At 72.8% G+C, this 50,666-nt stretch carries 52 protein-coding genes, 1 tRNA gene and 1 riboswitch; of the genes, 23 read left to right on the top strand and 30 right to left on the bottom strand.

The annotated features are described in order from the left end of the window. The first annotated feature begins 124 nt into the window (after positions 1-124). From I3F58_RS20855 to I3F58_RS20845, 3 genes are read left to right on the top strand one after another with little or no spacing between them, the layout of a single operon-like run. A complete protein-coding gene (locus I3F58_RS20855; protein ID WP_240110185.1) occupies positions 125-886 on the top strand; it encodes a TetR/AcrR family transcriptional regulator in 762 nt (253 codons plus the stop codon). Continuing rightward, positions 883-1,503, top strand: coding sequence for a hypothetical protein (locus tag I3F58_RS20850; protein WP_240110178.1), 621 nt, complete (start codon positions 883-885; stop codon positions 1,501-1,503). Before I3F58_RS20855 ends, I3F58_RS20850 begins: the two co-directional genes overlap by 4 nt. Before the next feature lie 7 nt (positions 1,504-1,510). Beyond that, positions 1,511-2,197 carry an HAD family phosphatase gene (locus I3F58_RS20845; RefSeq protein WP_240110177.1) on the top strand — a complete coding sequence of 229 codons (687 nt, stop codon included), beginning with the start codon at positions 1,511-1,513 and terminating at the stop codon, positions 2,195-2,197. Here the strand turns inward: I3F58_RS20845 and I3F58_RS20840 are convergent. Then, entirely contained in the window at positions 2,160-3,737 is a 1,578-nt protein-coding gene (locus tag I3F58_RS20840) for an MDR family MFS transporter (protein WP_308355046.1), read from the bottom strand. The genes I3F58_RS20845 and I3F58_RS20840 overlap by 38 nt on opposite strands. 64 nt (positions 3,738-3,801) lie before the next feature. Beyond that, positions 3,802-4,350, bottom strand: coding sequence for a MarR family winged helix-turn-helix transcriptional regulator (locus I3F58_RS20835; RefSeq protein ID WP_240110176.1), 549 nt, complete (start codon positions 4,348-4,350; stop codon positions 3,802-3,804). 188 nt (positions 4,351-4,538) lie between these two features. Here I3F58_RS20835 and I3F58_RS20830 point away from each other — a divergent pair, with 188 nt between their 5' ends. Beyond that, the gene (locus I3F58_RS20830; protein ID WP_240110175.1) at positions 4,539-4,760 is read left to right on the top strand and encodes a hypothetical protein; all 222 of its coding nucleotides are present in this window, start codon (positions 4,539-4,541) and stop codon (positions 4,758-4,760) included. Positions 4,761-4,876: 116 nt separating this feature from the next. Here I3F58_RS20830 and I3F58_RS20825 read toward each other — a convergent pair whose 3' ends face one another. The 8 genes from I3F58_RS20825 to I3F58_RS20790 form a co-directional block, all read right to left on the bottom strand. Beyond that, positions 4,877-5,857, bottom strand: coding sequence for an RNA polymerase sigma factor SigF (locus I3F58_RS20825; protein WP_240110174.1), 981 nt, complete (start codon positions 5,855-5,857; stop codon positions 4,877-4,879). A gap of 235 nt (positions 5,858-6,092) precedes the next feature. Next, a complete protein-coding gene (locus tag I3F58_RS20820; RefSeq protein ID WP_240110173.1) occupies positions 6,093-6,944 on the bottom strand; it encodes an RNA polymerase sigma factor SigF in 852 nt (283 codons plus the stop codon). 223 nt (positions 6,945-7,167) lie between these two features. Further along, positions 7,168-7,461, bottom strand: coding sequence for a Dabb family protein (locus tag I3F58_RS20815; RefSeq protein WP_240110172.1), 294 nt, complete (start codon positions 7,459-7,461; stop codon positions 7,168-7,170). A 33-nt stretch (positions 7,462-7,494) separates the two neighbouring features. After that, on the bottom strand, positions 7,495-7,683 hold the full coding sequence (locus I3F58_RS20810; RefSeq protein WP_240110186.1) for a hypothetical protein: 189 nt from the start codon (positions 7,681-7,683) through the stop codon (positions 7,495-7,497). A 1,107-nt stretch (positions 7,684-8,790) separates the two neighbouring features. Continuing rightward, positions 8,791-8,875, bottom strand: a tRNA-Ser gene (locus I3F58_RS20805). A 79-nt stretch (positions 8,876-8,954) separates the two neighbouring features. Beyond that, complete coding sequence (tadA, locus tag I3F58_RS20800; protein WP_240110184.1) at positions 8,955-9,383, bottom strand: tRNA adenosine(34) deaminase TadA; 429 nt, start codon at positions 9,381-9,383, stop codon at positions 8,955-8,957. 62 nt (positions 9,384-9,445) lie between these two features. Continuing rightward, on the bottom strand, positions 9,446-9,982 hold the full coding sequence (locus I3F58_RS20795) for a hypothetical protein (protein WP_240110171.1): 537 nt from the start codon (positions 9,980-9,982) through the stop codon (positions 9,446-9,448). Between the two features lie 274 nt (positions 9,983-10,256). Next, complete coding sequence (locus I3F58_RS20790) at positions 10,257-10,436, bottom strand: hypothetical protein (protein WP_240110170.1); 180 nt, start codon at positions 10,434-10,436, stop codon at positions 10,257-10,259. 89 nt (positions 10,437-10,525) lie between these two features. Here I3F58_RS20790 and upp point away from each other — a divergent pair, with 89 nt between their 5' ends. Next, complete coding sequence (upp, locus tag I3F58_RS20785) at positions 10,526-11,161, top strand: uracil phosphoribosyltransferase (RefSeq protein ID WP_240110169.1); 636 nt, start codon at positions 10,526-10,528, stop codon at positions 11,159-11,161. Positions 11,162-11,236: 75 nt separating this feature from the next. Here the strand turns inward: upp and I3F58_RS20780 are convergent, their stop codons facing one another. The 6 genes from I3F58_RS20780 to I3F58_RS20755 all read right to left on the bottom strand — a co-directional run bounded on the left by I3F58_RS20780 (position 11,237) and on the right by I3F58_RS20755 (position 17,269). Further along, positions 11,237-11,893, bottom strand: coding sequence for a LytR C-terminal domain-containing protein (locus tag I3F58_RS20780; protein ID WP_240110168.1), 657 nt, complete (start codon positions 11,891-11,893; stop codon positions 11,237-11,239). Positions 11,894-12,028: 135 nt separating this feature from the next. Continuing rightward, positions 12,029-12,325, bottom strand: a complete 297-nt coding sequence (locus I3F58_RS20775) for a type II toxin-antitoxin system VapB family antitoxin (RefSeq protein ID WP_028427380.1) — start codon at positions 12,323-12,325, stop codon at positions 12,029-12,031. A gap of 173 nt (positions 12,326-12,498) precedes the next feature. Next, positions 12,499-14,037, bottom strand: a complete 1,539-nt coding sequence (locus tag I3F58_RS20770; RefSeq protein ID WP_240110183.1) for a M28 family metallopeptidase — start codon at positions 14,035-14,037, stop codon at positions 12,499-12,501. Positions 14,038-14,284: 247 nt separating this feature from the next. Further along, positions 14,285-14,950 carry an HhH-GPD-type base excision DNA repair protein gene (locus I3F58_RS20765; protein ID WP_240110167.1) on the bottom strand — a complete coding sequence of 222 codons (666 nt, stop codon included), beginning with the start codon at positions 14,948-14,950 and terminating at the stop codon, positions 14,285-14,287. A 119-nt stretch (positions 14,951-15,069) separates the two neighbouring features. Further along, positions 15,070-16,017 carry a prolyl aminopeptidase gene (pip, locus tag I3F58_RS20760; RefSeq protein ID WP_240110166.1) on the bottom strand — a complete coding sequence of 316 codons (948 nt, stop codon included), beginning with the start codon at positions 16,015-16,017 and terminating at the stop codon, positions 15,070-15,072. Between the two features lie 127 nt (positions 16,018-16,144). Beyond that, positions 16,145-17,269, bottom strand: a complete 1,125-nt coding sequence (locus I3F58_RS20755) for a cobalt-precorrin-5B (C(1))-methyltransferase (protein ID WP_240110165.1) — start codon at positions 17,267-17,269, stop codon at positions 16,145-16,147. Positions 17,270-17,281: 12 nt separating this feature from the next. Between I3F58_RS20755 and I3F58_RS20750 the strand changes: the two genes are divergently transcribed. Then, on the top strand, positions 17,282-18,028 hold the full coding sequence (locus I3F58_RS20750) for a cobalt-precorrin-6A reductase (RefSeq protein WP_240110164.1): 747 nt from the start codon (positions 17,282-17,284) through the stop codon (positions 18,026-18,028). A 54-nt stretch (positions 18,029-18,082) separates the two neighbouring features. Further along, positions 18,083-19,051: an arylamine N-acetyltransferase gene (locus I3F58_RS20745; protein ID WP_240110163.1), complete on the top strand. Its 969-nt coding sequence runs from the start codon at positions 18,083-18,085 to the stop codon at positions 19,049-19,051. On the opposite strand, the gene I3F58_RS20740 is transcribed toward I3F58_RS20745, so the two are convergent. From I3F58_RS20740 to cobG, 3 genes are read right to left on the bottom strand one after another with little or no spacing between them, the layout of a single operon-like run. Continuing rightward, positions 19,036-20,631, bottom strand: a complete 1,596-nt coding sequence (locus I3F58_RS20740) for a precorrin-2 C(20)-methyltransferase (RefSeq protein ID WP_275678752.1) — start codon at positions 20,629-20,631, stop codon at positions 19,036-19,038. The two genes, I3F58_RS20745 and I3F58_RS20740, sit on opposite strands and share 16 nt — an antisense overlap. Further along, positions 20,628-21,263, bottom strand: coding sequence for a precorrin-8X methylmutase (locus tag I3F58_RS20735; protein WP_240110162.1), 636 nt, complete (start codon positions 21,261-21,263; stop codon positions 20,628-20,630). The genes I3F58_RS20740 and I3F58_RS20735 overlap by 4 nt, the downstream gene beginning before the upstream one ends. Then, the gene (cobG, locus tag I3F58_RS20730) at positions 21,260-22,501 is read right to left on the bottom strand and encodes a precorrin-3B synthase (protein ID WP_374208012.1); all 1,242 of its coding nucleotides are present in this window, start codon (positions 22,499-22,501) and stop codon (positions 21,260-21,262) included. Before cobG ends, I3F58_RS20735 begins: the two co-directional genes overlap by 4 nt. Before the next feature lie 12 nt (positions 22,502-22,513). Then, a riboswitch (cobalamin riboswitch) is annotated at positions 22,514-22,668 on the top strand. 36 nt (positions 22,669-22,704) lie between these two features. Between cobG and cobN the strand changes: the two genes are divergently transcribed. Continuing rightward, positions 22,705-26,322 (top strand): cobaltochelatase subunit CobN, encoded by a 3,618-nt coding sequence (cobN, locus tag I3F58_RS20725; protein ID WP_240110160.1) that lies wholly within the window; start codon positions 22,705-22,707, stop codon positions 26,320-26,322. After that, the gene (locus I3F58_RS20720; protein WP_240110159.1) at positions 26,319-26,768 is read left to right on the top strand and encodes an N-acetyltransferase; all 450 of its coding nucleotides are present in this window, start codon (positions 26,319-26,321) and stop codon (positions 26,766-26,768) included. The genes cobN and I3F58_RS20720 overlap by 4 nt, the downstream gene beginning before the upstream one ends. A 35-nt stretch (positions 26,769-26,803) precedes the next feature. Here I3F58_RS20720 and I3F58_RS20715 read toward each other — a convergent pair whose 3' ends face one another. Then, entirely contained in the window at positions 26,804-27,334 is a 531-nt protein-coding gene (locus I3F58_RS20715) for a flavoprotein (protein ID WP_240110158.1), read from the bottom strand. Positions 27,335-27,850: 516 nt separating this feature from the next. Next, on the bottom strand, positions 27,851-28,045 hold the full coding sequence (locus tag I3F58_RS20710; RefSeq protein ID WP_240110157.1) for a hypothetical protein: 195 nt from the start codon (positions 28,043-28,045) through the stop codon (positions 27,851-27,853). Positions 28,046-28,239: 194 nt separating this feature from the next. On the opposite strand from I3F58_RS20710, the gene I3F58_RS20705 reads away from it, so the two are divergent. From I3F58_RS20705 to I3F58_RS20690, 4 genes are all read left to right on the top strand, one after another. Next, positions 28,240-29,124 (top strand): NAD(P)H-binding protein, encoded by an 885-nt coding sequence (locus I3F58_RS20705; RefSeq protein WP_275678751.1) that lies wholly within the window; start codon positions 28,240-28,242, stop codon positions 29,122-29,124. A gap of 406 nt (positions 29,125-29,530) precedes the next feature. Further along, positions 29,531-30,052 (top strand): FBP domain-containing protein, encoded by a 522-nt coding sequence (locus I3F58_RS20700; RefSeq protein WP_240110156.1) that lies wholly within the window; start codon positions 29,531-29,533, stop codon positions 30,050-30,052. A gap of 782 nt (positions 30,053-30,834) precedes the next feature. Then, on the top strand, positions 30,835-32,745 hold the full coding sequence (locus I3F58_RS20695) for an alpha/beta-hydrolase family protein (protein WP_240110155.1): 1,911 nt from the start codon (positions 30,835-30,837) through the stop codon (positions 32,743-32,745). An 86-nt stretch (positions 32,746-32,831) separates the two neighbouring features. Continuing rightward, the gene (locus I3F58_RS20690) at positions 32,832-34,049 is read left to right on the top strand and encodes a DUF418 domain-containing protein (RefSeq protein ID WP_240110154.1); all 1,218 of its coding nucleotides are present in this window, start codon (positions 32,832-32,834) and stop codon (positions 34,047-34,049) included. Positions 34,050-34,178: 129 nt separating this feature from the next. Here I3F58_RS20690 and I3F58_RS20685 read toward each other — a convergent pair whose 3' ends face one another. After that, positions 34,179-35,537 (bottom strand): D-alanyl-D-alanine carboxypeptidase family protein, encoded by a 1,359-nt coding sequence (locus tag I3F58_RS20685; protein WP_240110153.1) that lies wholly within the window; start codon positions 35,535-35,537, stop codon positions 34,179-34,181. 596 nt (positions 35,538-36,133) lie between these two features. Between I3F58_RS20685 and I3F58_RS20680 the strand changes: the two genes are divergently transcribed. From I3F58_RS20680 to I3F58_RS20665, 4 genes are all read left to right on the top strand, one after another. Next, positions 36,134-36,592: a CrcB family protein gene (locus I3F58_RS20680; protein WP_240110152.1), complete on the top strand. Its 459-nt coding sequence runs from the start codon at positions 36,134-36,136 to the stop codon at positions 36,590-36,592. Then, positions 36,589-36,939: a DUF190 domain-containing protein gene (locus tag I3F58_RS20675; RefSeq protein WP_240110151.1), complete on the top strand. Its 351-nt coding sequence runs from the start codon at positions 36,589-36,591 to the stop codon at positions 36,937-36,939. The genes I3F58_RS20680 and I3F58_RS20675 overlap by 4 nt, the downstream gene beginning before the upstream one ends. After that, entirely contained in the window at positions 36,936-37,295 is a 360-nt protein-coding gene (locus I3F58_RS20670) for a CrcB family protein (protein ID WP_240110150.1), read from the top strand. Before I3F58_RS20675 ends, I3F58_RS20670 begins: the two co-directional genes overlap by 4 nt. Before the next feature lie 102 nt (positions 37,296-37,397). Continuing rightward, positions 37,398-37,748, top strand: a complete 351-nt coding sequence (locus tag I3F58_RS20665) for an antibiotic biosynthesis monooxygenase (RefSeq protein WP_240110149.1) — start codon at positions 37,398-37,400, stop codon at positions 37,746-37,748. Positions 37,749-37,874: 126 nt separating this feature from the next. Here the strand turns inward: I3F58_RS20665 and I3F58_RS20660 are convergent, their stop codons facing one another. Next, on the bottom strand, positions 37,875-38,312 hold the full coding sequence (locus I3F58_RS20660) for a hypothetical protein (protein ID WP_240110148.1): 438 nt from the start codon (positions 38,310-38,312) through the stop codon (positions 37,875-37,877). A gap of 165 nt (positions 38,313-38,477) precedes the next feature. Here I3F58_RS20660 and I3F58_RS20655 point away from each other — a divergent pair, with 165 nt between their 5' ends. Then, entirely contained in the window at positions 38,478-39,665 is a 1,188-nt protein-coding gene (locus I3F58_RS20655) for a helix-turn-helix transcriptional regulator (protein ID WP_240110147.1), read from the top strand. 18 nt (positions 39,666-39,683) lie between these two features. Next, complete coding sequence (locus tag I3F58_RS20650; RefSeq protein ID WP_240110146.1) at positions 39,684-39,929, top strand: DUF397 domain-containing protein; 246 nt, start codon at positions 39,684-39,686, stop codon at positions 39,927-39,929. 9 nt (positions 39,930-39,938) lie between these two features. Here I3F58_RS20650 and I3F58_RS20645 read toward each other — a convergent pair whose 3' ends face one another. From I3F58_RS20645 to I3F58_RS20635, 3 genes are read right to left on the bottom strand one after another with little or no spacing between them, the layout of a single operon-like run. Continuing rightward, positions 39,939-40,571: a DJ-1/PfpI family protein gene (locus I3F58_RS20645; protein WP_240110145.1), complete on the bottom strand. Its 633-nt coding sequence runs from the start codon at positions 40,569-40,571 to the stop codon at positions 39,939-39,941. Continuing rightward, complete coding sequence (locus tag I3F58_RS20640; RefSeq protein ID WP_240110144.1) at positions 40,571-41,194, bottom strand: DJ-1/PfpI family protein; 624 nt, start codon at positions 41,192-41,194, stop codon at positions 40,571-40,573. Before I3F58_RS20640 ends, I3F58_RS20645 begins: the two co-directional genes overlap by 1 nt. Positions 41,195-41,207: 13 nt before the next feature. Continuing rightward, a complete protein-coding gene (locus I3F58_RS20635; protein ID WP_240110143.1) occupies positions 41,208-42,218 on the bottom strand; it encodes a GlxA family transcriptional regulator in 1,011 nt (336 codons plus the stop codon). Positions 42,219-42,698: 480 nt separating this feature from the next. Between I3F58_RS20635 and I3F58_RS20630 the strand changes: the two genes are divergently transcribed. Continuing rightward, entirely contained in the window at positions 42,699-44,066 is a 1,368-nt protein-coding gene (locus I3F58_RS20630) for an LAETG motif-containing sortase-dependent surface protein (protein WP_240110142.1), read from the top strand. A 115-nt stretch (positions 44,067-44,181) separates the two neighbouring features. Here the strand turns inward: I3F58_RS20630 and I3F58_RS20625 are convergent, their stop codons facing one another. The 4 genes from I3F58_RS20625 to I3F58_RS20610 are packed head-to-tail and all read right to left on the bottom strand — an operon-like array spanning position 44,182 to position 47,089. Next, positions 44,182-44,784 (bottom strand): hypothetical protein, encoded by a 603-nt coding sequence (locus I3F58_RS20625; RefSeq protein ID WP_240110141.1) that lies wholly within the window; start codon positions 44,782-44,784, stop codon positions 44,182-44,184. Next, the gene (locus I3F58_RS20620) at positions 44,781-46,016 is read right to left on the bottom strand and encodes an MAB_1171c family putative transporter (RefSeq protein ID WP_240110140.1); all 1,236 of its coding nucleotides are present in this window, start codon (positions 46,014-46,016) and stop codon (positions 44,781-44,783) included. Before I3F58_RS20620 ends, I3F58_RS20625 begins: the two co-directional genes overlap by 4 nt. Positions 46,017-46,053: 37 nt before the next feature. After that, positions 46,054-46,620, bottom strand: coding sequence for a toxin (locus I3F58_RS20615; protein WP_240110139.1), 567 nt, complete (start codon positions 46,618-46,620; stop codon positions 46,054-46,056). A gap of 10 nt (positions 46,621-46,630) precedes the next feature. Beyond that, positions 46,631-47,089 carry a hypothetical protein gene (locus I3F58_RS20610; protein ID WP_240110179.1) on the bottom strand — a complete coding sequence of 153 codons (459 nt, stop codon included), beginning with the start codon at positions 47,087-47,089 and terminating at the stop codon, positions 46,631-46,633. A gap of 360 nt (positions 47,090-47,449) precedes the next feature. Here I3F58_RS20610 and htpX point away from each other — a divergent pair, with 360 nt between their 5' ends. From htpX to I3F58_RS20595, 3 genes are all read left to right on the top strand, one after another. Next, on the top strand, positions 47,450-48,373 hold the full coding sequence (gene htpX / locus I3F58_RS20605; protein WP_240110138.1) for a zinc metalloprotease HtpX: 924 nt from the start codon (positions 47,450-47,452) through the stop codon (positions 48,371-48,373). A 33-nt stretch (positions 48,374-48,406) separates the two neighbouring features. Beyond that, positions 48,407-49,012 carry a hypothetical protein gene (locus tag I3F58_RS20600; protein ID WP_240110137.1) on the top strand — a complete coding sequence of 202 codons (606 nt, stop codon included), beginning with the start codon at positions 48,407-48,409 and terminating at the stop codon, positions 49,010-49,012. Positions 49,013-49,249: 237 nt separating this feature from the next. Further along, positions 49,250-50,623, top strand: a complete 1,374-nt coding sequence (locus I3F58_RS20595) for a TrkH family potassium uptake protein (protein ID WP_240110136.1) — start codon at positions 49,250-49,252, stop codon at positions 50,621-50,623. The last annotated feature ends 43 nt before the right edge of the window (positions 50,624-50,666 follow it).

Here is a 50,666-nt window from a genome sequence, read left to right as displayed (position 1 = left end):
GCCTCCGGCACGGCCGGAGCCCGAACCGGCGCCGCAGCCCCGGCCGGCCTCGCCGGGCGGCCGGGCGGCCGAGCGGCGGTCGGAGGCGAAGGCGGACCCTGCCGCCGCCGGGAAGCCCGCGCGCATGAGCGTCTGGTTCGACGACGGAAGGGCGGCGGGCGCGGGGCGTGGCCGCAGGGGCCAGTCCGGGACCGCCCCCGGACTGGACCGGGAGCGGATCACCGCGGCGACGGTACGGCTGCTGGACGCGGAGGGGCCGGCGAAGTTCTCCATGCGGCGGCTGGCGGCCGACCTCGGGGTGACGGCCATGTCGCTGTACTGGTACGTCGATTCGAAGGACGACCTGCTGGAGCTGGCCAGCGACGCGGTGATGGGCGAGGTCGAGCTGCCGGAGGCCCCGCCGCCGGGCGGGGACTGGCAGAGCCGGATCCGCGACCTGGCGGCGGGCTACCGCGCCCTCCTCATCCGCCACCCGTGGCTCTCACCGCTGGTGGGCCGCTTCCTGAACGTCGGCCCGAACTGGAGCGCGTTCGCGCTGTGCGTGCAGCGCATCATCCGGAGCACCGGCCTGGCACCCGAGCACCAGACGGGCGCCCTCGCCGCCGTGTTCCAGTTCGTGTACGGTTTCGGCACGATCGAGGCGAACTTCCTGAAGCGCTGCGCCGAGTCCGGCCTGACGCAGGACCAGTTCTTCTCGTACGCCATGGGAGCGATCAGTAGGGAGCCCGAGCTGACACCCGTCGTGGACGCGAGCCGCGAGATGGTCGAGGCACGCGGCGGCCAGACGGTCCAGGAGATGCGGGACCGCGATTTCGCGTTCGCGCTGGACGTCCTGATCGCGGGCATCGAGGCGAGACGGCGGGACTCCCTGCCGGATCCCCGGTGAGGGCGCTGGGAAAGGCGGCCGACCGGCTGAGGACGGCCGTCACCACCGCGGAGGAGGACGTCGCCGCCTGGGCGGAGGCCGCCTTCGAGCGCATCGGCACGCCGGAGACCCCGGCCACCGAGCCGTGGGAGGTCTCCCTCGGCGCACTCCTCGCCACCCATCCGCGCCTCCCAACCCGCCTGCACGGCCCCATCCGCGTGCTGGACCGGTTCGGAGCCGTGCGCGTGGGCCCCGACGGAATCGGCTTCGACGCGGTCGACGTCCCGTGGGGGAAGGCCGAGGGCCTGCACCAGGTCGACGCCGGGCGGATCCTGACGCGGAAGATGATCGACCGGTGCCTCGACCAGCTCAGAAGCGCGCTGCTCGGCGTGCCCGGCCGTGACTGGGCGGTCTCGCAGGTGGCGGAACTCCTCACCTGGCTCGTCTACGACCGGGCCGGGCTGTGCGAGGGCACGGAACTGATGCTCCCGGCCGAGATCACGTACAAGTCGGGGGGTCTGGTCGCCCCCACGCGCACCCACACCGCGAGCCTCCCCGCCCTCGCCTTCCTGGCCGCGTCCCCCGAGACGGTCCGGAGCCTGACCGCCACGGCCGAGGCCCGCGGCGTGCTGGCATGATCAGGGCGTGACCGAGGAAACCTTCCGTCCCCGAATCCCCCGCACACGGCCTGTCCTCTTCGACGTCGACGGCACGCTGATCGACGCGCTGAGCAACCAGCGCCGGGTGTGGCGTACCTGGGCGGAGCGGTACGGCCTGGACGGCGACGAGGTGCACCGGGTCGCCCTGCGGACCCGCCCGAGGGAGACCTTCGCGCGGGTCGCGCCGGACCGCGACCCGGAGGCGTGCCTCGCCGCCCTGCACGCCCTGGAGGACGAGGACGTGCGCTCCGGGACGTACACGTCCTATGACGGAGCCGCGGAGCTGCTCCGTGCCCTCCCGCCGGGCTCCTGGGCCCTCGTGACGTCGAACTACGAGCACCGTGTCCGTGGCCGCTTCGCCCGTACGGGCCTGCCGCTGCCCCCCGTGGTCGTGGACGCGGCAGCGGTAGGGGAGGGCAAGCCCTCCCCTGTCCCGTACCTGCGGGCCGCCGAACTGCTGGGCGCCGCGCCGGCGGACTGCCTCGTCGTCGAGGACGCCCCCACCGGCGTCGAGTCCGGTCTGCGGGCCGGAATGACGGTCTGGAACGTCAACACCGCGGCCCCGGTCGAGGGCGCCCACCGGCACTTCGCCACGCTCCGCGAGGCGGCCCCGCACATCCTGGCCCTCGCCGCGGCTACCTCTCCGCGCCCTTCAGCGGCACCTCGCGGATGAACAGCGTCACCACCAGCGCCAGCACCGCGAACGGCGCCGAGTAGAGGAAGACGTCGGCCACCCCGTGGCCGTACGCGGCCTCCACGACCGTCCGGACCGGCACCGGCAGGGCGTCCAGGTCCGGGATGCCGCCGCCCGCCGTGCCGCCGTGGCCCAGTGCGGCGCCCTCGGGGCCCAGCGCCGCCAGCCCGTCCCGTACGTGGTCCGCGACCCTGTGGCCCATCAGGGCCCCCAGCGCCGACACCCCCACCGCGCCGCCCAGCGACCGGAAGAACGTCACCACCGACGACGCCGAGCCCAGATCCTCCGGCGCCACCTGGTTCTGGGTGCACAGCACCAGGTTCTGCATCATCATGCCGAGCCCCAGCCCCAGCAGCGCCATGAACACCGCCACGTGCCAGTACTCCGTGTCGTACCGGATCGACCCCAGCAGCCCCAGCCCCGCCGAGACCAGCACACCGCCGGCCACCAGCCATGCCTTCCAGCGCCCCGTCCGCGTGATGACCAGGCCCGACACCGTCGACGACACGAACAGGCCGCCGATCATGGGGATGGTCAGCACACCCGACATGGTGGGCGACTCGTTCCGCGCGAGCTGGAAGTACTGGCTGAAGAACACCGTTCCCGCGAACATCGCCACTCCCACGAACAGCGAGGCCAGCGACGCCAGCGTGATCGTACGGTTGCGGAACAGCCGCAGCGGGATGACCGGGTCCGCCGCCCGCGCCTCCACCCGCACGAACGCCGCGCCGAGCAGCAGCGAGCCCGCCACCATCGTGTACGTCTGCCATGACAGCCACGCGTACTTGTCCCCCGCGAACGTCACCCAGACCAGCAGCAGAGACACCGCCGCGCTGATGAGCGCCGCGCCGGTCCAGTCGACCCGGGCCTCACGCCGTACCACCGGCAGCCGCAGTGTCCGCTGGAGCACCAGCAGCGCCAGTACCGCGAAGGGGACGCCCACATAGAAGCACCAGCGCCAGCCGAGCCAGTCGGTGTCCGTGATGACCCCGCCCAGCAGCGGCCCGCCCACGGTCGCCACGGCGAACGTCGCGCCCAGGTAGCCGCTGTACCGGCCGCGCTCGCGCGGCGCGATCATCGCCGCCATCACGATCTGGGCCAGCGCCGACAGGCCACCCACGCCGATGCCCTGCACCACCCGGCAGGCGATCAGCATGCCCGCGCTCTGCGACAGCCCGGCCACGACCGAGCCCGCCACATAGATCACCAGCGCCAGCTGCACCAGCAGCTTCTTCGAGAACAGGTCGGCCAGTTTGCCCCACAGCGGGGTGGTCGCCGTCATCGCCAGCAGCGAGGCCGTCACCACCCAGGTGTACGCGCTCTGGCCGCCGCCGAGGTCCGAGATGATCTGCGGCAGCGCGTTGGAGACGATCGTCGACGACAGGATCGCGACGAACATGCCGAGCAGCAGGCCGGACAGCGCCTCCATGATCTGCCGGTGCGTCATCGGTGCGCCGTCGGCCGCGCCCTCCTCGGCGTGGCCGCGTCGCACGGCGGTGTCGGTGGTCGGTGTGGACATGCTTCCTCTGCATCCGGTGGGGGTGAGGTGTGCGGGTGGCGGTGTGATGCGGTGGGCGGCGCGCCTAGCCCGTCGCCCGGCGGGCCGGCTCCTCCGGTGCCGTCAGGGGCGTGGTCGGCTCCCGCGCCGTCTGTACGGGGCCCGCGGGCCCCACCCGCGCCGACTCCTGAAGCCGCGCCGTCGCCCGGCAGTCCCCGAAGTCCGCCCGCAGCCGGGTGAGCAGCGAGATCAGACGGCCTAGGTCCTCGTCCGCCCAGTCCGCGAGGCGCTCCGCGAACAGGTCCGCCGCCCGGCGCCCCAGCGCGTCCAGCAGCTCCCGGCCCGCCGCCGTCAGCCGCAGGATGCGGGAGCGGCCGTCGTACGGATCAGGGGAGCGCTCGACCCAGCCCCGGTCCACGACCTGGGCCACATGGCGGCTGGTCACCGACATGTCGATGCCGAGCAGCTCCGCGAGGCGGCTCATCCGCATCTCGCCGTACCGGTCCAGCAGCGCCAGTACGGCCGCCGAACCGGCCGGGCACTCGGGCGGGAGGATCCGGGTGAGGCCCCGCTTGACGGCGCCGACTGCGCTGAGCTGGCGAGCCAGCTCCTCGTACGGGCTTCGGGCGGGCATCGGTGTACTCCTCGTGCTCCTCGGACTCCTCCGGGCATTTTGTTGCTTAGGGCAACCATAAGAGCGTAAGGGAGGATGGTTGCTGCAGGCAAATGAAATGACGGATGGGCGGTCAAAGCCTCGGCCAAGGGTCGGCAAAGGCGTCCCGGGGTGGGGCGGAGGGGGCGGATTCGCTAGTGTCCTGCCCCATGGCACACAACCCCACCGCCCCCCAGGGCCCCGAGGGCAACGGCAGCTACGACCCCGCGGGCTCGACCCAGATGTTCCGCGCGTTCGTGGACGAAGGCACCCCGCAGCGACAGCAGGAGGCGGCCACCACCTACTCGTCGGGGCCCCGGGTCGGGCTCATCGTCGGCGTCGTGGCGGCCATCGCGGTCGTCGCCGCGGTCGCCTGGCTGGCGCTTTCCTGACCGTCGGAGCTCTCCGGACCAACCGGCCCGGCTGATCGGCCGGTTGGGGCGGCATACGGCCGCGGCCGGACCGTCGGTGGCGGTCCGGCCGCGGCCGCATGCCGACGTGAGGTCCGTCAGTCCGCGATCAGCCCCTCCCGCAGCTGCGACAGCGTGCGGGTCAGCAGGCGGGAGACGTGCATCTGCGAGATGCCGACCTCCTCCCCGATCTGGGACTGCGTCATGTTCGCGAAGAACCGCAGCATGATGATCTGCCGCTCCCGGGCCGGGAGTTTGGCCAGCAGCGGCTTCAACGACTCGCGGTACTCGACGCCTTCGAGCGCGCTGTCCTCGTAGCCGAGGCGGTCCGCGAGCGAGCCCTCGCCGCCGTCGTCCTCCGGGGACGGGGAGTCGAGGGACGAGGCGGTGTACGCGTTGCCGACCGCGAGGCCGTCGACCACGTCCTCCTCCGACACCCCGAGCGCGGAGGCGAGTTCGGGCACGGTCGGGGAGCGGTCCAGCTTCTGCGCCAGTTCGTCGCTGGCCTTGGTGAGCGCCAGCCTCAGCTCCTGGAGCCGGCGCGGCACGCGCACCGACCACGAGGTGTCGCGGAAGAAGCGCTTGATCTCCCCGACCACCGTCGGCATCGCGAACGTCGGGAACTCCACGCCCCGTTCGCAGTCGAAACGGTCGATCGCCTTGATCAGGCCGATCGTGCCGACCTGGACGATGTCCTCCATCGGCTCGTTGCGGGAGCGGAAGCGCGCCGCCGCGTACCGCACCAGCGGCAGGTTGAGTTCGATCAGCGTGTCGCGCACATACGTGCGCTCCGGGCTGTCCGCGGCCACTCCGGCGGCGTCGAGCGTGCGGAGCCGGAGGAAAAGGGAGCGAGAGAGCGTGCGTGTGTCGAGGGCCTCGGCCGGGGATGCGGGAGCCGTCGCCGCAACTCCCTTGGGAGCGGCATTCGCTGGCGCGGCGTCAGCCGTGTCCAGGGCCGCCGGGGCCGCGGTGCCCACGGCTCCCGCCGGGGCGGGAAGCGTGGCGGCGAGGTCGCCCTGGGCGCCCTGGTCGTCATGAACGAGCGTGAGCACCTTCGAGCTGCCCTGTTCTGCGGACATGCCACCCCCTTGAGGTCGCGGACGGTCGCGGGAGCCGCGACCATCGGAGGAACGCAGCCTCCACCTGAATACCGGCGCCGAGACTGCGGCAAACGCGGTTCCAGCAGAATGTCACATGTCGGCAACACGCTGTAGTGACTTGTCGACATCTTGAGGGGGAGTATGTGCAGGAAACAAGGGCTGTGCGGCTTTTGGAACGGCTGATTATGGGTCCAAACGGGTCTACCCGATCCGGTTACGCCTCGATCTTGTTTGCGGATCTCAATCGGGCGAAGCTCCGCGCCAGAAGCCTTGACACATGCATCTGCGAGACGCCCAGTTCCTGGCTGATCTGGGACTGTGTCAGGTTGTTGTAGTAGCGGAGCATCAGGATCCGCTGCTCTCGCTCGGGCAGCTGGACGAGCAGATGCCGTACGAGATCGCGGTGTTCGACCCCGGCGAGCGCCGGGTCCTCGTAGCCGAGCCGGTCGAGCAGGCCGGGCATCCCGTCGCCCTCCTGCGCGGCCTCCAGGGAGGTCGCGTGGTACGAGCGGCCCGCCTCGATGCAGGAGAGGACCTCCTCCTCGGAGATCTTCAGCCGCTCCGCGATCTCGGCTGTCGTGGGGGTCCGGCCGTGCAGGGTCGTGAGGTCCTCGGAGGCGCCGTTCACCTGGACCCACAGCTCGTGGAGGCGGCGCGGTACGTGCACGGTGCGGACGTTGTCGCGGAAGTAGCGCTTGATCTCCCCGACGACGGTCGGCATCGCGAAGGTGGGGAACTGCACGCCCCGGTCCGGGTCGAACCGGTCGATGGCGTTGATCAGGCCGATCGTGCCGACCTGGATCACGTCCTCCATCGGCTCGTTGCGGGAGCGGAAGCGCGCCGCCGCGTAGCGGACCAGGGGGAGGTTCGCCTCGATGAGCGAGGCGCGGACCCGGGCGTGCTCCCGGGTGCCGCGTTCGAGCTTCTTCAGCTCCGCGAAGAGCACCTGGGTGAGCGCCCGGGTGTCCGCCGCGCGCCGTGGGCGCAGGTCGGGCGGGGCGGGCTCGGCGTTCTCGTGGGACTCGTTCTGGGGCGGTACCTGTTGAGGCGTGGTACTGGCCGGCACGATCACGCCACCCCTTCGCGGTCAACTTCGGTCAACTCATCCGTCAAAAGCGGTCATAGCATCACAAGACATGTCCACTGTGTGCAAGCACCCGATAGCGCCGTGTTGGGGTGCGCGGAGAGCGAAGAGGAAGGGGCCCCGCACCGTCCGGTGCGGGGCCCCTTCTGCCGTAGGGCAGCCGTACGGCTGCCCTACGGCAGGGGTCCGGTGGCTGCGGCAGCGCTCAGAACTCGTAGTCCGCGATCACCCACGTGGCGAACTCGCGCCACTGCCCGGCGGCGGCCTGGTGCGCCGGGTGCTCGATGTACCGCTTCAGCGCGTCCGCGTCCTCGACCGCCGAGTTGATGGCGAAGTCATAGGCGATCGGACGGTCCGTGATGTTCCACGCACACTCCCAGAACCTCAGCTCCGGGACGAGCGCGCCCAGCTCCTGGAAGGCCTTCGCGCCGGCCTCGACGCGCGGCTCGTCCCGCCGTACACCCTCGTTGAGCTTGAAGAGAACCAGGTGGCGAATCACGAGAGGCTCCTAGCTGGTGTTCTGGCCGATGTCCTAGTTGATCAGCGCGGTCATGAACTGACCGACGGCTTGAGCGGCGCTCGAAACGCCCTCGAAGCCTATCTGCACCAGGTCGGCGGCGCGCTCGGGGGACTGGATGATCGTGTAGAGCACGAAGACCGTGAGGGCATAGAGGGTGATCTTCTTCGCCTGCACCATCGGCCCCGTCTCCCCGTCTCTCACCTGTGATCCCTCGGCGGTCGGGTGAGTCTAACCGAGCATGTCGGGACCAAGGCCCTGGAGATCCGGGCCCTTTGCCGCGTCCGGGGAACACCCGGCGGGAGCAGGATGGTTCCGGGCCGAGGGACCTGGCAGGAAATCCCGGAGCCCGGACCGGTCCCCACTGCGGGGTCCGTGCCGCAGGGCTCTCCCCCGACACGCGGCGCGGGCATGAGGGCCGGTTCTCATCGGGGGAGCGGCGAGCGTCCCCCCGTCGTCGCCGTTCCCCCGTCCGATCACGCGGAGCCCCGGGCCCTCACCCCGGGGCCTCTGCCATGGGCAGGGGCCCTCGGGTCCGCGTCCCGGCCGCCTCTCTGCCGGTCCGGCCGACGCGCCGGTCCACCGTGTGGTGCTGTCGGCCCGAACCTGTACGGGGGCGGCGGGGCAGCGCCGTTCCGGACCGATACGGCGCACCCCCCGGCCGGCCACCGGGTTGATCAGCCGGCGGGTCGCAGTCTGCCGGTGAGGTGGTCGAGGGCGACGCGGGTGTGCAGGCGGACGCCGGTCGCCAGGGTGTCGTCGTCGACATAGAAGTGCGGGTTGTGGTTGAGCCGCACCGCGGGCCCCGGGGGTGGGCCGCAGGCCGCCGTCGCGGGCGAACTCCAGATCCTGGACGCCGAGCAGGACGTAGAGGCCGCCGTAGGCGTTGACGAACTCGGAGACGTCGTCGTACCCGAGGGTGGGCGGGGTCTGCACGACGCGTTCCGCGCCGGAGAGTCGGCAGGCCGGCGTCCGGCCATTCCTTGCGGTTGTGCACGGCGTGCACGTCCTGGAGGCAGTTGACTGCGGCGGTGCAGTGGCAGGCGGCTGGCCCCGGCCGTGCCTCCGATCCGGCCGGGGCCGGGCGGGACGGGCCGGGCCTGACGCCACGCGACGCAGGCCGTATGGAGGCTCCGCAGGCGGCGTCTCCACGGTGGTCGGCGTGGCCGACCGGTTGACGGGCCCAAGCGGAAGCCGCACGCCGGGATTCCGTCGGCGATGACGACGGGGTGCCGGTGCGCTCGTACCGGCCGACTGAGTCGGAGCAGCACGAAGGGCCCGGCTCTGCTGAGCCGGGCCCTTCGTCACCAGCGGTAGCGGAGGGATTTGAACCCTCGGTGACTTGCGCCACACTCGCTTTCGAGGCGAGCTCCTTCGGCCGCTCGGACACGCTACCGGGAGAGAGCTTAGCCCAAAGGCGGCCCGACTCCGAAATCGGTATCGCCGCGCCCGGTCGTCGGCCGCGCCAGGACCGGTCAGCGGTCGCGGAAGAAGCGGGTCAGCAGCTCCGCGCAGTCCTCCGCCAGGACGCCCTGGATCACCTCCGGACGGTGGTTGAGCCGCCGGTCCCGTACAAGGTCCCAGAGGGAGCCCACCGCGCCCGCCTTCTCGTCGAGCGCGCCGAACACCAGCCGGTCGACCCGGGCCTGCACGAGCGCGCCCGCACACATCACGCACGGCTCCAGGGTCACGACGAGCGTGCACCCGGGCAGCCGCCACTCCCCGACCCGGCGGGCCGCACGGCGCAGCGCCAGCACCTCGGCGTGCGCGGTCGGGTCGCCGATGGCCTCACGCTCGTTGTGACCGGTCGCGAGGAGTTCGCCGTCCGACGCCAGGACGACCGCCCCGACCGGCACGTCCCCGCCCCGCGCGGCGCGCTCGGCCTCGGCCAGGGCGCGCCGCATCGGCTCCTGCCAGGGATCCCGTACGGGGTCGGGGACGTCGGTCCCGGGGATGGCGGGGCACACTAGCGGACGGCCTCCAGTACCTCGGAGGCGCCCAGGGCGTCCGCGATGTCGGTGAGCGCGTCGGAGCCGAGCGCCAGCAGTTCGCTCTCGGTCAGCCCCAGGTCGTCCAGGATCCGCCGGTCGCCCAGCGGCGCGGCCGGCACGGCACCGGCCGCGGTGCCCGTGTCCTCCTCCGTGTCGTCGTCGGCCCGGCCGTCCGGCTCGCCGTCCTCGGTGCCGTCGAGGTCCAGCGAGTCCAGGTCGGTGTCGTCGGACGTGTCGTCCCCGAGCAGTTCCCTGGTGAGGATCTCCCCGTACGAGGAGCGGGCGGCGGCGGCGCCGTCCGACACGTAGATACGAGGGTCGTCCTCGCCCTCCACGCGGACGAGGCCGAACCACGCTTCTTCCTGCTCGATGAAGACGAGCACCGTGTCGTCGTCCGGCGAGGCTTCGCGGGCCAGGTCGGTCAGATCCGCCAGGGTCTCCACATCGTCGAGCTCTGTGTCGCTCGCTACCCACCCGTTTTCGGTGAGCGCGAGCAGTGCGGCGAAGTACACCGTGACTCTCCCACTGATCAGAGGTGTGACGATCGGGCGGCACGCTCCTGATCGGCCCGCCCACTCGGCATCGTGGCAGATGCGGGCCCTGAAGGAGGAGTGTTCCGCTCTGGAGTCGTGCACCAGTCTGAACCCGGGCCGCGAGCCGAAGCCCGTCCGGCGTTCGAGGAGGGCCGCCGTTCAGGCGCGTTACGAGGGGATCCGGAGGGTGGAGCCCCCGGTAAGGGCGTGCGGGTGGCGGGGGAGAGATCCGCCCATGCGGCGGAGGCGCCGACTACCACCGGAACGTGCGCATACGGAGTGCCTGCCGCATCCGCGCGGCGCGAGCCTTCCGAGGCTGCACCCGGTCCCGCAGCGCCTTCGCCTCGTTCAGTTCACGCAGAAACTGCGCGCGCCGCCTCCTGCGCTCCGCGTCGGCGGCAGCCTGCCGGTCGGGTTCTTCCTGGTCGGGCATCGCCACACCACCACCCCACGGCTGTGTCTACCGACTCCACCTTCCCTCCGCCGCGTGGGTTGATGCCAGTGCGGGCTAGGGTTGTGGACATGCGGATCCACGTCGTCGACCACCCGCTGGTGGCGCACAAACTCACCACGCTGCGCGACAAGCGCACCGACTCCCCCACCTTCCGGCGGCTCGCCGACGAGCTGGTCACCCTGCTCGCGTACGAGGCCACCCGGGACGTGCGCACGGAGCAGGTCGGCATCGAGACCCCGGTCACGGCCACGCAGGGCGTGAAGCTGTCCTACCCGCGCCCCCTGGTGGTGCCGATCCTGCGGGCCGGCCTCGGCATGCTCGACGGCATGGTGCGGCTGCTGCCGACCGCCGAGGTGGGTTTCCTCGGCATGATCCGCAACGAGGAGACGCTGGAGGCGTCCACGTACGCCACCCGGATGCCGGAGGACCTGTCCGGCCGCCAGGTGTATGTCCTCGACCCCATGCTGGCCACCGGCGGCACCCTGGTCGCGGCCATCCGGGAGCTGATCAGGCGCGGTGCCGACGATGTGACGGCGGTCGTGCTGCTGGCCGCGCCCGAGGGCGTCGAGATCATGGAGCGCGAGCTGGCGGGCACCCCGGTGACGGTCGTCACCGCCGCGGTGGACGAGCGGCTGAACGAGCACGGCTACATCGTGCCGGGCCTCGGTGACGCGGGCGACCGCATGTACGGCGCGGCGGAGTAGCGGGAACAGGAACACGAGCTGCCAGAAGAGGCCGCCGGTCCGTGCAAGGGCCGGCGGCCTTCGCCGTACCGCTGCCTACTTCTTCCCGGGCGCCTTCGCGGGCGTCGCGCAGACCGACGGTTCCGGCTTCGGGTGCAGCAGGGCCGTCATCGCCGCCGTGGCCTCCGCGGGCCGGGCCAGTGCCTTGAAGCCCGAACCGATGATGAGGTCCACGTCCCCGGTCTCCCGGGTGTCCGTCTTGCTGTCGGCACCCTGCAGGTGCGTGCCGAGCACGGAGAAGGCGCCCTTGGCGGCTGCCGGGGCGCCGAGCAGTATGCCGGGGCCGGTGACCTTCTTGTCGTAGGTCTCCGGAGCGTTGGCGACCTTGCCGATGGTGAAGCCGCGTTTCTCCAGCTCGTCCGCCGTGGTCTTGGCGAGCCCCGCGCGCGGGGTGGCGTTGTAGACGTTCACGGTGATGTCACCGGGCTTCGGCAGGGCCGTCGCCGGGGCGGCCGAGGGGCTCGGGGCCTGACAGGTGGCTCCGGCGGTGGCACGTTTCGCGCTGTCCCCGCTGCCGCCGCCGAAGACGTCGATGAGCTGGACCGTCCCCCAGCCGGCCAGCCCCAGCGCGGCCGTCGCGGCGACGACCGCCAAGGTGATACGGCCGCGGCGACGGGGGCGGCGCATACGGGGATACGTCTTGCCCGTGATGCGGTACTGACCGCCCATTCCTGGGGGAGTGAGCATGCTCATGGGCGCAGCGTAATGCGGCCCGGTGACTATGCCTACTAAACGATCAGCGCCAGAGGGCCGGACGGGTGGGAAAACGGCCCGGAAAGGGGCAATGGCGGCACCTGTCGTGACCCGTACGGGCCGTGGCCGCAGCCCTCAGCCGAGTTCCAGCACGCGGGCGTGCAGCACCTGGCGTTGCTGGAGGGCCGCGCGGACGGCGCGGTGGAGGCCGTCCTCCAGGTAGAGGTCGCCCCGCCACTTCACGACGTGCGCGAAGAGGTCGCCGTAGAACGTGGAGTCCTCGGCGAGGAGCGTCTCCAGGTCCAGCTGGCCCTTGGTGGTGACGAGCTGATCGAGGCGGACCGGACGCGGCGCGACATCCGCCCACTGCCGGGTGCTGTCCCGGCCGTGGTCGGGATACGGCCGCCCGTTACCGATGCGCTTGAAGATCACACGGAAAGCCTACCGGGCGAGCCCCTCCCGGCGCAGCCCGCGCGGCGTGGACGCGGCAATTGGGCGTCTTTGGCCCGTGCCGCCGGAGGTGATCCCTCCGGCGGCACGCCCTCCCCAAGAGCCCTGAGCCGAGTCCTCCACCCCTGCGGGAACCCGGTGACTCGTGGTCGGTCCTACTCGGTGACCTCGTGGTCGTGGTCCTCGTGCAGTCCGCCGCCGCTGCCCGCGTCGCCGCCGGTCGGAACGAACTCGACCGGCTCGCGCAGCGAGCTGAGGTCGTGCGCGTAGGTGCCCACCGCGTTGGCGATGACGTCGATGTTCGCGTCGAACGCCGTCATGTCGATGTTGTCGATGTCGTCGCACGCGGCGTGGTAGCAGGCGTCGTACGGCTCGCCCGCCGTGCCACCGAACTTCGCGGCCTGCGCCTCGGTCTTGATGCCCTCCGCGCCGGTGAACGTGCCGCCGGACGGGATGCCGATCTCGATGAACGGCCCGTAGTCGGAGCGGCCGGTGAAGTCCGTGCCCTCGTGCGGCAGGCCCTTCTTGTCCATGAAGTCGAGGATGTCGCGCTCCAGTTGCGCGGAGCCCTCGGGGCCGGCCGGGGCGCCGACGCCGTCGGAGTCGTTGCCGTCGTACACGAACAGGCCGTAGTTCGGTGAGGCGATCATGTCGAAGTTCAGGTAGAGCTTGATCTCCTTGCGGCCGAGCGCGTCGAGGTTCTCGACATAGTGCTCGGAGCCGAGAAGGCCGTTCTCCTCCGCGCCCCACCAGGCGAACCGCACCTTGTTGGTGGTCTTGTGCTTGTGCTTGGCGAACTTCAGCGCCACATCCAGCAGGCCGGCCGAGCCGGAGCCGTTGTCGTTGATGCCGGGGCCCGCGGTCACCGAGTCGAGGTGGGAGCCGAGCATCACGGTGTTGGCGGCGTTGCCCCGCTGGGTCTCCGCGATGACGTTGCGCGTGGTGCGCTTCTCCTGGAGCTGGCGGATGTCGAGGGTGACCTCCACCGGACCGGCGGCCAGGTCGGCGGCGAGCTTCTCGCCGTCCTCCTTGGTGATGCCGCCCGTGGGGATCTTGCCCTGGTCGGCCCCGCCGAGCGTGCCGTTCAGCGCGCCTTCGGTGTTGTTGTAGATGACCGCGCCGACGGCGCCCGCGGCGGCGGCGTTGGCCTGCTTGGCGGCGAAGGTGCAGCCGCCGCGCTTGATGAGCGCGATCTTGCCGCTGAAGGTGTCGGTGGCGAAGTCCGTCGGCTCGCAGCCGTTCGACCCGTCCTCGTCGACCGGTGCGGCGACCAGGGCGGCGGTGGTGCCGCCGGCCGGGGTGGACTTGGTGTACGTCATGGCCTTGATGGTGACGTCGCGCGGCGCGGGCGAGACGACGGACAGCGCCTCGGCCTGCGTCTCCGTGTACCAGAAGTCGAACTCCTGGTACGAGACGTCGTATCCGGCCTTCTTGAGCTGCTGGTAGACGTACGCGGCCGAGGCGTCGTACCCGAGTGTGCCGGCGGCGCGGTTGCCGACGCTGTCGGCTATCTGCTGGAACTTCCGCAGATGCTTGTGCGCGCTGTCGGCGGACGAGGCGTCCACGAGGCGCTTGGCCAGCTTCGCCGCCTGCTTTTCGGCCTTCTTCCCCGGGTCGTGCTTTCCGGCGGCGGCGGGGGACGCGGATGCCAGCAGAAGCGGGGTCGCGAGTGCGGCTGCGGCCAGGGTGGCCACGGCTCTGCGGTGGGATGACTTCACAGAGATCCTTCCCGTGCGGACAGGGTTGCAGCGAAGCTAGCGATCAACTCGGTCTCTGTGAACAGATGAGTCACAAGTCACGTCATTCTTCGTACGATTCGCTGTGCTTGTGGACAGCTGGCTGAGAACTTGCGCTCGGTTGGGAATAGTTGGGCTGGTTGGGTCGATAGGGGCCGTTTGGCGGCTTGGTGTGCCGGGGGGTGGTTGGCTTGGACGTGTCGTGTCAATCGGACTGTTTCGTGTCCTTGGCGGGCTTTGCGGCTTTGGCGTCCTTGGCCGCTTTGGCAGCGCGCTTGGCCTCCTGCTTGTACGCGCGCACCCTGGCCAGGGACTCCGGGCCGGTGATGTCCGCCGCGGACCGGTACGAACCGGCCTCGCCGTACGGGCCGGCGGCCTCCCGCCAGCCCTCGGGCCGTACGCCGTACTGCTTGCCCAGCAGCGCCAGGAAGATCTGGGCCTTCTGCTTGCCGAACCCGGGCAGCGCCTGGAGTCGGGCCAGCAGCTCCCGCCCGGTGGCGGCCCCCGTCCAGACTGCCGCCGCGTCGCCGTCGTACTCCTCCACCAGGTACTGGCACAGCTGCTGGATACGTCCGGCCATCGACCCCGGGTAGCGGTGCACGGCCGGCTTCGCGGACAGCAGCCCCGCGAACGCCTCCGGGTCGTGGGCGGCGATGGCGTGCGCGTCCAGGTCGTCGGCGTCCAGCCGCCGGGCGATCGTGTACGGACCGGAGAACGCCCACTCCATGGGCACCTGCTGATCCAGCAGCATGCCGACGAGCGCGGCGAGAGGACTGCGGGAGAGAAGCGCGTCGGCTTCCGGCTGCTGGGCGAGACGGACGGAAGGAGCGGGGGAGGAGGGTTCGGGAGTGGAGGCGGTGGGGGTGTTCATGGAGAGATGATCGTGTGTCACCGGGCGCCCCGCACGGCGGGGTCATCCGTCCGGCTGTACGGCCCCGTGAAGCGGCGTGCCCGGGTCCGGCCGCACGGACCGGGCGCGGTCCGCCGCACTCAGCGGCGGGCGAACCGGGCCAGTGCGGCGCGGATGTGAGTGTGCGTCGTGTCCGTGCCGAGGTGGCCGCCGTCGTCGACGACGATCAGTTCCGCGTCCGGCCAGACCCGGCTGAGTTCCCACGCGGTGGTGAGCGGGCCGCCCATGTCGATCCGTCCGTGGATCAGCACGCCCGGGATGCCGGCCAGCCGGTTCGCGTCCCGCAGGAGGGCGCCCTCCTCCAGCCAGGCACCGTGCGCGAAGTAGTGGGCGCAGATCCGGACCATGGCGAGCCGTGCGGCGTCCGGCCGGTCCCCGTACGGGGTACCGGCGCCCTCCAGGGAGACGACCGCGTCCTCCCACGCGCACCAGTCGGCCGTGGCCTTCTCCCGCACGGCGGGGTCGGGGTCGCCGGTGAGCCGGGCGTAGGCGGCGACCAGCTCGGCGGCGGTACGGGCGTCCGTGCCGGACCCGGCGCGGAACCGGTCCCAGGCCTCCGGGAAGAACCTGCCCGCGCCCTCGTACAGCCAGGCGATCTCGGAGCGCCGGGTCGTCGTCACGGCGGGGATCACGATCTCCGAGACCCGCTCCGGGTGCCGCTGCGCGTACGCGAGGATCAGTGTGGATCCCCAGGAGCCGCCGTACAGCAGCCAGCGGTCCACGCCGAGGCGGACGCGCAGGCGCTCCATGTCCGCGACGAGATGGGGGGTGGTGTTGGCCCGGAGGTCGGTGGCGGGGTCGGAGGCGTGCGGGGTGCTGCGCCCGCAGCCGCGCTGGTCGAACAGGACGACCCGGTAGCGGTCAAGGTCGAAGTGCCGGGTGGCGCCGACGCCGGCGCCCGAGCCGGGGCCGCCGTGGACGACGAGTGCGGGCTTGCCACCCGGGTTGCCGTGGGCCTGCCAGTGGACGAGCTGGCCGTCCCCGACGTCGAGCATGCCCTGGTCGTACGGTCGGCTGTCCGGATCCATCTGCGCCTTCCCCTCCCCCGGCGGGCCGCGCGCCGCCCCGCCCCGATGTCACCCTAGTGCGCTTCGGCGCGGTCGCCTCGGGGGCGGGAGGACCGTGCGAGGGTTCGGCGGGCGTGAGCAGGGGTGGTCAGCGAGGTGCGCTGCGGCCCACCACGGTGCCCGCGCGGTCGATGCAGACGACGTCGACCGCGACGGGGGCACCGCGCAGCACGGCCAGTGCCTCGTCGCGGGCGGTCTCGGCCACCAGGTCGCCCAGAGGGACGCCCTGGGCGGCGCACAGCTGGAGCGCGGCGAGACCCGTGTTCGCGGTGGCCACCCGGGCGGCCAGGTTCTCGTCCGCGCCAGCCGCGCGGGCCAGCTCCGCCAGGAACGGCTTGTCCACCTGGGAGCGCGCCGAGTGCAGGTCCAGATGACCGGCGGCCAGCTTGGACAGCTTCGCGAAGCCCCCGCAGATGGTGAGCCGGTCCACCGGGTGGCGGCGGATGTACTTGAGGACGGCGCCCGCGAAGTCGCCCATGTCCAGGAGGGCGTCCTCGGGGAGGTCGTAGAGGGAGGTGACGGTCTTCTCGGACGTCGACCCCGTGCAGCCCGCCACATGGGTGCGGCCCGCCGCCCTGGCCACATCCACGCCCCGGCGGATCGAGTCGATCCACGCCGAGCAGGAATAGGGGACGACGACGCCCGTCGTGCCCAGGATCGACAGACCGCCGAGGATGCCCAGCCGGGGGTTCCACGTGGAGCGGGCGATCTCCTCGCCGTGGTCGACGGAGACGGTGACCTCGACATCGCCCGTGCCGCCGTGCTCCGCGGCGACCCGTGCCACATGGTCGCTGATCAGGCGACGGGGCACGGGATTGATGGCCGGCTCGCCCACGGGCAGCGGGAGGCCCGGGCGGGTGACCGTGCCCACGCCCGGCCCCGCGCGGAACACAACACCGGAGCCCGCGGGCAGGATCCGTACCGTGGAACGGACCAGGGCGCCGTGGGTGACATCCGGGTCGTCGCCCGCGTCTTTGACCACGCCCGCCATCGCCTGCTCCGGCCCGTCGAGCCGCTCCGCCGCCAGGGCGAAGGACGGGGTCTGGCCCTTGGGCAGGGTGATCGTCACCGGGTCCGGGAACTCGCCGGTGAGCAGCGCCGTGTACGCGGCGGTGGCCGCCGCCGTCGCGCACGCGCCGGTCGTCCAGCCGGGGCGGAGGCCGGTGTGCTTGAGTTGGGCGCTGCGCCCACCGCTCGTACTCGTGGACTTCATGGACGGTTTCCGATGCACGTGTTGATCCTTGGCGGCACGACCGAGGGCCGTCGGCTGGCCGAGACCCTGTACGCCGACGGTGTCCGGGTCACCAGCTCGCTCGCCGGGCGGGTGGCCAGCCCGAGGCTCCCCCCGGGCGAGGTCCGCGTGGGCGGGTTCGGCGGAGTCGACGGCATGGCCGACTGGCTGCGCGAGCACCAGGTGGACGCGGTCATCGACGCCACTCACCCCTTCGCCGGGACGATCAGTTTCCACGCGGCGACGGCCGCCGCCACATCCCATGTTCCCCTGCTCTCCCTGCGGCGCCCCGGGTGGTCCCCCGTCGAGGGAGACGCATGGCATGAGGCGGGCTCCCTGGAGGAGGCCGCGAGAGCTGTGCCGAGACTGGGGCGGCGGGCCTTCCTGACCACGGGGCGTATGGGGCTCGCTGCCTTCGCGGGGGTCGCGGACGTCTGGTTCCTGGTCCGGTCCGTGGACGCGCCGGAGCCGCCCTGCCCGCCCCGGATGGAGGTGCTGCTGGACCGGGGGCCCTTCACGCTCGACGGGGAGCGGGAGGTGCTGCGGGCGTACGGGATCGATGTGCTGGTCACCAAGGACAGCGGTGGCGCGGCCACGGCGCCGAAGCTGACCGCCGCCCGTGAGGCGGGTCTGCCGGTCGTGATTGTCCGCCGCCCGCCCGCACCGGAGGGGGTGCGGGTCGCGGCGACGGTGGGGGAGGCCGTGGCATGGGTGACCGGCGGCGGGACACCCCCGAGTTGACAAGGTCCGCGTGACGCGGGGCGCCCGCGGGCTGCGGCGGCCTACCGTGTGGCCATGTCTGAGGGTCCGGACCTGCCGTCCTTCGACCTCGCCGCCTGTCGCGGCCGGATCGGTCCCTCCGGCGAACCCCGCCCCGACGCCGAGACCCTGCGGGCCGTGCATCTCGCGCACGCCCTGGCCATATCGTTCGAGAACCTCGACCCCCTGCTGGGCGTCGCGCCCGGCCTCGGCCGCGAGGAGCTGTCGGCCAAGCTGCTGGGCTGGCGGCGCGGCGGCTACTGCTACGAGCACGACACGCTGTTCGACTGGGCCCTGGAGGCGGCCATCGGGTACCCCGTGACGCGGCCGGCGGCCCGGGTCGTGCCGGGCGCGGAGCGGTTCACGTCCCGGCCGCGCACCCAGATGGATCTCCTGGTCCACGTGCCGGGGGAGGCGGGTGCGGCCGGCACGGACACGCCGTACCTGGTGGACGTGGGCTTCGGGGCCGTCACCACCGTCCTGGAACCTCTGCCGCTGGTCGCGAACCGGGAGCCGGAGGCCGCCGGGCGGCGCCACCCGCTCGTGCGCGCGCCGCACGACGGCCCTCCGGAGCTGTGGGTGCCGGAGACGTACCTGGTGGGGAAGGGGGAGTGGCAGGCGCAGTACGCCTTCACCGTCGAGCCCTTCGGGCACCAGGACTTCGAGGTCGTCAACTGGTTCATCGCGACCAGTCCCCGCTCCCTGTTCTCCCGCCGCCTCTACGCCCAGCGCACCGCCGCCGACCATCACCTGGTGCTCGACGACCGGCGGCTGAGCGTGACGAACGCCGACGGCACGGCGACCGAGCGGGAACTCGTCGACGATGCGGAGGCCCGACGTGTCCTGTCGGAGGACTTCGGCATCACGGCGCCGGACGGGATGGCGCTGCTGCTGCGTCCTCCGGGTGACGGCCCCGGGGCCCTTGGCCGGACCGGCAGCTCAGCCGCCGGCGCCGGAACGGACATCGTGCGGCGGGCCCGGGTGCGGCGTCAGCCGCCGGACTGAGGGGACCCCGCCCCGGGCGCGGCGCCCTCCTCCGTCTCCGGGTACCGCCGTGGCGTCCATGCCACCGTGCCGCCGTCCCCGCGCCGTACCGCCTGGGTCTGGGACGAGCCGATCAGGAGCAGGGTGCGCATGTCGACCTCGGACGGGTCCAGTGCGGACAGGGTGACCACCCGCACGGACTCCTCCGCGCCGCCCACGTCCCGCGCCACGACCACCGGGGTGTCCGCGGCGCGAAGCTCCAGGAGCAGCTCGCGCGCCTGGGCGACCTGCCAGGTGCGACTGCGGGAGCCCGGGTTGTACAGGGCCAGCACCAGGTCCGCGGCGGCTGCGGCACGCAGCCGTTCCGCGATGACCTCCCAGGGCTTGAGCCGGTCCGACAGGGAGATCGTGGCGTAGTCGTGGCCCAGCGGAGCCCCCGCCTTCGCCGCCGCCGCGTTCGCCGCGGTCACGCCCGGCAGGACACGGACCGGGACGTCGGCGTACGGCTCCTGCGACGCGGCCTCCAGGACCGCCGTCGCCATGGCGAACACGCCGGGGTCACCGCCCGACACCACCGCCACACGCCGTCCGCGCCGCGCCAGATCCAGGGCGAATTCGGCGCGCTCCGCCTCCACCTTGTTGTCAGAGCCGTGCCGCCGCTGTCCCGGTCGCTCCGGCACCCGGTCCAGGTACGTCGTGTAGCCCACCAGGTCCGTGGCGGACGCGAGCGCACCACGTGTCTCGGGTGTCAGCCAGGCAGGGCCCGCCGGGCCGGTGCCGACCACGGCGACCTCGCCGTACGAGGGGGCAGCCGGGCCGGTGTCGACGCGCGACGGCAGCACCGCCACCGAGAAGTACGGCACCGAGTCCGGGTCCACCTCCGCGAGCGGCGCCGTGCGCTGCCCCTCCATCGTGGCCCGCTCGACATAGTGCGCGTCCGCCAGCCGGTCCGTACGGCTCAGGGCGCGTCGCACCTGCGGAAACGTCCGCCCGAGCTTCATCACCACCGCCGAGTCCGCCGCCGCCAGGCGGGCGGTCAGCTCCTCCTCCGGAAGGGTGCCCGGGATGATCGTCAGCGTCTCCTCGGCCTCGACCAGCGGTTTGCCGATACTCGCCGCCGCCGCGCTGACGGAGGTCACCCCGGGGACGACCTCTGTCTCGTAGCGGTGCGCCAGCCGCTTGTGCATGTGCTGGTACGAGCCGTAGAAGAGCGGGTCGCCCTCGGCCAGCACGGCAACCGTCCGCCCCGCGTCCAGGTGCGCGGCCAGCAGGGCCGACGCCTCCTCGTAGAAGTCGTCCAGTGCGCCCCGGTAGCCGCCCGGATGGTCCGTGGTCTCCACGGTGAGCGGGTACATCAGCCGCTCTTCGATCTGGTCCTCGCGGATGTGCTTCGCCGCGATGGAACGCGCGATCGAACGCCCGTGGCGTGCGCAGTGGTACGCAACCACATCGGCCGCCGCGATGGCCTCGACGGCCCGGAGCGTCATCAGGGACGGGTCGCCCGGCCCGAGTCCCACCCCGAACAGCTTCCCCGAGGGACCGCCGCCGTGCGACGGCGCGTGGGGCGTGGTCGGTGTTTCACGTGAAACCTGCGCGCTCATTCCGCCTCGCTCGCGATCGCGTTGACCGCAGCGGCCGTCATGGCACTGCCGCCGCGACGGCCCCGTACGACGATGTGGTCCAGGTCCGAGGCCGCCAGCGCCTCCTTTGACTCGGCCGCCCCGATGAAGCCCACCGGGATACCGAGCACGGCGGCGGGGCGCGGAGCGCCCTTGGCGAGCATCTGCAGCAGGTGGAACAGAGCGGTGGGTGCGTTGCCGATGGCCACGACCGAGCCCTCCAGCCGGTCCCGCCACAGCTCCAGTGCCGCCGCGCTGCGGGTGGTGCCCAGCTCGGCGGCCAGCCCGGGGACGGACGGGTGGGAGAGCGTGCAGATCACCTCGTTGTCGGCGGGAAGCCGCTTGCGGGTGACCCCGCTCGCCACCATCTGCGCGTCGCACAGGACCGGGGCGCCGGAGCGCAGGGCGGCGCGGGCGCGGGACACCACCTGCGGGGTGTAGGCGAGGTCGCGGACCAGGTCGACCATGCCGCAGGCGTGGATCATGCGCACGGCGACCTGGCTGACGTCGGCGGGCAGGCCCGCGAGATCCGCCTCGGTGCGGATCGTGGCAAAGGACTGGCGGTAGATCTCCGCGCCGTCCTTCTCATAGTCGAACACTGTGCTCTCGCTCATCTCTGTGCGTCGTCTCGGACGGTGATGACGTGGAAGTCGTAGGCGCCGTCGCCGGTGGCCAGGGCGTCGACCCAGTCGCCCCGGGGGTGGCCGCAGCGGCGCTCGCAGCCCGACCAGTGCACCGGCAGCCCGTGCTCCGTCGGGCGGGCGTCCGCGCGTACGTCGGCCAGGGACTTGGCGCAGCCGGGCCTGCCCGTACACGCGGTGACCGCCAGCCAGGGCGAGCCGGTACGGGTGAGGTAACCCGCCTCGTCCAGCGCGGCAAGCCGTTCCCGGGCCGCGGCCCGGCCGGAGAGTCCCGTCACGACGAAGCCGCGCCACGGGGTGACCCGTACCTCGCCGTCCGGGCCCGGCGCCAGGGCGCGGAACTGGTCGCTGGTGACACGGCCGAGGGGCGCGACCACCGAGACGGCCCGCCCGTCCCCGATCACGCCCGGTCCGGGTGCCACCCCGCCGGACGGCTCCGGGGCGTCGGACGTGTCGGCAGGCTCCGCCGGAACGCCCGCACGCTCCAGGTACCCCGCCACATCCACCACCCGCCCCTCCGGGAGTTCGGCCACCCGCCAGGCACCCGTGCCCGCTTCCCGCACCGCCGCCAGGAACGCTTCGGCCGCCGCCAGCGCGGCACGCGGGGCGTCGGCCGCCCGCACACGCAGCGCCCGGCCCCCGATGCGTACCAGAGCGCGCCCTTCGGGCTCTGCGAGCAACGTCACATCGCCGCCCAGCCCTGCCACATCCCTGCGCCCGTCGTCGACCACGAACAGGAAACGCCCGGACAGCGCCGTCGTCCACGCCTCCGCGCACAGCAGCGCGTCCAGCTCGCGGGCCCACGCCTGCGCGTCCCCGTGCGCCTGTCCGTCCAGGCCCGCGAGCGGCGACACCACCATGTTCCGTACGCGCTCGTGCGCCGCCGAGGGCAGCAGCCCGGCGAGGGACAGGGCCTCCGCCAGTTCCGCCCCGCAGCCGTCGCCCAAGCCCCGCAGATCGAGATTGCCGCGCGAGGTCACACCGAGCCGCCCGTCGCCCAGCCGGTCGGCGGCATCGGCCAGCACGGCCAGCTGAGCGGACGTCAGAACGCCCGTGGGCAGCCGTAGCCGGGCCAGCCCGCCGTCGTCGGCGCGGTGCAGCCGCAGCGCGCCCGGACAGGCGTCACCCCGCTCCCGAACAGGGGTGTCCTGTATATGACTTTCGCCCCCGTTCCGGGGCTTTGAGGAGTTGGGCGGCATGGCGGCGAGCATACGCGCAGCCTCTACTATGCAGACGGCACAGGGTCCCAGGACCCTAGGGAGGAAGCCCGGTGTGATTCCGGCGCGGTCCCGCCACTGTGAACCGGACCTGTGAGCGGGTGAGCCAGCCCTGTGAACGGACCCGGTGAGCCAGGAACTCCCGCCATCCCACGACCACCCGGGGCGAGGACACCCCGAGGAAGGCCCGGCACGCTGTGATCCTGCTGCTCTCGCACTCCGACACCGACCTGCTGAGCGCCCGCGCGGCCGGAGGCCCCGTCGCGTACCGGTACGCCAACCCCTCCCGGCTGCCCCTGGAGGACCTGCCCGGTCTGCTCGACGGCACCGAACTCGTCGTCGTCCGCCTTCTCGGCGGGGTACGCGCCTGGGAGGAGGGCATCGAGCAGCTCCGCGCCCAGGACCGGCCCGTTGTCGTCCTCACCGGCGAACAGGCCCCGGACGCCCAGCTGATGGAGACGTCCACCGTGCCGATCGGCGTCGCCACCGAGGCACACGCCTACCTCGCGCACGGCGGCGCCGCCAACCTGGAGCAGCTCGCCCGCTTCCTGTCCGACACGGTCCTGCTGACCGGCCACGGGTTCGAACCCCCGGCGCCCGCGCCGACCTGGGGCCCGCTGGAACGCGAGGCCCGCCGGACCGAGGGCCCCACCGTCGCCGTGCTCTACTACCGCGCCCACCACATGAGCGGCAACACCGGCTTCGTGTCGGTCCTCTGCGACGCCGTCGAGGATGCCGGTGCCCAGGCCCTGCCCCTGTACGTGGCGTCCCTGCGGGCTCCCGAACCGGAGCTGCTGGAGCAGCTGCGCGGCGCGGACGCGGTCGTCACGACCGTGCTCGCGGCGGGCGGCACCAAGCCCGCCGAGGCTCAGGCGGGCGGGGACGAGGAGGCCTGGGACGCGGGGGCGCTCGCACAGCTCGACGTGCCGGTCCTCCAGGCGCTGTGCCTGACCGGGCCGCGCGCGGACTGGGAGGAGAACGACGAGGGCCTGTCCCCGCTGGACGCCGCCAGCCAGGTCGCGGTGCCCGAGTTCGACGGCCGCCTCATCACCGTCCCGTTCTCCTTCAAGGAGATCGACGAGGACGGGCTCCCGTCCTATGTGGCCGACGCCGAGCGTGCCGCCCGGGTCGCCGGGATCGCGGTCCGGCACGCCCGCCTCCGGCACATCCCGAACGCCGAGAAGCGGCTGGCGCTGGTCCTCTCCGCCTACCCGACGAAGCACTCCCGGATCGGCAACGCGGTCGGCCTGGACACCCCCGCGTCGGCGGTGGAACTGCTGCGCCGGCTGCGCGCCGAGGGCTACGACTTCGGCCCGGCCGAGGACATCCCCGGGCTGGTGTCCGGCGACGGTGACGAACTGATCTACGCGCTCATCGAGGCCGGCGGCCACGACCAGGACTGGCTGACGGAGGAGCAGCTCGCCAGCAACCCGGTCCGGATCCCCGCCGCCGACTACAGGCGCTGGTTCGCGACCCTGCCGGAGGAGCTGCGGGCACAGGTGGAGCGGCACTGGGGCCCGCCGCCCGGCGAGATGTTCCTCGACCGGTCCCGTACCGCCGAAGGCGACCCAGACGGCGATATCGTGCTGGCCGCCCTGCGGCGCGGGAACCTGCTGGTCCTCATCCAGCCGCCGCGCGGCTTCGGGGAGAACCCGATCGCGATCTACCACGACCCGGACCTGCCGCCGTCGCACCACTACCTGGCGGCGTACCGCTGGATCGCCGCCCGCGAGGAGGACGGCGGCTTCGGCGCGGACGCGATGATCCACCTGGGCAAGCACGGCAACCTGGAGTGGCTGCCCGGCAAGAACGCCGGTCTGTCGGCGGCCTGCGCCCCCGACGCCGCCCTGGGCGACCTGCCGCTGGTCTACCCGTTCCTGGTCAACGACCCCGGCGAGGGCACGCAGGCCAAGCGCCGTGTCCACGCCACGCTGATCGACCACCTCGTGCCGCCCATGGCCCGGGCCGACTCCTACGGCGACATCGCCCGCCTCGAACAGCTCCTCGACGAGTACGCGCAGATCTCGTCCATGGACCCGTCGAAGCTCCCGGCGATCCGGGCCCAGATCTGGACCCTCATCCAGGCCGCGAAGCTCGACCATGACCTGGGCATGGCTGAGCGTCCGGACGACGACGGCTTCGACGACTTCCTGCTGCACGTCGACGGCTGGCTGTGCGAGGTCAAGGACGCCCAGATCCGGGACGGTCTGCACGTGCTCGGCACGGCCCCGGCGGGCCCCGCGCGCGTGAACCTGGTCCTGTCGATCCTGCGCGCCCGGCAGATCTGGGGCGGCACGGCAGCCCTGCCGGGGCTGCGGGAGGCGCTGGGCCTGGACGAGTCGGCGGCGACCCGCACGACCGCCGACGAGGCGGAGATGAAGGCGCGGGCCCTGGTGGAGGCCATGGAGGCGGCCGACTGGGACCCGGCGGCGGTCGCGTCGGTGGCCGAGGGCCACGGCGACGGCGTGTCGGCGGTGCTGGACTTCGCCGCCCGACAGGTGGTGCCGCGCCTGGCGGCGACGACGGCGGAGCTGGAGCACGCTGTTCACGCCCTGAACGGCGGCTTCGTGCCGGCCGGGCCGTCCGGCTCCCCGCTGCGCGGTCTGGTGAACGTCCTGCCGACGGGCCGCAACTTCTACTCGGTCGACCCCAAGGCCGTGCCGTCCCGGCTGGCCTGGGAGACGGGCACGGCGCTGGCCGACTCGCTTCTGGAGCGATACCGCACGGACAACGGCGAGTGGCCCACGTCCGTCGGTCTGTCCCTGTGGGGCACCAGCGCGATGCGCACCAGCGGCGACGACGTCGCGGAGGCGCTGGCCCTCATGGGTGTCCGCCCGGTGTGGGACGACGCGTCGCGGCGGGTCACCGGCCTGGAGCCGGTCCCGCTGGAGGAACTGGGCCGCCCGCGCATCGATGTGACGCTGCGCATCTCGGGGTTCTTCCGGGACGCGTTCCCGCACACGGTCGCGCTGCTGGACGACGCGGTCCGGCTGGCCGCCTCGCTGGACGAGCCGTCGGAGCACAACCACGTACGGGCGCACACCCAGGCGGACCTGGCGGCACACGGTGACGAACGCCGCGCGACCACCCGCATCTTCGGTTCGCGACCGGGGACGTACGGCGCGGGGCTGCTCCAGCTGATCGACTCCCGCGACTGGCGCACCGACGCCGACCTGGCCGAGGTGTACACGGTGTGGGGCGGCTACGCGTACGGGCGCGGTCTGGACGGCTGCCCCGCGCGTGAGGAGATGGAAACCGCGTACAAGCGGATCGCGGTGGCGGCGAAGAACACGGACACGCGCGAGCACGACATCGCGGACTCCGACGACTACTTCCAGTACCACGGCGGCATGGTCGCGACGGTGCGGGCGCTGCGTGGTACGGCACCGGAGGCGTACATCGGTGACTCGACCCGCCCCGAGACGGTGCGGACCAGGACCCTCGTCGAGGAGACGTCCCGGGTCTTCCGCGCGCGTGTGGTGAACCCGCGCTGGATCGAGGCGATGCGGCGCCACGGCTACAAGGGCGCGTTCGAGCTGGCGGCCACGGTCGACTACCTCTTCGGGTACGACGCGACGACGGGCGTCGTGGCGGACTGGATGTACGACAAGCTGACCGAGACGTACGTCCTGGACCAGGAGAACCGCGCGTTCCTCCAGGAGGCCAACCCGTGGGCGCTGCACGGCATCGCGGAGAGGCTGCTGGAGGCCGAGTCCCGTGGCATGTGGGAGAAGCCGGATCCGGCGGTGCTGGAGGAGCTGAAGCGGGTCTTCCTGGAGACGGAAGGCGACCTGGAGGGTAGCGACTCGGAATGAAGCTGGCGGTGGGCGGCGAGGACCGGGTTCTGGCGGACCTGCTGGACGAGGCACTGACGGCGTTCAACGCGAAGGCGACAGGTGCGGACAACGGCCGGGAGCTGTCGGTCCGCGTCACGGCCGGGAGCGTCGACACGGAGAGTCACGGATCGGTCGGGGGCGAGGAGGTGCTCCTCGGCGGCCTGACGGGCTGGACGTGGGGTGATGCCTGCGAAATCCACATGCTGTGGATACGCGAGGACCTGCGGGCCTCCGGCCTCGGCACCCGCCTCGTGCGGGCGGCCGAGGAGGAGGCCCGGCGGCGCGGCTGCCGCCACCTGCAGGTGTCCTCGTACACCTTCCAGGCCCCGGACTTCTACAAGAGGCTCGGCTTCGTCGAAACGGGCCGGACGCCGGGGGTGCCGGGCGGGCACGAGGACGTCCACCTGTACAAACGGCTGGACTGAGCCGGTGGGGCCGGCGCTGAGCCGGCAGCGCCGGCTCAGCGCCGTCCGTCGCCGTCCGTCGCGTACAGCACCTTCTCGGCGGCGTCCAGGGCGGCCTCCCACGGATAGCCGTCCTCCGCGCGGCCGCCGTGCAGCAGGGTCACCCCGGCGCCCCGCAGGGTCTCCACCGACCGCTCGAACTGCGGGTGACGTATGTGGGCGGGGTCCAGGCAGTCCATCGCGACCAGCGGGACTCCCCGCCCGATGCCCAGGGCGGCCACGTCGACGACGTAGGTGCTGGTGAGCCCGAGCGCCCACTCGTTCAGGGTGTTGAAGGTCGCCGGGGCGAACAGGACGACGTCCGCGGACGGCCACAGGTCCGGCTCGCCCGGCAACGGATCGGTGTGCCGCACCGGATGACCCGTGAGCACGGCGAGCCCGTCCAGGTTGGGTTCCAGCCAGCGGGCGGCCGTCGGTGTCAGCCCGAGGCACACGTCCCAGCCGCGTGCCTGCGCGTCCTCGATCACCCGGGCGACATCGAACACCGGAGCGGCGGCGGCGCAGAACAGGTAGAGGGTCCTCGTCATGCGACCATCTGATCACATTGATCATGCCAACTGTGGATAACCCGGGGCCGGTTCACGCAATGCCGTGCCACGCTCTCTCCATGACGCAGAGTGACGACGGAAAGCGATACGTCTTCCTCGGCCAGGACGGTGCGGGAACAGGGCATGAGCGGGCGCACGTCATCGTGGCCGGCCCCCGCGGGCATGATCCGCCCGGCCCGGGCCGAGGGGCGGGCCGGGAACAGGGGCATCTGCTGTGTCCGGCCCCCGCCCGAACAGGAGGGTGCCTCACCCCCCCCGTCCGCGCGGGGGCCGGACGGGGCGGGAAAGCGGGTGTCCGGGCCGGGTGGCGGGACAGCCCCGCGGCGGGAGGCGGCGTCGTCGCTCCTCCTTCCGCGGCTCCGCCGACCGGCACACGTCCCCGGGCCCCGCTCGTGCTCGGCAGGACCCGGTCGCCGGAAGCGGACAGGGCGCGAGAGCCCCGTTGGTGACCCGGGAGGGCCGGAGGCGCTGGTGTGAGGGAGGCCCGGCCGGGCCTCACCGCAGATGCATCAGCACGGTCAAGGCGGGATCGTCGTGCGGCTCCGGCGGCCGGGACTGCTTGGGCGGTCCGGCCGACAGGCCGACCGTGCGTCCCAGCCCCAGGACGCGCAGGCCGGTCGGGACGCGTGGTGTGTCGCCGAGCTCGTCGAGGTCGCGGAGTTCGCGGAAGTCGGTCGAGGTGGTGTTCATGTCTCCCCCGGAGGCGGTCGTCATGGTGACAAGACGACCGTAGAACCTCAAGTTAACTTGAGTGCAACGTGATTAAGGCGAGGAGGCGCTTGAGGCGACGGAAACGACGGAGACCATGGGGCTCATGGCGGGAACGGTGCACGCTTGGCCCGGCTCCGGATGACGAGGGGGCGGGTCTGGCGGAGACTGCGGGCATGAGTGACGTGGACACGGGTGTCATCGCCGTCACCGGGGCCGGCGGGCGCGTCGGGCGGCTGGTCGCGGCACGGCTCTCCGACAGGGGCGTGGCGCCGAGGCTGCTGGCGCGGAACCCGGCCCGGCTGCCCGATCTGCCCGGCACGGTGAAGGCACCGGCCGCGGAGTACGGCGACCGCGCGGGCATGAGGGCGGCGCTTGACGGGGCGGACGCGTTGCTCCTCGTGTCGGCGCACGAGTCACCGGCACGGGTGGCGGAGCACCGGGCGGCGGTGGACGCGGCGGTGGCGGCCGGGGTGGGGCGGATCGTGTACCTGTCGTTCCAGGGGGCGGGGCCGGACGCCACGTTCACGCTGGCCCGCGACCACTGGCACACGGAGCAGTACATCCGCGCGCAGGACGGGCTCGGGTTCACCTTCCTGCGGGACGGCTGGTACCTGGCCGGGATCCCCGCCATGACCGGATCCGACGGGATCCTGCGCGGACCCGCGGGCAACGGGCGGGTGGCGGCCGTCGCCCACGAGGACGTCGCGGACGTGGCCGCGGCGGTGCTGCTCGCGCCCGGGGAGCATGACGGGGCCACATATGACGTGACAGGAGGTGAGGCGTTCACTCTGGCGGAGGCGGCGGAGGAGCTGTCCCGGGCCACGGGGCGTACGATCCGCTATCTCCCCGAGACCCGCGACGAGGCCTACGCGTCGCGTGCCGGTTCCGGGGCGCCCGACTGGCAGGTCGAGGCGTGGGTCACCTCGTACGAAGCCATCGGCCGCGGCGAGTTGGGTGCGGTCTCGGACACCGTGCCGCGCCTCACAGGGCACACGCCCATGACACTGCGGGACTTTCTGGCCGAACATCCGCGCAGCTGCGCCCACTTGACCGGCTGAGGAGCACGGGTGCCGACGAGGCGGCGCGCCCGGCCGAAGGCCTGGGGCGCCGCGGGCTGCGGGGCTGGGACGCACGGCCTCCGACGAGGAGGGTGCCCGGCCGGCGGAGGTGAGACGGCCGGCCGGGCGGGGCGCGCGGCGCCGGGATTCAGTCCTCCCCCAGCACGATGTTCCACTCCTGGCCTGGGTCTTCAGGCTCCCGGTCCGTGCGAGCCGGGCGACAGGTCCGGACGCGGCCCTGGATCTCACGTGCCAGGGAGATGGGCTGAGAAGCTGTCTGATCACTGGGGTGGCCACCCGAGGTGGTCGCGGTGTGTGTGGTCATGGCTACCGAGTAACCCGGGTCGGGAGGACCAAACGGAAAATCGGGTGCATCGCGTACGGGCCTTCCGTACGGTCGCCCTCCGTGGACCCACTCAGCGAGAAACAGGTACGCGGCGCGTTCGTGAACTGCTCCAAGGGCGAGGCGGCCAGGATGAAGCTCCCGGTCGGCTTCGGGGAACTGCGCTGGGAGGAGCTGGACTTCCTGGGCTGGCGTGACCCGGGTGCCCCGCTGAGAGCGCATCTCGTCGTACCGGCCGGGGAATCCGGCGGCAAGCCGGTCGGGATCACCCTGCGGGTGCCGGAGCGGTCACGTACGAGCGCGGTGCAGTCCAGCCTGTGCCGGATCTGCCTGACGAGTCACGCGTCGTCCGGGGTCACCCTGTTCTCCGCGCCGCGCGCCGGGGCGGCGGGCAGGGACGGCAACACCGTGGGCCTCTACATCTGCTCGGACCTGGCGTGCCCCCTTTACGTGCGGGGGAAGCGCCAGCCGTCCATGCGGACCGCGCGGTACGAGGAGTCCCTGTCACTCGAGGACCGGATCGACCGGATGCGGCTCAACCTCCTCGCGTTCGTCGCGAACGTACGGCTACCTTCGGCCACATGACGGCTGAGGGGGAGCTGGAGGGGGAACGGCCGACGCCGAGACCGGCGGGGCCGCGGGGGAGAGCGGGGGCGGACGGAGCGGGGGCCTTACCCGAGAGAGAGGGCACCGAGGGGGACGCTCCGGCGGGGCCCCGCTCCGAGGAGGACGGTTCGGCGTCGCCGGGTCCGGCGGGCGTCGGTTCGGTGAGGTCCCCTCCGGCTGGTGCTTCACCGGCTGGTCCTGAGCCGGTGAGTCCTGGTGCGGTCGGTCTTCCTCCGGCGGGTCCCGGCGCGGTGCGTCCGGGTCCGGCGGAGGCCGGTCCGGGCGGTCCCGGTCCGGTGAGGTGCGCGCTGGAGGCGTCCGTGCCCGGGGGCTCCGGCACGGCGGGGCCGTCTCCGGCGGGTCCCGGCCCGACGTGTCCCGGCCCTTCAGGTCGCGGGCTGGTGGGGGACGGTTCGCGGGGCACCTTCCGGGCGGGCCCGGCCTCGATGCCCGCCGCGCCCCGCCAGGACCCCGCTGAAGCCGGGAACGGCCGGGCGAGCGAGGGTCCGGCCGTTTCCGGCGCCTCCCGCCTGCGGCGCGGGCGGGCCGTGCGGGCGGCGGTGCCCGCACGTGCGCCTGCTGCACGTGCCGTGGGAGCGGTGCCCGGCCAGCGGGGCCGGGGCCCGGGTGGGGAAGGGGCCCGGCAGGGTGAAGACACAGGCTGCGGCCGGGTCACGGGGGCGCGGGGCGTCCGGTGGGCGTGGGGGCGGGCGGGACGGATCGTCCGCCGGCCGTTCCGGGACGGGGCGGATCCACGGCGGGTGGTGCGGCGCCGGCCGGACCTGACCGGGCTGTGCGTCGCGACCGTCTTCTTCTGGCTGTCGCTGACGCCCTCCCTCGTGCCCCGCCCGTGGATCCTGCAGGGGGTCATCGGCGGGATCACCGCCGCCATCGGGTACGCCGTCGGCGGCACCCTCAGCGGGCTGGCCCGGGTCACCACCCGGGGCCTCGCCCATGCCGCCGTCCAGGCCGTCCTCGCATCCCGCCCGGCCCTGTGGCGCCGCTCGGCCCTGGGAGGCGGCCGCGCCCCCGGGCCCCGCCTGTCCCCGGCGGTCGGCTCCACCACCCGGCCCGGTCCCGCCGCGGGGCCCCGGGCACTGCCCGCGCCCCGCCCCGCTCCGGGCCCGGCGCACCGCCCGGCCCCGGGCCCCGCCTCAAGGGGCGCCGAACCCCGGCCCCCTCTCGCCGTGCGGGACCGGGTGAGAGTGTGGGGGTGGTGGGCGTACGGGACGGGGGCTCCGGTGCTGTCCGCGTGGTTGCTGTCCGAGAGCGCCGACATGCAGCGGCGGCTCCGGCGGATGCAGGAGCTGCCGCCCGGGCTCACCTGGCACACACTGATGATCGCGTTGATCGCCGTGGCCCTGTGCGCTCTCCTCGTCCTGGCGGGCCGCTCCGTACGCCTCGGGGCCCGGCGCCTGATCCGGGCGCTCGACACCTGGCTGCCCCGCCCCGTCGCCGTGGTCGCGGGACTGCTGCTCACCGGCATGGTCATGACGGTCGGCCTGCGCGACGTCGTCTTCGACCGCGGCATCGTGGACGTGGCCGACCGAATCGCGGAGACCACCAACCGCGGCACCAAGGAAGGCGTCGAACGCCCCACGTCCCCGTACGTCTCGGGCGGCCCGGGTTCTCTCGTGCCGTGGGAGCGGCTCGGTTACCAGGGACGCAACTTCACCGGCACGGTCCCCGACCGTCGGGACATCGCCGCCTTCACCGGCCGCCCCGCCGCCGACCCGATACGGGTGTACGTCAGCTCCGAGGTGCCCCGCGCCTTCACCGGCCCCGACGACGAGAACGAGCCGTTCCGGGCTCAGGCCCGCCTGGCCGTCCAGGAGCTGGAGCGCACCGGTGCCTTCGAGCGGGAGGTGCTGGCTGTCGCGGGCACCACGGGCAGCGGCTGGATCGACTCGAACGTCGCGCAGGCGCTGGAGTATCTGCACGGCGGGGACACCGCGATCGTCGCCGTCCAGTACTCGTACCTGCCGTCCTGGGTGTCGTTCCTCGTCGACGAGGAGAAGGCCGGCAAGGCCACCCGCGCCCTCGTCGACGCCGTACGGGAGAGGTGGGAGCGGCTGCCGACCGGAGACCGCCCCAGACTCGTCGTCACCGGCGAGAGCCTCGGCGCCTACGCCGTCGAGCGGGCCTTCGACGGCATCGACGACCTGCTCGCCTCCACCGACGGGGCGCTGCTCATCGGCACTCCCGCCTTCTCGCCCATCGCCCGGGAGCTGCGCGAGGCACGCGACCCGGGCAGCCCGGTCTGGCGCCCCGGGTACGACGGCGGCCGTCACGTCCGGTGGGCACAGTTCCCCGACGAGGACCTGTCCCGCCCGGTCGGCGCCCCCTGGGCCACGCCCCGTGTCGTGTACCTCCAGAACGCCTCCGACCCCATCGTCTGGTGGTCCACCGACCTGCTCTTCTCCCGCCCCGAGTGGATGGAGGCACCGCGTGGCCCGGACGTCACCCCCGAGATCAACTGGTTCCCGTTCGTGGCGTTCTGGCAGACGACCGTCGACATGGCCGTCAGCTACGGCGTCGAGGCCCCGCACGGCCACCGCTACGGGGCCGCCGCGGCGGACGGCTGGGCGGCGGTCGTCCCGCCGGACGGCTGGACCGCCGAGGACACCCGGCGCCTCCATGCCCACCTGGCGGGCAGGAAGACTCCGTACTGACCGGCATCGGGTACATCCTTCGATGCAGGGGGAGTTCGTCCCCCGTCACGATGAACCGCCGCTCCGTCGTCGCGAGGATGAGAGTCATGACGACGACCACGGGGGCCGCGACACCGCAGACGGCCGTGCACCGACGACTGCCGCTGCTCGATGTGCTGCGAGGCACCGCCATCCTCGGCACACTGATGACGAACGTGTGGGTCTTCACCTCCCCCGGAGCCGAGTGGGGCGTCCTGCAGGGCTCCGGCGGAACGCCGGGCTTCGGCTCGGTGCCGGACGGGGCGGAGACCCTCTTCCGGCTGCTCGCGGACGGCAAGTTCCTGTCGTTGCTGACGATCCTGTTCGGCGCGGGTCTCGCCATCCAGCACGCGGCGGCCGAGCGGCGCGGGGAGCCGTGGCCGGGGCGGTACCGGTGGCGGGCGCTGTTCCTGTTCGTGGAGGGGACGGTGCACTTCCTGCTGGTCTTCGCGTGGGACGTGCTCATGGGGTACGCGGTGACCGCGCTGTACGTGGCGTGGCTGCTGTCCCGGTCCGAGCGGGCCCGCCGACGCGCGATGTGGTGGGCGGCGGGGGTGCATGTGACGGTCATGGGACTGCTGTCCGCCGCGCTGGCCCTGGGCGACGGCGACCCGGCGGGCGGCGGCGGTGGGGTCTCCCCGTCCGTTGTCGAACTGTACGCGCACGGCAGCTGGTTCGAGCAGATCGCGTTCCGTGTCGACAACGCGCTCGCCCTGCGCATCGAGCCCGTGCTGACCTTCGCGCTGCTGGTCTTCCTGTTCCTGTTGGGTGTACGGCTCCTGAGGGCGGGCGCGTTCGGGGCGGACGCGGTGGGGCGGCGGCTGCGGGCGCGGATGCTGGCCTGGGGGCTCGGGCTGGGCGTGCCGCTGAGCGTGGTGTGCGTGCTGGCGGGCGACGCCGGGTTCCTGGCGGGGCGGTACGTGGCCGCGCCGCTGGTGGCGGTGGGGTACATGGGGCTGATCGGGGCGGTCGTGGACCGGCTGCTCCCCCAGGGCCCGGACTCCGTTCGGCCGGGGCCGGTGACGGGGGCGGTCATGTCCCTGGGGCGGATGGCGCTGTCCGGGTACGTGGTGCAGAACGTGCTGTGCGTGCTCGTCTCGTACGGGATCGGGCTGGGCCTCGCGGCGCGGCTCGGGGACACCTGGCGGCCGTGGGGCGTGATGGGGCTGTGGGCGGCGGTCTGTGCCGTGCTGCTGGTGGGTGCGAACTGGTGGCTGCGGCGGTTCGAGGCGGGGCCGTTGGAAGGGGTGCAGCGTTCGGTGCTGCGGCGGGTGCTGAGGGGCTGAGGGCCGGCGGGTGCGGTGTCCCTGCCCGTCCCTTCCCCGCTGCGGTGGATCCGCGGTTCCGCCGCACCCGGAGGACCTGCCTCCGGTTCGGGGAGGGGCGGGGCGAAGGCCGGAACCGCCGGCCGCGCCTCAGGGGAGCCTCGCCCCCCTGCGGCGGGTGAACCACAAGGTGGCCGCGGCCAGGCAGGCGGTACCCACGAGCAGGACCGGCAGGGCGGCGCTCGGGCCGCCCTGCCCCACGGCCCCGGCCCCCGCCACCACGGTTCCCCGCCCGGCTCCGGCCTCGGCCACGGGACCCGCGGCGCCTGTCGGAGCCGTGCCGGAGGCGGAGGCGGAGGCACCGTCCGGGGCCCGGCGGGCGGTCACCGCCGACGCCGTGGCCCCCGACGGGGCCGACGCGGAGGCGGACGCCCCCGCCACCCGCACGTCCGCCCGCTTCGGCGGGGTCGGCAGCAGCGACCCCACCGGCTGGACCTTCGCGCCCGCCCCGAAGCCCCAGTCGAGCAGCTCCCGGGCCTCCTCGTACACCGCACGGAACCCGCCCGACTGAGGGTTCAGCACCGTCACCACCAGCGTCCGCCCGCCCCGCCGCGCCGCCGCGATCAGGGTGTGACCGGCCTGGCTGGTGTATCCGTTCTTGACGCCGAGGATCCCGGGATACCTCCGTACCCCGTCCTCACCCGTCACCAGCCGGTTGGTGTTCCGGATCCCGTACGTGCCCCGCCCCGCCGGGAAGTCCGCGTACCGCAGCGCGCAGTAGCGGGCGAAGTCCGGGTTCCGCAGGCCCTCGCGCCCGAAGACCGCCAGGTCGTACGCCGATGACACCTGGCCCGGTGCGTCGTACCCGTCGGGTGACACCACCTTCGTGTCCCGGGCGCCCAGCGACCGTGCCACGGCCTCCATCTGGCGGGCCGTCTTCTCCCAGCCGCCGTTCAGCCCGGCCAGCACCCGCACGGCGTCGTTGCCGGAGTGCAGGAACACCCCCCGCCACAGGTCCGCGACCCGGTAGGTGACCTCCTCCTTCACCCCGACCAGGCTGCTGCCCGCTCCGATGCCCTCCAGCTCCTCCTCCCGCACGGTGTGCCGGGCGTCCTGCGCCAGCCGGGGCAGCACGGTCAGCGCGAACAGCGCCTTGATGGTGGAGGCCGGGGGGAGCCGCCGGTGCGCGTCCCGGGCGGCCAGCACGTCGCCCGTACGGGCGTCCGCGACCAGCCAGGACAGGGCGGACAGCCGGGGCGGGGCCGCCGCCCCGGGGGGCAGCCGCACGTGCGTACCCGGCCGGTTCAGCACCGCGGGGTCCACGCGCGCGGTGGGCCGCGGCGGCATGGGCTCGGCGGGCCGGGGCGCCGTCACCGCGCCCCGTGCCGGGGGCCGCGGCCCGGCCGCCACGGAGGCGGCCGACGACAGCACCAGCAGCGGCAGCAGCAGACAGAGCAGCACCAGGGCGGACACGCCGGCCGCGACCCGTGCCGAAGAGCTGACGATCATTCAGTCACGGTAGGGACCACCACCGGGTTCCGCAGCGCGATGTGCGCCGACCGGCCTACGCGTATGCGCGCGTACGGACGTTCTGTGTGAAGAGTCGACGTGGAAGACGCGTCGGGAGGCCGGGTCTGCTCGTTGTGAAGACGTCAGGGCGGCGCCCGCGCCGGTGTGACCGGGGGTTCCCCGGCTTCCGCACCGGCAGGGCCGGAACGGTGCCGGGCGGCCCGCCGTCTTCCACCGTGACCGCCTGCCGCGCACCATCCATCGCGTACCTGGGAGTACCCCATGACCGAGACCGTCGTCGGCATCGTCGTTGCCTTCGCCCTGGTCGGCTACCTCGCCCTCGCCCTCGCGTATCCGGAGCGCTTCTGACCCCGTGGAGGACCTGTCGCACACGCACCGCCCCCGTCGTCCGTGCGAGGGGCGGCCGGGTGACGCGGCACGGGGGTCTCCGCGGTGGCCCCGCCGGGGGCCGCCGTCACGCGCCGAGCTCGTGCCCGGTGCCGCCCGGTCCCCGGCCGGGCGCCCCCGGCCCAGCGCACCGCCCCGCGCCCGGGCGGCCCCCTCCCCTGCCTCCCCGCCTCGCTAGGCTCGCCCCCATGACCACGGCCGCCCGTCCCTCCCCACCCCCGGCCCCCTCGCCCTTCCCCTCCCTCCGGGCCGAATGGCCCGTGCTGGCAGCGGTCGCGGTCGGCGGGGGGCTGGGGGCGGTCGGACGGTACGGGCTGGCGGTGGTGTGGCCCGCCGAGCCAGGGGCCTTTCCCTGGGTGACACTGGTGACGAACGCGCTGGGCTGCGCGGTGATGGGCGTGTTCATGGTGCTGCTGGACGAGGTGTGGCGCCCGCACCGGCTGGTGCGTCCGTTCTTCGGGACGGGAGTGCTGGGCGGGTTCACCACCTTCTCCACGTACGCGGTGGACGCGCACGGCCTGCTGGAACGCGGGAAGCCGGGGACGGCGGCCGGGTATCTGGTGGGCACCCTGGCCGCGGCGCTGGGTGCGGTCGCGGTGGCGGCGTGGGCGACAGGGCGGCTGCTGGAGCGGAGGGCGGCGCGATGACGATCAGGCTCACGGGGCGGGCCATGCGGCTGACGGTCTTCACGGGCGAGTCGGACCAGTGGCACCACAGGCCCCTCTACACGGAGATCGTGCACCGCGCGCACCAGGCGGGCCTGGCGGGCGCGAGCGTGTTCCGGGGCATCGAGGGATTCGGCGCCTCGTCCCTGATCCACACGTCCCGGCTGCTGTCCCTGAGCGAGGACCTGCCCGTGGCGGTGGTGATCGTGGACGACGAGCCCCGCGTCCGCGCGTTCCTCCCGCAGCTGGACGAACTGGTGGGGGAGGGCCTGGTGACCCTCGAACCCTGCGAGGTCATCCGCTATGCGGGCCGGGGGTCCGCCGAGTGACCTGGCTCCTGGTCCTGGCGGGCGGAGCCCTGGGCGCTCCGCTCCGCTACCTCACGGACCGTGCGGTCCAGTCCCGCCACGACACGGTCTTCCCCTGGGGCACCCTGACGGCCAACCTCCTCGGGTCCCTGCTGCTGGGCGCGCTGACCGGCGCGGCGGTCTCCTCGGAGACGTACGCGCTCCTCGGCACGGGCCTGTGCGGTGCCCTCACCACGTACTCGACCTTCTCGTACGAGACCCTCCGCCTGGCCCGCACCGGCTCCCTCGCCTACGCGGCGGCGAACGTGACGGCGACGGTCGCGGTCACGCTGGCGGCGGCGTTCCTCGGTGTGGCAGTGGGCCAGGTCCTGACCTGACGCGTCCTCAAGGACTCCCTTGACCTCAAGTCGGGTCGAGGTGTGAGGCTCTTGCCTGGCAGAACGGTTCGCCCGGGACCGTACGCAGGCAGGAGGACTGGCATGAGCACCGACAACGGCTTCTACTCCATCATCGACTACACCGTGGACGGCCCCGAGACACAGGCCGAGCTCGTCAGCGCCTTCGCGGAGATCCAGGAGCGCTGGGTGAGTTTCTACCCCGGCTACCGCTCGTCCCGGTTCCATGTCAGCACGGACGGCGCCCGCGTCTTCAACATCGTGCACTGGGAGAGCGAGGCCGACTACCGCAACTTCGTCGAGTCGTCCGACACGGAGGGCCGGATGTCCGCCATCGGAAAGGCGCTGGAAGGGCTCTCGGGCAGGGCCGAACTCCGGATGGCCGAGGTCCCGACCTACAAGGTCGTGCGCGAAGTCGGCCCACGCGCCCGGTAGCGGATCCGACGACCCCGCCGCCGCGGGTGGCGCTCCCGGCCCACGACCCGTACCGGGCGGTGCGCAGGGCCCGGCCAGTGCGGCCCGTGTCCCTCGCCCCGGACTGCGAGCCCCGCCTCCCGGCGGCTATCCGGACACGTTCCTTGTCGGGCTGTCCGGCCGGTCGTGATCCGAGTGCCGTCGCAGGAGCACGACACAGTCGGAGACCCGGCTCATGTCGCCCGTCGCTTCGGCCGCCCGCATCTCCCCCTCCAGCCGGGCGCACTCGGCACACCGTCCGGGGTCGCCGCCCTTGCTCGCACTGAGCCAGCGCGTCGCCTCGACCTCCAGCGCCTCCGCGTACGTCAACGGCGTGACCCCGCCCGGGTCGCTCTCCCACTCCTGGCCGCCCCCGACGGGCCGCAGCATGGCGTACGGCCCGACCACGCCCATGAAGACCCCCACCCGCCCTTCCCCGTCTCGCGCGAGCGTGCCGCTCCGGGGCAGCTTCCCCGTGTGGGGCGCGAGTTGGATCAAACGAACCTCTGCCTCGGCGTCAACCGCCCGCCGCACACCGTCCGTCATGGCTGCCTCCTTCAGAGATGCCTCTTGCCCTGACCGGCTGTGACATTCAGTTAACGGACTGCTCAGACGGCGAATGTGCACAAGAGGTGCACAACGTCGACGGCGCGGGTAGGCGACTCCTGACACGATGGGAGGCCCAGCGGATCGTCGATCGGGGACGCCGGAATGAGTGCGATCATCGAAGTGCCCGGGCCGGGGGCCAACGTTGCCGTGTTGCGTAAGGAGCGGGGCTGGGGGCAGGACCGGCTGGCTGCCGCGGCCGGGATCTCGAAGAGCCTGCTCGGCAAGATCGAGCGCGGTGAACGGGCCCTCACCCAGGGGGTGGCCGCGTCGTTGGCCCGGGCCCTGGGCCTGTCCCTTGAGGCGGTGCTGGGGACCGCACCCGTACAGCGTGAGGCCGAGGCCAGGCTCCGAGCGCTCAACGGGGCTGTCCGGCGCTTCGACCTGCCGCGCGAACCGGAGATGACGGAGGCCGAACTCCGCGCCGCGCTGGACCGGATGGTGGGGCTTCGGGGCAGCGCCGATCTGCGGGGTGTGCTGGACGGTCTGCCCGGGCTCGTGTCCGCCGCGACGAACCACGCCCACGCGGTGGGGACGCCCGAGGCCTGGGCCATGGTGGCGGAGGCGTACTCGACCGTCTATTGGCTGGCGGCCCGGCACCGGTGGATGATCCTCGCCGACCTGGCCGTGACCAAGCAGAAGCTGGCCGCCCAGCAGGCCGACCCGCTCACGCTCGCCATCGCGGCCCGCGACGAGGCGGGCGTTCACCTCAATCACGGTGACTTCGAGGACGGGTTGGCCGTGGTGGAGCGCGGCCTCGTGCAGGTGGAGCAGACCGCCGTCAGCGGTCCCGACCGCGCCTACGCGCTCGGCATCCTGCACCTTCGCGGGCTCACGCTCGCCGGGCGGCTGCGTGACCGGGCGACGGCTGACCAGCACATCGCCAGGGCCTGGCAGTTGTCCTCGGAGTTCGACCGGGACGTGAACAGGCTCGGCATCCACTTCGGGCCGCAGAACACGGCCGTGCACGCCGTGGCGACCTTCGCGGACCTGGGGCGGCACCAGCGGGCCATCGACACCGTGGCGGATCTGGAGAGGCTGAGGAGGCAGCGCGGCCTGGTCCTGCCCGAGACCAGGACCAGCCCCCTCCACATGAACGCGGCCCGCTCAAGGCTCGCCCTGGACGACCGTGACGGAGCGCTGGAAGAGCTGGAGACGGCCTGGTCCATCGCCCCGCAGATGGCCCGCGTTCATCCGACGGCGCAAGAACTGCTCCGCGTGCTCACGTCCCTGCACAAGCGCAGCAACCCCCGGCTCACCAGATTGGCTCGACAGGCGAACGTCCCGTTCTGAGCCGGTAGGTGTCCGGCCATGGTGACGAGGGCGGTCCTTGCCGTGAGAACGGGCCGCACGAACGGATCTGGTCCTGTCCGGCGGAAGTCCTCGTTCTCCCTGGGCGGCGAGGACGAGGCCCAGTTCGAGATCGCGGAGCAGGAGGGGCGCATTCTGCTCCGCGATGCCGACGCCCCGGACGAGACCGTCGTGACGACGCGGGAGAGTCTCCGGGCCTTCCTCCAGGGAATCAGGGCGGGGGAGTTCGATCGCCTTCTGGGGTGAGGCGTCGCGTCACCTCGTCCAGACCGTGCCGCGGGACTCGTACTCCAGCATCGCCTCCACGCGCAGCGCCAGGTCCGCGCCCAGTTCCCGGCGGGTGAGCCAGAGGGCGAGGTCCAGGCCGGAGGTGATGCCGCCCGCGGTGACCAGGGTGCCGTCGTCGACCACGCGGGCCTTCTTCAGGATGCCGCCCTGGGCCTCCAGGTCCGCGAGGGACAGGTGGTGGGTCGTGCAGGGGCGGTCGCGGGTGAGGCCCGCGGCGGAGAGGAGCATGGCGCCGGTGCAGACCGAGGCCAGGGTGAGGGCCGGGTTCTGGCGCGCGGCCTCGGACAGGGCCGCGGGGAGGGCGCCGCGCTCGATCTCCGCGCGGGCGCCCGGGCCGCCGGGGCGCTGGTAGCCGCCGCCGGGGACGACCAGGATGTCCGCCTCGTGCGGGGCCCAGCCGTCCCGGACCCCGACTTCCGTGCCGTGCGCGCAGCGCAGGACGCCGGGAGCGTCCAGGGTGACGTACCGGACCTGCACCGGGCGGGCTGCCAGGCGGGCCGCCAGGGCGAAGACCTCGTACGGGGCCGTGTGGTCCAGTTCCTCCACTCCCTCGAACATCACCAGGTGGATGCGCAGGGGGGTGTTGTCCGGAGGGTGCATCAGAAGCTCCTCGGTGCGGTGCGGAGGTGCGCCACCAGGTCCGCCGGCGCCTTGGCGGGGGAGCCCGCGTCGTACGGGGGCTCCGGGTCGTACTCGGTCATCAGCTGCACCGTCTGTGCGTGTCGGTCGCCGGCGACGCGGCCCGCCAGGGCGAGGCCCATGTCGATGCCGGCCGAGACGCCCGCGGCCGTGACGTACTTGCCGTCGAAGACGACCCGCTCGCCGGTCGGTTCGGCGCCGAAGTCCCGCAGGCGGTCCAGGGCCAGCCAGTGGGAGGTCGCCCGGCGGCCCTTCAGCAGCCCGGCGGCGCCCAGGATGAGGGAGCCGGTGCACACCGATGCCGTCCAGGTGGTGTGCGCGTCGGCCGACCGGAGCCAGGCGAGGGCCGTCTCGTCGGTGAGGTCCGGTTCGCCGCTGCCGACCGTGACCAGGATGTCGGGCCTCGGGACCTCGCCGAAGGACCTGTGGGCGATCAGGGTGAGGTTCCGGTTGTCGTCCTGTACCGGGCCCGGCTGCCGTGCCACGAGGACGACCTCCGCGCCCGGGAGCCCGCTGAGCATCTGGTACGGGCCGATCGCGTCGAGCGCCGTGAACTTGTCGTACAGGTGGATGGCTATCTGCATGGGACGCTTCCTTTCAGGGGTGCCGGACCGGCGGGGCCGGCCGGAATCTGCGGCGGTACTCCGCCGGGGCCGTGCCCAGGGTCTTGACGAACGCGCGGCGCATCGCCTCCGGCGTGCCGTAGCCGCAGGAGCGGGAGACCGCCTCGACGCTGTCGGTGGTGTCCTCCAGTAGGCGGCGGGCGTGCTCCAGCCGCACGCGCTCCACGTACCGGCCCGGCGGCACGCCCGTCTCCGCGTGGAAGGCGCGGGCGAAGTGCCGGGGCGACAGGCTGGCGCGTTCCGCCAGGGCGGGCACCGACAGGTCGGCCTCCGGGTGGTCGCTGATCCACTGCTGAACGTCCCGCAGCGGCTCCCGCCGCGCCGTCTGCGCCGCCAACTGGGCGCTGAACTGTGCCTGGTTGCCGGGCCGCCGCAGGAACACCACCAGGTGCCGGGCCAGCGCGAGCGCCGGGTCCCGGCCCAGGTCCTCCTCCACCAGGGCCAGCGCCAGGTCGATGCCCGCTGTGACCCCGGCCGAGGTGGCGAGGTGACCGTCCCGTACGAAGATGGAGTCCGGGTCCACCTCCACATCCGGGTGATCCCGCGCCAGCCGGTCGCAGTGGGCCCAGTGCGTGGTGACCCGCCGCCCGCGCAGCAGTCCCGCGTCGGCCAGCAGCAGCGCCCCCGTGCACACCGACATCAGCCGGTCGGCGCGCGGGGCGTGCTCCCGCAGCCACGCCACCAGCTCCCGCCGGTCGCCCCGGGTGCCGTGCCCGCCAGGGACGAGCAGGGTGTGCGGGGTGGGCGTGTCCTCGTCGAGCGCCAGGTCCGGGACGAGCGTCAGGCCGCTGGACGTCCGCACGGGCCGCCCGCCCAGAGACGCCGTCCGGACACGGTAGGGCGTCCTGGCGTCCGGTCCGCCGTCGTGTTCCGCCCCGGCGAACACCTCGGCCGGACCGCTCACGTCCAGGCTCTGCACGTCGTCGAACAGGACGACCAGCACCTCCCGGACGGCGGGGAGCGGTGGTGTCGATGCGGAGGTCATGGCGTTCATCCTCAAGCGGCTCCCGCATGGCCGCAATGACGAAAGGCCCACCTTTCCTGCCATGCCGGGCGTCCGGCAGGGCGTCAGGAACGATGTGTCCGGGGGAGGTTGGCACTTACGATGACGGGGCTGCGCACTGCTCCTCCGCCCGGCCGGGGCTCGACCGGAGTGCGGCCGGAGACAACACTCACAGAGAAAGTCACGCCTGCGAGGGCAACCCTCCCTCTCTGTCCTGTTTGCCGGGTGGCGGACGCTGTCGTTCCGACGCATGTGCCACCGGGGCCGCCCGAAGTCGCTACCGCGTACTGAACGCGTTCAATACGATCGGGACCACTGCTTTCGGTGATGATGTCCCGCGTCGCCGGCCAGCCGCGTGAGTGCCTGTCCGCTCCGCGGTGGCCGATGCCGACGCCGACGCCGTCCCGCGAGCGGTCCACAACCGTTCCGCCTGTTTTTCGTCCACTCCAGAAGAGGGACCACGTGAAGATTCGCCGTTCGATCGCCACGGCCGTCGCGCTCGCCGTCACCGCGCCCGTCACCCTGCTCGCGGCCTCCCCCGCGTTCGCGGAGACCGGTACCACCACCACCGCCGCCGTCACCGAGGCGCAGAACACGGACGCGGCCTCCGGCGTCGACCTGGAGAAGCTGGAGAAGGCCGTCGCCGACGCGCAGGCCGCCTACGACGCGGCCGTCGCCGCCGAGACCGAGGCCGAGAAGACCGTCGAAGCCACCCTCTCCGACACCGCGCCGCTCGCGGTCGCCTACACCGAGGCCAAGGCCGCCGCCGATCGGGCCGCCGCGGACAAGGCCGCCGCCGACCAGGCCGTGACCGACGCGAAGACCGCGCTCGACAACATGCCCGACGACCTCTCGGACGACGAGCGGGTGGCGCTGGCCAAGGCGCTGGCCGACGCGGAGAAGGCAGCTGAGGCCGCCGCCACGGCGAAGACCACCGCCGACACCGCCGCCGCCGAGGCGCTGAAGGCCCGGGACGACCAGCGGGTGGAGGCCGGCCGGAAGCACTACACGGCCCAGGAGGCCGCCAAGGCCGCCAAGGCGGACCTGGACGCCGCGAAGAAGGCCCTGGAGGACGCCGAGAAGGACACCGGCACCCCCGAGCCCGAGCCGGACCCGAAGCCCGAGCCGAAGCCCGAGCCGAAGCCGGGCGACGACCAGGGTGACGACGAGTGCGACGCCAAGTCGAAGGTCGGGGTCGCCGTCTCCGGGCTGCCCGGCAAGGTCGCCGCCGGTTCCTCGGTGAACTTCACCCTGAGGATCACCAACCACAGCGACCGCACCCTGGACTACGTCCAGCCCTACGCCGCCGCCTTCGCGGTCGACAGCAAGGGCATGAACGACATCAGCCACCTGCTGAAGCTCCAGTGGAGCGACGGCTCCGGCTGGAAGAGCCTCTCGTCCGACGACATGGCCGGTGAGATCACCGATCTGAAGGCCGGTTCCGGGGCGGACGTCAGGCTGCGCCTCAGCGTGGACGCCAAGGCCCCCGCCGGGCTGGGCTTCGCGTTCGCCGCGGGCAGCTATGTCAACGAGGACGGCACCTGCGGCTGGACTCCGGAGGCCAACCGGTACGACTTCGACATCGTCGCCGCGGGCGCCAAGACCGGCAACGAGCCCGCGAAGCCGGGCAAGCCCATGCCGATGCCGCAGGGCGGCACCTCCACCGCTCCGGTGAAGGCCGCGAACACGGCCGCCACCACCGGTGAGCTGGCCGCGACCGGTTCGTCCGACGCGATGCCGCAGATCGCCCTGGCGGGTGCCGCGGCGGTGGCGCTGGGCGCGGGTGCGGTGTTCGTCGTCCGCCGCCGCAAGGCCGGTGCCGACGCCTGATCCACGGGCCGTCGGGTCCGGGAGGCCGTGCCCTCCCGGGCCATCCCCCGAGCCTTGTCGGCGCGGACCGCCGAACGCCGGGCGGGCTGAGCTGTCAGCCCGCCCGGCGTTCGGCTCACGGCAGGAGCATGTACCCCAGCGCCGTCGCCGCCCCCAGCCCCGCCCCCGCCACGGTCTGTCCCACCGTGTGGTAGCCCAGCGCCACCCGGGACCAGCAGACCGCCGCCGTCATCCCGTAGGCCAGGAGCCACCACGGGCTGTGGACGCACGCCATCAGCGTGACCACCGACGACGCCACCGCCGAGTCGACCGAGATCTTCCACACCGTGTTGACGGCCAGCAGCCCCACCGTCATCACCCACAGGACGAGCATCGCCACCAGGATCCCGCTCGGCGCTCCGCCCAGCCGCATCAGCAGCGCGCCCGTGCCGACCGAGCCGAGGATCACGAAGAAGATCGGCGCCCGCTTCGTCCGGTCCACCACATGCCGGTCGCCCCATCGCCCCCGGCCCCGCTCCCACTCGATGTAGCCCGCCGGGACGATCCCCGCGCACAGCGCGCCCAGCAGCCCCCACAGCAGGCCCGCCCCGTGCCCCCCGGCGGCGGCCAGCCCGATCGCGGCCATACCGGCGACCAGGACATTACGGGGCTGGAGGAGGTCCGTGACCCGGCGGGCGACCGCCTCGACGCGGTGCGTTCCTCGGACCGCCGCCGTCACAGCACGGCCTCCCGCGCTGACCGCTCCAGGAGCTCCTGCCCCGCCGCCGCCGGCACCGTCCGGTACGCTGCGGCCACCCGTACGAGCCAGGCCACCTCGCCGTCCTGGTCCGCTGTCGCGTCCCTGGTGGCGAACGCCGCCGGAGGCCCCGGCCGTGCGCCGCCCTCCTTCGCCGCCAGGGCGCCCCGGATCCAGTACGCGTCGGCCTCCGGGCCCGCCGCACCCGCGGCCTCCCGTGCCTCGGCCAGCAGCGCGTCCGGCACGTAGTGGCGCAGCTTCTCCACCGCGTCCGCGATGTCCGCAGCCCACCGGTCGACCCGCAGGTCCGCCGGGGTGCCGAGCCGGGTCAGCTCCCGCGCCAGCGACGCGGGCGGCGCGAACGGCTGGTCCGGGAAAGCCGTCATCAGCTCCCGCCACAGCGGGTGCAGCGCCATCTGCGCCCGCCACAGCCTGGCCCGCCGCCAGCCCTTGCTGAACGCGGGGACCGACGCCCCGACCGCGAAGAAACCGAACAGGACGAGCTGCGCGGCCTCCGTCGCCTTGTCGAAGCCCTGTGCGAACCCTTCCGAGGGGGTTGCCGCCACGCTGATCCACAGGAACAGCGTCCGGCTCACCGTGTAGCCGACGCCTATGAGCATCGCGAACGTCATCATCCCGAGCCCGATCCGCAGATGCCGCAGCCGCGCGTCCGCCGTCGCCAGCGCCCACTGGTACGCGCACACCGCCGAGGCCGCGCCGAGATAGAGGTAGAACACGGTCATGTAGAGGGTCGCGCCCCACTGGCCCGCGTGGTCCGACACGAACCGGTCCGACGGGACCGAGCGGTCGACCACCGTGAAGAACAGCACCGTCAGCAGCACCAGCGTCGCCACGGACGCCTTTGCCGCCACCCGCTGCACCAGCCGCGCGAACCGCACATGGCGCGGCACCGCCCCGTCCTCCGGGTAGGCGCCGTAGATCGCCACGATGTAGCCGAGGATCGCCAGAATCGCGACGGTGGCCGTGTAGTGCTTGATCAGGACGGCCAGGTCCACGACCGGGCTGTTGTTGAGGCCGGTCCGTACGGCGGCGGTCTTCGTCCACAGCGCGGCGGCGAAGCCCGCGTAGCAGCCCCACAGGGCCCGCCGTCTGCGGTCCTCCTCGTCACCCCACAGGGCGGCGGGCATCCGCCAGATCGCGACGGCGGTCATCAGGCCGGCGATGGCATAGCCGGCCAGGTCCAGGGCGGTCACAGGAAGCCTTTCGAAGGGGGGTGCGTCGACGGGTGCGTCAACGGCGGCGGAACCAGGGGCGGCGGCGGTGCGCCACCGGCCGGGACAGCGAGTTGGCCAGCCGCCCCACCAGGTCGTCACCGGTCACGTCCCGGGCCAGCCGCGGGATGAGGGACGCGCCGAACTCCGCGACCCGCTCGTCGTGGGTGTCGTACTGGGCGCGCGCCTGGACCGTCGTACCGGACGCCATGACCCGTTCGATCAGTGAGGTGTCGAAGACCGGCAGCAGCCGCCGCAACTGCTCCGCGTCCAGGCCTGTGCCGTGGTCGAACCACTCGTGGCACAGCTCGTGCAGGATGACGTGCTGCGTCTGGTACGGGGTGGGGCGCCGCCGGTACAGGACGAAGCTGGTGTCCCCGGCCTTCAGCCGCAGCCCGCACGCCGCGTCGACCCGGGCCAGCCGGTCGGGCAGTTCCCGGAGCACGATCCTGCGGCCCCGTGCGGCCTCCATGTTGGCGACCAGCGCCGGAATGGTGAAAGGGGCGGGGATCGGCAGGTCGGCCAGCCCGTCCTCGCACTCCCTCCGCAGTGCCCGCATCGAGGTCTGGTCGGGTATGTCGGACATCAGCAGCGGCTCAGCATCTCTCGGACCCCTGGGGGCCTGCATCCTCCCGTTGCTCCCCACCAGTGTCCTGGAGCAGGGACAGCGCGAACTCCAGCAGCTCCGGCGGCAGCCCGGCGTCCCCGGCGCCGCGGGCCGCGACCCCGGTGATCTCCCCGGTACGGCGCTGCGCGAGGAACCTCAGCCCGGAGACGACGTCGTCGACGACCTCCGACTCCTCCTTGAAGAACCGCCAGTCCACCCCGAACCCCAGGCCGAGCGCCTTGAGGATCTCCTCCGACGGGTGGGTGACCTTTCCCGCCAGGATGTTCGAGAAGTAGCTGTGGGAGAGGGACCCGCCGCGTTCTCTCACCAGCTCGGCGAAGGTCCGTCCCGAGACCTTCTCGCCGGGGAAGGTCTTCTCCACCATGTACGCGACCTTCTGCTGCAGCGTGTGCAGCTCGGGCGCCGCGTGCTCCGCGCCGTCGTCCATCACGGTCCCCACGTCCGCACCTCCCCACGTTCCCCACGTCCCACGGTAGAGCGGGCTTGCATAAACAATCCACGGCACTGTTAACTCGAAAAAACACGGACGGGGGACCACGAGGGGAGTCCCTTGTCCGTGTCTGCGCATGTGTTTCGCCCGGGTCAAAGGCGTAGCCCTTCGCGACGGGGGATACGCGAAGGGCTACAACCGCAAGCTACCACGGGCCGTACAGCCCGGCGCCGCGAGGTGGCCGAAAACGTATGCGTGCCGGAAAGGGCACAATCGAATGCAGAAGCGGGAAGGAAGAGGGCGGGGGCGAGCAGGACCAACACAGTGGGGGCCGGCGGAGAAGAGGCGGAACGTGCCATGGCAGCGTCGCGATCCCACAGCCACTCCCGGTATGTGGCCGACCGGGGGCTGACGACCCGCATGGTGACGACCATGTTCCTGATCGGCCTGCTCTATGTGGTCTTCGTCGGCGTGCTGCTGGCTCTGATGCGCGGGGCCTGGCCGATCATCCTGATCGTCGCAGGTGGGCTGTTCATCGCCCAGTTCTGGTTCAGCGACCGGATCGCCGCGTACAGCATGGGCGCCCGCGAGGTCACCCGCGAGCAGGCACCCGAGCTGCACGGCGCCGTCGACCGTGTCTGCGCGCTCGCGGACATGCCGAAGCCCCGCGTCGCCATCGCGCGGAACGACCTGCCGAACGCCTTCGCCACCGGCCGCAGCAAGGACACGGCTCTCGTCTGCGTGACGACCGGGCTCCTGCGCAGGCTGGAGCCCGAGGAGCTGGAGGGCGTCCTGGCACACGAGCTGTCGCATGTGGCGCACCGCGATGTGATGGTCATGACCATCGCAGCCTTCCTCGGGGTGCTGGCCGGTGTCATGGCGCGGGTCGCCCTGTGGGGCGGTTTCGGCCGGGCCGGTCACACCCGGGACAGCGGCGCGGCCATCGCGGTCCTGCTGATCCCGGTGATCAGCGCCGCCGTGTACGCGATCAGCTTCCTGCTGACCCGGCTGCTGTCCCGCTACCGCGAGCTGTCCGCCGACCGGGCCGCCGCACTGCTCACCGGCCGTCCCTCCGCGCTGGCCTCCGCGCTCACCAAGGTCACCGGCGAGATGGGCCGCATCCCGACCAGGGACCTGCGTCAGGCGGAGCCGTACAACGCCTTCTGGTTCGCGCCGGCGTTCTCCTCGAAGGAGAGCATGGCGCGGCTGCTGTCCTCGCACCCGCCGCTGGAGCAGCGGCTGGAGCAGCTGACCCGGATCTCGGCCCAGCTCGGCCGCTGAGACCGGGACGGCTCCGAGCAGAGGGGTGACCCGATGGGCTTCCTGGACGCATTGCTGGGCCGGAGCAAGCCGGTGCGGCCCGACCTGGACCAGCTGTTCGCGGTGCCGGGCGCGGCGCTGACGCTGGAGGCGGGTGCGGGCTTCACCCCGACGGGGCTCGGTTCGGTGTGCTTCGCCGGGGTCGAGGGCGGGGCGTTCGACCGGCTGCGGGACGAGGTGCGCGAGCTGCTCGACGCCGACGCGGGGCGGGCCGGGGGCGGCGACCCGGTCGCCTACTCCCGGGACACCTACGGCTACACCTGGCTCCTGGTACGCCACCCGGCGGGCGAGGTGGTGTCGCTGGTCAACGACCTGCATGCGGTGAACACCCTGCTTCAGGAAGCGGGCTTCGGCCCGCACCTGCTGTGCTCGCTGATCGGTTTCCGGCACCCCCGGGACGGCCGGGAGCTGGCGCTGGTCTACCTCTACAAGCGGGGCACCTTCTACCCCTTCGCGCCGCTCCCGTCGGGCGGCGAGCGCCGCGACAACGCCCTGGAGATCCAGGCCCGCGCACTGCTGGGCGACGACCTGCGGATCGAGGCGGACCTCGCCCGCTGGTTCCCGGTGTGGGGCGCTCCAGGGCTTGCGGCCGACTCCTGAGAGGCCTGGTCGCGGTGCGTGCGGGCCTGCTCGCGGTGCGCGTCCCGGTGCGCGAGCGGCGCCAAGAGGCCGTCAAGGTTTCGGCCGGGCCGTTTGCCCGCGGCCCGGCCCCTGCTGTGCTGACCTGGAGCCGGTCGCGCTGCCGGTCAGAGCCATGGATACAGTGGCGAACCATGGTGAAACGGGGAAACCCGGATCACTCGGACGGGGTGTGAACGGGAAGGCCGGGAAGGGTACGTGGCAGGACGCTTGGCCCGGCTGTGGCGCACCCTGGTCACCCGGCACCCGGCCCGTACCGTCGTCATGGCCTTCGCCGCCGTCACCCTGGCCGGTGCGGCTCTGCTGGCCCTGCCGCTCGCCTCCGAGCAGGGACACGCGACCGGGTTCGTCACCGCCCTGTTCACCGCGACCTCCGCCGTGTGTGTGACCGGGCTGGTGGTGGTCGACACCGGGACGTACTGGAGCGGGTTCGGCGAGGGCGTCATCCTGGCGCTGATCCAGGTCGGCGGCTTCGGGATCATGACCCTGGCCTCGCTGCTGGCCCTGCTGGTCAGCGGCAGGCTGCGGCTGCGGATGCAGCTGACGGCCGCAGCCGAGACCAGGAGCCTCGGGATCGGGGACGTACGGCGGGTGCTGCTCGGCGTCGCGGGCACCACCGCCGCCGTCGAGCTGGCCGTCGCCGCCTGGCTCGCGCTGCGGTTCCGCTACGGGTACGGCGAGCCGATCGGGAACGCGCTGTACCACGGGGTGTTCCACTCCGTCTCCGCGTTCAACAACGCCGGGTTCGGGCTGCGCGCCGACAGCCTCACGCGGTACGCGACCGACCCGCTGGTCACGCTCCCCGTCGCCGCCGCCGTCATCCTGGGCGGCATCGGGTTTCCCGTGCTGCTCGAAGTGCTGCGGCACCACCAGAGGCGCCGGACCACGGGGCGGCGTGGCTGGTCCCTGCACATCAAGCTCACGCTGGTCGCCACGGCCGCGCTGCTGGTGACCGGAACCGTGCTGACCTGCCTGCTGGAGTGGAGCAACCCCGGCACGCTCGGGCCGCTGCACTGGGGCGGGAAGCTGCTGAACGGGTTCTTCCACTCAGCGATGAGCCGGACCGCCGGCTTCAACGCCGTCGACATCGGGGCCATGAAGCCCGCCACGCTCCTCGTGACCTGCACGCTCATGTTCGTCGGCGGAGGCAGTGCGGGCACCGCGGGCGGCATCAAAGTCACCACCTTCGCCGTTCTCGCCGCCGCGATCGTGGCCGAGGCGCGGGGGGAACCGAATTCCATGGTGATGGGCCGCCGCCTCGCCCCGCACGTCCTGCGGCAGGCCCTGACGGTCGCCCTGCTCGGGGTGGGCTTCGTCATGGCGGCAACGCTCGCGCTGCTCGCGGTGGTGAGGGCGCCGTTCGAGTTCGTGCTGTTCGAGGCGGTGTCCGCGTTCGGCACGGTCGGGCTGTCCGCCGGGATCACGGGGGACCTGCCGGTGTCCGGTGAGTTGATCGTGATTCTGCTGATGTTTGTGGGTCGGCTGGGGCCGGTCACACTGGTATCGGCGCTGGCTCTGCGCGAGCGGACCCGCCGTTACGAGCTACCCGAGGAGCGACCTGTCATTGGGTAACTATCTGCACTCGCTGCGCCGTCGTCGGCGCAAGACCCTGGCG

Origin of the sequence: Streptomyces sp. MUM 203J (assembly GCF_022414595.1) — a bacterium.
In the GTDB taxonomy this organism is placed as follows: Bacteria; Actinomycetota; Actinomycetes; order Streptomycetales; family Streptomycetaceae; genus Streptomyces.
Note: the sequence above shows the minus strand (reverse complement) of the source record. Positions and strands in the feature narration are given on the sequence as shown.

Bases quoted from the DNA above. Each gene is read 5' to 3' on its own strand.
- I3F58_RS20855 (WP_240110185.1), top strand. From the start codon at position 125: ATGAGCGTCTGGTTCGACGACGGAAGGGCGGCGGGCGCGGGGCGTGGC.
- I3F58_RS20840 (WP_308355046.1), bottom strand. From the start codon at position 3,737: ATGTCCACACCGACCACCGACACCGCCGTGCGACGCGGCCACGCCGAG.
- I3F58_RS20835 (WP_240110176.1), bottom strand. From the start codon at position 4,350: ATGCCCGCCCGAAGCCCGTACGAGGAGCTGGCTCGCCAGCTCAGCGCA.
- I3F58_RS20830 (WP_240110175.1), top strand. From the start codon at position 4,539: ATGGCACACAACCCCACCGCCCCCCAGGGCCCCGAGGGCAACGGCAGC.
- I3F58_RS20825 (WP_240110174.1), bottom strand. From the start codon at position 5,857: ATGTCCGCAGAACAGGGCAGCTCGAAGGTGCTCACGCTCGTTCATGAC.
- tadA (WP_240110184.1), bottom strand. From the start codon at position 9,383: ATGCGGCGCGCCCTGGCCGAGGCCGAGCGCGCCGCGCGGGGCGGGGAC.
- I3F58_RS20790 (WP_240110170.1), bottom strand. From the start codon at position 10,436: ATGCCCGACCAGGAAGAACCCGACCGGCAGGCTGCCGCCGACGCGGAG.
- upp (WP_240110169.1), top strand. From the start codon at position 10,526: ATGCGGATCCACGTCGTCGACCACCCGCTGGTGGCGCACAAACTCACC.
- I3F58_RS20780 (WP_240110168.1), bottom strand. From the start codon at position 11,893: ATGAGCATGCTCACTCCCCCAGGAATGGGCGGTCAGTACCGCATCACG.
- I3F58_RS20765 (WP_240110167.1), bottom strand. From the start codon at position 14,950: ATGAACACCCCCACCGCCTCCACTCCCGAACCCTCCTCCCCCGCTCCT.
- pip (WP_240110166.1), bottom strand. From the start codon at position 16,017: ATGGATCCGGACAGCCGACCGTACGACCAGGGCATGCTCGACGTCGGG.
- I3F58_RS20755 (WP_240110165.1), bottom strand. From the start codon at position 17,269: ATGAAGTCCACGAGTACGAGCGGTGGGCGCAGCGCCCAACTCAAGCAC.
- I3F58_RS20750 (WP_240110164.1), top strand. From the start codon at position 17,282: ATGCACGTGTTGATCCTTGGCGGCACGACCGAGGGCCGTCGGCTGGCC.
- I3F58_RS20745 (WP_240110163.1), top strand. From the start codon at position 18,083: ATGTCTGAGGGTCCGGACCTGCCGTCCTTCGACCTCGCCGCCTGTCGC.
- I3F58_RS20740 (WP_275678752.1), bottom strand. From the start codon at position 20,631: ATGAGCGCGCAGGTTTCACGTGAAACACCGACCACGCCCCACGCGCCG.
- I3F58_RS20735 (WP_240110162.1), bottom strand. From the start codon at position 21,263: ATGAGCGAGAGCACAGTGTTCGACTATGAGAAGGACGGCGCGGAGATC.
- cobG (WP_374208012.1), bottom strand. From the start codon at position 22,501: ATGCTCGCCGCCATGCCGCCCAACTCCTCAAAGCCCCGGAACGGGGGC.
- I3F58_RS20720 (WP_240110159.1), top strand. From the start codon at position 26,319: ATGAAGCTGGCGGTGGGCGGCGAGGACCGGGTTCTGGCGGACCTGCTG.
- I3F58_RS20715 (WP_240110158.1), bottom strand. From the start codon at position 27,334: ATGACGAGGACCCTCTACCTGTTCTGCGCCGCCGCCGCTCCGGTGTTC.
- I3F58_RS20710 (WP_240110157.1), bottom strand. From the start codon at position 28,045: ATGAACACCACCTCGACCGACTTCCGCGAACTCCGCGACCTCGACGAG.
- I3F58_RS20705 (WP_275678751.1), top strand. From the start codon at position 28,240: ATGAGTGACGTGGACACGGGTGTCATCGCCGTCACCGGGGCCGGCGGG.
- I3F58_RS20690 (WP_240110154.1), top strand. From the start codon at position 32,832: ATGACGACGACCACGGGGGCCGCGACACCGCAGACGGCCGTGCACCGA.
- I3F58_RS20685 (WP_240110153.1), bottom strand. From the start codon at position 35,537: ATGATCGTCAGCTCTTCGGCACGGGTCGCGGCCGGCGTGTCCGCCCTG.
- I3F58_RS20680 (WP_240110152.1), top strand. From the start codon at position 36,134: ATGACCACGGCCGCCCGTCCCTCCCCACCCCCGGCCCCCTCGCCCTTC.
- I3F58_RS20675 (WP_240110151.1), top strand. From the start codon at position 36,589: ATGACGATCAGGCTCACGGGGCGGGCCATGCGGCTGACGGTCTTCACG.
- I3F58_RS20665 (WP_240110149.1), top strand. From the start codon at position 37,398: ATGAGCACCGACAACGGCTTCTACTCCATCATCGACTACACCGTGGAC.
- I3F58_RS20660 (WP_240110148.1), bottom strand. From the start codon at position 38,312: ATGACGGACGGTGTGCGGCGGGCGGTTGACGCCGAGGCAGAGGTTCGT.
- I3F58_RS20655 (WP_240110147.1), top strand. From the start codon at position 38,478: ATGAGTGCGATCATCGAAGTGCCCGGGCCGGGGGCCAACGTTGCCGTG.
- I3F58_RS20650 (WP_240110146.1), top strand. From the start codon at position 39,684: ATGGTGACGAGGGCGGTCCTTGCCGTGAGAACGGGCCGCACGAACGGA.
- I3F58_RS20645 (WP_240110145.1), bottom strand. From the start codon at position 40,571: ATGCACCCTCCGGACAACACCCCCCTGCGCATCCACCTGGTGATGTTC.
- I3F58_RS20640 (WP_240110144.1), bottom strand. From the start codon at position 41,194: ATGCAGATAGCCATCCACCTGTACGACAAGTTCACGGCGCTCGACGCG.
- I3F58_RS20635 (WP_240110143.1), bottom strand. From the start codon at position 42,218: ATGACCTCCGCATCGACACCACCGCTCCCCGCCGTCCGGGAGGTGCTG.
- I3F58_RS20615 (WP_240110139.1), bottom strand. From the start codon at position 46,620: ATGTCCGACATACCCGACCAGACCTCGATGCGGGCACTGCGGAGGGAG.
- I3F58_RS20610 (WP_240110179.1), bottom strand. From the start codon at position 47,089: ATGGACGACGGCGCGGAGCACGCGGCGCCCGAGCTGCACACGCTGCAG.
- htpX (WP_240110138.1), top strand. From the start codon at position 47,450: ATGGCAGCGTCGCGATCCCACAGCCACTCCCGGTATGTGGCCGACCGG.
- I3F58_RS20600 (WP_240110137.1), top strand. From the start codon at position 48,407: ATGGGCTTCCTGGACGCATTGCTGGGCCGGAGCAAGCCGGTGCGGCCC.